Source organism: Mycolicibacterium houstonense (assembly GCF_900078665.2).
GTDB classification, from domain to species: domain Bacteria; phylum Actinomycetota; class Actinomycetes; order Mycobacteriales; family Mycobacteriaceae; genus Mycobacterium; species Mycobacterium houstonense.
Map to the genome: position 1 here is coordinate 2086983 of NZ_LT546207.1, position 57671 is coordinate 2144653.

Consider the following 57671-nt stretch of genomic DNA (forward strand, 5'->3'; position numbering starts at 1 on the left):
CCGCCGGTCGCAGCCGCGCGTTCACCACGCGACTGGCGAGCACCTCCAAGCCGGTCGCGACCCATGCGACGACGCCTGCGCCGCCGCCACGTTCACGCAACCGCACCACCGCGGCATCGTCGAGCCGCAACGCCCGGTCGACGAACGTCGCGAGATCCTCACGGTCCTTCGGATCGTCGATCCACAGGCCGCGCTCGGCGCCGGTCATCGCAGATGGCGCTCCAGGTAGGCACGCTGGTCGGCGGTGAGGCGTTCCAATCGTTGCTCGGCGATGTGGACCGCGGCCAGCTGGGTCTCCCCGATCACCGACGGCTTGGAGTCGGGCGCGGCGTTCACCGAGCGCACCTCGTAGCCGATGGTGAAGTCCACGGCGCGAACCCGTTTGGACCACATGGTCACCTGCAGCGGCGAGTCCACCAACCGGAGTTGCCCCTTGTAGCTGATGCTCACATCGGCGATGAGCAGGCCGATGGTGTCGATGGTGGCGCCGAAAGGCTCACGCAGAAAAGGTATCCGGGCCTCTTCGAGGATGGTCACCATGGTGGCGTGGTTGATGTGCTGGTACATGTCGATGTCCGACCAGCGCACGTGCACCGGCGTTGTGAAGCTCACGCAGTTGTTCCCGTTCCACTCGTTCGTGTCATGCTGCGGATCTGACGCGCCGCCACCGACAGTGTCGCCAGGTCCTGCTCACCATCTTGGTATATCTCGGTCAGCGTGCGGCGGGCACGGGTCACCCGGGAGCTGTTGGTCAGCTCCCACTCGGCGATCTTCTCCTCACCGGTCTCCTCGGGTTCACCGACCGCCAGCACGTCGAAGCACAGGGCGCGCAGCGACCCGTAGATGTCGTCGCGAATCGCCAACCGCGCCAGGGAATGCCAGCGGTCGTCACGGCTCAGCCGGGAGACCGCGGTGAGCAACCCGTCGGCGCCGAGGCGGTCCATCAGCGCGAAGTACGTATCGGCCACCTCGGCGGGTTCGCGGTCGACGATGTCGGAGATGTCGATCACGTCGAGCAGGCTGTACTGGTACAGCCCGGTCGCCACGGCATAGGCCAGTTCGTCGGACACCCCGTGCGACGAGAACTCCCCGGCCTCCTTCTCGACGATCGCCTTGTCGTCACCGCGCAGCCACTCGGGCATGTGGGGGCGCAGGGCGGCCACCTTGGCGGCGAACCGGTTGATCTCGGCTCCGACGGCCAGCGGTTGCGGCCGGTAGTTGAGCAGCCAACGCCCGGCCCGGTCGACCAGCCGGCGCAGATCCAGCGTCATCCGGTCGGTGACGAACACCGGCACGCCCTCGTCCCCGGCAGCCCGGATGCGGCGCCACACGTCGCCGATGCCGAAGATGGCGTCGGTGGCGACATAACTGCGCAACGCGTCGACGGGGCCCACGCCGACGTCCTCGGTGATGCGATAGGCGTAGCTGATCCCGCTGGTGTCGACGAGGTCGTTGACCAGCATGGTGGTGGTGATCTCCCGGCGCAGCTGGTGCGAACGGATTTCGCCGGTGAACTGGCTACGCAGCCGCTCCGGGAAGTACTGCGGCAGCCGGGCCGCGAACACCTCCTGGTCGGGCACGTCGCTGGCCAGCACGTCGTCTTTGAGCGCGAGTTTGACGTGGGCCATCAGGGTGGCCAATTCCGGTGAGGTCAAACCGATTCCGGCATCGGCCCGGCGACGGATCTCCTTTTCCGACGGCAATGCCTCCAGCTCGCGGTTGAGTCCGCGGTTGGCCACGAGATCCTTGATCATCCGGGCGTGCACCGAGAGCAGCCCGGCGGCGTTGGCCCGGCTGGTGCCCATCAGGTCGTTCTGGTTCTTGTTGTCGGCCAACACCAGAGCACCGACCTCATCGGTCATCGACAGCAACAGGTCGGTGCGTTCCTCGGGGCTCACCTTCCCCGCGGTCACCAGCGAGTCGATCAGGATCTTGATGTTGACCTCGTGGTCGGAGCAGTCGACGCCCGCGGAGTTGTCCAGTGCATCGGTATTGATGCGACCGCCGGCCAGGTCGAACTCGATCCGCCCCAGCGAGGTGACGCCCAGGTTGCCGCCCTCGCCGATGACCTTGGCCCGCACCTCGTTTCCGCACACCCGGATCTGGTCGTTGGCGCGGTCACCGACGTCGGACTCGGTCTCGGCCTTGACGTAGGTGCCGATGCCGCCGTTCCACAGCAGGTCCACCGGGGCCTTGAGAATCGCCTTCATCAGGGCCGGCGGCGTGAGTTCCTCGATGTCGCCGTCGATCCCGAGCGCGGCGCGGGCCTGCGGACTGATCGGGATGGACTTCTGCTGGCGGCTGTAGACCCCGCCGCCCTGACTGATCAGCTTGGCGTCGTAGTCCTCCCAGCTGGACCGCGGCAGCTCGAACAGCCGTTTGCGCTCCACCCACGACACCGCGGCGTCCGGGTTCGGGTCGAGGAAGATGTGCCGGTGGTCGAACGCGGCGATCAGCCGGATGTGCTTGGACAGCAGCATGCCGTTGCCGAACACGTCACCGCTCATGTCGCCGACCCCGACGACGGTGAAGTCCTGGCTCTGGGTGTCGACCCCCATCTCGCGGAAGTGTCGCTTCACCGACTCCCACGCACCCTTGGCGGTGATGCCCATGGCCTTGTGGTCGTAGCCGATCGATCCGCCCGAGGCGAACGCGTCGCCCAGCCAGAACCCGTAGGACTTGGCGACTTCGTTGGCGATGTCGGAGAACGTCGCGGTGCCCTTGTCGGCGGCGACCACCAGGTAGGCGTCCTCACCGTCGCGGCGCACCACCTCGGGGGGCGTGACGACGGCCCCGGTCCCCTTGTCGACGTTGTCGGTCACGTCGAGCAGCCCGGAGATGAACAGCTGGTAGCACGCGACGCCCTCGGCGCGGGTCGCCTCCCGGTCGGCGGCGGCGTCGCCGGTCGGCTCCGGCGGGCGCTTGACCACGAAACCGCCCTTGGCCCCGACCGGGACGATGACGGCGTTCTTCACCGCCTGCGCCTTGACCAGGCCGAGGATCTCGGTGCGGAAATCCTCGCGCCGGTCCGACCAGCGCAACCCGCCGCGGGCCACGAAGCCGAACCGCAGGTGCACACCCTCCACCCGCGGCGAGTAGACGAAGATCTCGAACTTGGGCCGCGGCAGGGGCAGCTCGTTGATCAGGCCGGGATTCAGCTTCATCGCCACCACGCCGCGCTGGCGCGCCGAATCCGGCCGCTGCACAAAGTAGTTGGTGCGCAACGTGGCCTGGATCAGCGTCGCGAAGGCGCGCAGCACCCGGTCGGTGTCCAGGCTCACCAGGGCGTCGATGTCGGCGGCCACGGCGGCGGCCGCCCCCTGGGCGTCGCGGGTACCGGCGGTGTCCTCGGACGGGTCGAACAGCGCCTCGAACAGCTGCACCAGAGACCTGGTGGTGTGCGGATTCTCGTTGAGCACCGACTCGATGTGCGACTGGCTGTACGGGAAACCGGCCTGGCGCAGGTACTTCGCATAGGCCCGCAGGATCACCACCTGCTGCCAGGTCAGGTCGGCCCGCAGCACCAGCTCGTTGAAGCGGTCCACCTCTACCGAGCCGTGCCAGATCGCGGTCACGGCGTCGGCGAAACGCTGGGCGGTGACCTCGCGGGAGGCGGCGTCGGGCGCATCGGGGATGCTGCGCTGACGCGCCACCTTGAACTGGTAGATCCAGACCGGCAGTCCGTCGGCCCGGCGCACGGTGTACGGCCGTTCCTCGAGAACCACCACACCCATCGACTGCAGCATGGGCAGCAGCTCGCTCAGCGAGGCTGATTGTCCACCCAGGTACCAGGTGAGCTGGGCGAGCCCGTCGTCCCCACCCTCGGTGAACACCAACTTCACCGAATTGTCCTGCAACGCTTCGATGATCGCGATATCAGCGATGGCGGCGCCCGGGGCGACGGCTTGCTTGTAGTCCTCGGGGAACGCCGAGGCGTAGTGCTCGACGGCGGCCGGACTCAGCGCCGCGTGGGCCGCCGCACTGGTCATGCGGTCACCCCAGTTGCGGGTGGCCTCGGTCAGCAGATCCTGGATCCGGTTCTCGTTCTCGGTGGAGGTATCCACGGTGTGCGCGGCCGTGCCGTCAGGCAGCCGGACCGTGAAATGAACCACCGCCCAGGGGGATTCGCTGACCCGCGCCGAGTAGTCGATGCTCTCGCCACCGAGTTCGCGCACCAGGATATTCTGCATCTCCAACCGGACCGCCGTGGTGTAGCGGTCGCGTGGCAGGTACACCAGGCAGGACACGAAATGGGCGAGCTGATCGGCACGCAGGAACAGCAGGGTCCGGCGCCGCGACCCCAGATCCACCACGGTCAGCGCCATGTCCAGCAGCTGCTTGGAGCTGAGCGCGAACAGCTCGGGACGTGGGATGGTCTGGACGATGTCACGCAGCAGCTGGCCGGGGTGGCTCGGATCGCGGCGCGCCATGGCCAGCGCCTCCTCGACCCGCCGCGAGATCAACGGGATCTCCAGCACATTGGCGTTCATCGCGGCCACCGTGAACAGGCCGACAAAGCGATGCTCGATGATCCGGGAGCCACTTTCGCGCACTACGACGATGTAGGGATTGGCGCCGTAGCGCACATAACTCGGCATCGTGGCCTGCGCCAGCACCATCAGGTCGTCGGCGGCGGTCAGCGGGGGCAGCACGTCCTCGCGCAGCTTGAGCACACCCAGCCGGCTGGCCGGATCGACCAGGGCCTGCCCGTCGCTGATCGCGCACTGCTGATAGCCCAGCAACACGAAGTGTCCGTCGGACAACCAGCGCAGCAGCGCCGCGACGTCCCGGCGGTCGGTGTTGGGGAAGCGTCCCTCCACGTCGGTGGCCACATCGTTGGCCAGGGCGTGCAGGGCGGCACCCATGGCCGCGGAGTCCAAACCGATCTGGCGGGCCTCGGCGAGGACACCGGGCAGCAACCGCACCACCTCGGTGAGGGCTTGCCCGTCGGCGGCCCCGTTCACCGGGACCAGGATCCAGCACTCGTCGACACCGTCGCCCCCGGTGGCCTCGGCCGCCGGCTGGAAGTCCAGCAGCTCGCCGTCGGCATCGCGGCGCACCCGGAAGACCGGGTTCATGATCGCCGGGTAGGCGACACCATGGCGGTGCAACAGCACGGTCACCGAGTCCACCAGCATCGCCGCCTGCTCGGTGACGATCTGCAGGGACGGACCGGAATCGGCGTCACCCGGATACACCGCGACCTTGGTCTCCCCCGGTGCCCGGTGGCTGCCCAGGGCGTAGTGGGCGGCCACCGTGCCGTCGGAGACCAGGCGCTCGGCCGCGCCCGCGGCCTGGGGACCGGTGGCCGTGACGCCGGGGGCGTCGGCCTGCGGAGCCCGGTAGGTGGACAGGAACGCCACGGCGAGCCGATGGATCGCCTCCGGCGACGGCTGCCGCCGGTCCTGCTCGTTAATTCCCTGCCCCCGAAGGGCTCCCGGCTTGGCCGTCATACGGATCACTCCTGACTTACGCCCACGCACCGGCATCGGTGCGTAGCTGCGACATTAGTTGTGCCAGCGAACCCACAGCGCCCTTTATCCCGTCACGGGTCAGTCGCGGGTCAGTCTCCGGTGGGTCACTCGGTGCGGACGCGCGGCTTCGGCGCCGAGACGCTGGATCTTGTTCTCCTCGTAGGCACCGAAGTTGCCCTCGAACCAGAACCACTTGGCCTCGTTGTCGTCGTCGCCCTCCCACGCCAGGATGTGCGTGCAGGTGCGGTCCAGGAACCAGCGGTCGTGGCTGATCACCACGGCGCAGCCGGGGAACTGTTCGAGCGCGTTCTCGAGCGAGGACAACGTCTCGACGTCCAGGTCGTTGGTCGGCTCGTCGAGCAGGATCAGGTTGCCGCCCTCTTTGAGCGTCAGGGCGAGGTTGAGCCGGTTGCGCTCACCACCGGAGAGCACGCCCGCGGGCTTCTGCTGATCCGGCCCCTTGAACCCGAACGCCGACACGTAGGCCCGCGACGGGATCTCGTTCTGGCCGACCTCGATGTAGTCCAGCTTGTCGGACACGACCTCCCAGACCGTCTTCTTGGGGTCGATGCCGGCCCGGCTCTGGTCGACATAGGACAGCTTGACCGTCTCGCCCACCTTGACCGTGCCGCTGTCGGGCTGCTCCAACCCGACGATGGTCTTGAACAGCGTGGTCTTGCCGACGCCGTTGGGGCCGATGACGCCGACGATGCCGTTGCGCGGCAGCGTGAACGACAGGTCCTTGATCAGCTGGCGGCCCTCGAAGCCCTTGTCCAGGTGTTCGACCTCGACCACCACGTTGCCCAGCCGCGGCGGCGTGGGGATCTGGATCTCCTCGAAGTCGAGCTTCCGTGACTTCTCGGCCTCGGCGACCATCTCCTCGTACCGGCCGAGGCGGGCCTTGTTCTTGGCCTGACGGGCCTTGGCACCCGAGCGGACCCAGGCCAGCTCGTCCTTCAGCCGCTTCTGCAGCTTCTGATCCTTTTTGCCCTGGACCTCGAGGCGCTCGGCCTTCTTCTCCAGATAGGTCGAGTAGTTGCCCTCGTACGGGTAGGCCCGGCCGCGGTCGAGCTCGAGGATCCACTCGGCGACGTTGTCCAGGAAGTACCGGTCGTGGGTGACGGCCAGGATGGCGCCCTTGTAGCTGGCCAGGTGCTGTTCGAGCCAGAGCACGCTCTCGGCGTCGAGGTGGTTGGTGGGTTCGTCGAGCAGCAGCAGGTCCGGCTTGCTCAGCAGCAGCTTGCACAGCGCGACGCGGCGGCGCTCACCACCGGAGAGATGGGTGACCGGCTCGTCCGGCGGCGGGCAGCGCAGCGCGTCCATCGCCTGCTCCAGCTGGGAGTCGATATCCCAGGCATCGGCGGCGTCCAGCTCCTCCTGCAGCTTGCCCATTTCTTCCATGAGCTCGTCGGAGTAGTCGGTGGCCATCAGCTCGGCGACCTCGTTGTACCGGTTGAGCTTGGCCTTGATCGGCACACCGTCCTCGACGTTCTCGCGGACGGTCTTGCTCTCGTCGAGGTGCGGTTCCTGCATCAGGATGCCGACCGTGGCGCCGGGCGCCAGCAGGGCGTCGCCGTTGTTCGGCTGGTCGATGCCGGCCATGATCTTCAGCACACTCGACTTACCGGCACCGTTGGGACCGACGACGCCGATCTTCGCGCCGGGAAGGAAGTTCAGGCTGACGTCGTCAAGGATGACCTTGTCGCCGTGCGCCTTGCGAACCTTGCGCATCGTGTAGATGAATTCGGCCATGCCGTGATGTGCCTTTCTGAAGCTTTCGGGAACGTCGGATGGGCGCTCGCGCGAAGGGTCGCGTCAAGCCCAACTCACTCGCGCCCATCCTAGGCGTGACCGAATGTGGCTAGGCCGACAGTGGCAAGTCGCCCTCGTCGGGCTCGGTTTCCGCGTCGGCGTCGACGGGCTCGGGCTCGGTCGCCGGGGCGGGCGCCGGTTTGGGCAAGGGCGCGACCTTGGCGGTGCAGCGAGACAGGTCGGGCCCGACCGCTGTGGCCCGCACCTCGACCGACGACCGGCGCACGCCTTCTTTGTCGTCGTACTCATCGGTGTGGACATGCCCGACCACGATCACTGCGTCGCCCTTCGTCAGGGAGGCGCTGGTGCCGGTGGCGAGATTTCCCCAGCAGTTGACCGTGACATACAGCGAGTTGCCGTGCTCCCAGCTGCCATCCGGATTGCGGCGGCGTGAGTTGCTGGCCACCCGGAACTTGTACAGCTCCTGATCGCCGAACCGCCGCCGGACGGGGTCGGTGATGATGTTGCCCACGATCGTGAACGGGGTCTCGAACATTTCTGGTTCCTTTCGCTTCATCCATTCCGGTGACCGGCGCCCAAGCGGCGCGGCCGCCTTACGCAGCCATTGACCGCCGCAACCCCGACGCGCGGCAGCCATGCGGTCCCGACGAAGCCGTCGGCTGTGGATGAAGCGCAGGCTGGGGATAACGTCCCCGAGAGCGCTAGCGTGGTTCGGCGTCGCGCCGCGCCATCTCGGCGAGCATGGCGTTGTAGGCCGCCAGGTCGGCGTCGTCGTCGCGATCGGCGGCCCGGTCCAGTCGCTTGGCGGTGCGCTGGTCGCTGCGCCGCCACTGGATCAGCAGTGCCAGCATCACGATCACCAGCGGCACCTCACCGGCTGCCCAGGCGATGCCGCCACCGAGATGCTGGTCCCCGAGTAGGTCGGTGTGCCAGGGCAGTTGCAGGGACTTGTAGAACGGCTCGCCCAGCACCGTCTGCATGCCCATCATCACGACGCCGAAGAACGCGTGCAGCGGCAGTGAGGCGAACACCATCCCGACCTTGGCCAGGTGCGGGATGGGCCTGGGGGTCGGATCGATGCCGATGACCACCCAGTAGAACAGGTAGCCCGACAGCAGGAAGTGCACGTTCATCAGGACGTGCGCGGCGTGGTTGCTGACCGCGGCGTCGAAGATGCCACCGAAGTACAGCCCGTAGNGCAGACCGTCCACACGCCCGACGCCGCCGACCCCAGCCGCAACGCGCGGTAGCCGGCCACGTCGAGCACGCCGTTGGCCTGCGGTGCCGACAGGAACGCCGCGAACAGGAAGGCCCCGACCGCGACAACGGCGGCGATCTCCTCCGCAGCCCGCACGAACGGCAGGCCGTATGTGGTCACCGGGCCGGGATTGGGCAGGCCGGTGGCGGTCAGCGCATCGGCCAGCGACAGCGCGCCGATGCCCGCGGCCACCGCACCGGCCAGCAGGCCGACCCCGACCAGCACGGGCCACACCGTGCTGGTGCGCACGCCGGACGTGGTCGCCTGGCCGGGAGAAGTCATGGTCCAAGGGTATGGCGTGGGCCTCGCCACGCCCCCGCCGCCGGGCAATCTGCCCGCGTCAGTCCGCGAGGCCCCGCTGGATCCGGCGCTGCTTCTCCCGGAAGTAGAACTGCTCCCGCGCGATCTCGTCGACCTTGTCCATGTCGGCGACGATCCCGCGCAACTCATCGCGGAAGGCGTTGCGGCGAGCCCGCAGATCGGGGCCGTTGGCCAGCAGATCCTGATCGGCGGCGACCTGCCGCGCGGTGGCGAACAACAGTGCCGAGACCGACTCGTTGCTACCCACCCGGCCCTGCGCGACGTACTGGCGCCCGACACCCAGCGCCCGCTTGGTCAGATCCCGCTCACTGATCTCGGGCGGCGCGTCGCGCAGCACGTCGGCGACGATTCCGTAGGCCTCGAAGAACGGCCGCAACATCGCCCCCACCAACAGCGGTTGCTTACCCCGCAGCATGTGGTAGATCTCGTCGCCGCCGGCGGAGACCTTTTCCTCCCAGTTGTCCAGCCACGACATCTCCTCGGCGACGTTGTCGCGGAAGGCCGCCGAATCGGCGAAGTAGAAGTCGAACTTGAGCAGATCCCGCAACCGCATCACCTGATCCCAGAACGCCTGTAGCGGGTCGCCGGTGGCGTGGGCGGCATGGGCCAGGGCCAGCTCGACGATCGAGGTCTCCTGGAAAGCGTGGATCAGTGAATTGCGGTAGAACGCGGCCTCCAGTTCGTCCTCGGGGGCGATCCGCCACACCGGCTCACGTCCGCTGTCGACCAACGTCACCGGGTGCCCGCCGGACAGGGCGTCGACGGCCGAACGCACGCCCTCGGCGGTACGCAGCCGCAGGGCGCTGTTGGTCATCGGCGTGTTCTTGCGTTCCAGGTAATCCAGCGAGTCCTGCAGCGTGTGGTGCAGCTGGTCGAGCGTCAGGGCCACGCCCCGGGCACCCAACAACAGCGCCGACACCAGGTTGGTCGCGTTGACCGGGGTGACCCGCAGGATCCGCCAGGCCACCTCGAAGGCCATCTTCTGCATCGCCAGGCGTTTGGCGGCCTCGTCGTGGGCCATCTCGCCGCCGGGTTCCCCCAGGTGCTCGCGCATCGAAACCGCTTCGGGGAAGCGGACATAGATCTTGCCGTAGTTGCGCTCGCCCTGCGCCTTGATGAAGTTGTACAGCCAGCTCAGGCCCTCGGGCGTCTTCTCGCCGCCGCGGGCGTACGCCGCGTATTCCGCGGTCTCGTGCAACTGGTCGAAGCTGATCGACACCGGCTGCAGGAGGATGTCGTCACTGCGGCCGTCGAGGTAGGCGTTGGCGACGTAGGCGAGCAGACCGAGCTTGGGCGGCAACATCTTTCCGGTGCGTGATCGGGTGCCCTCGATCGACCAGTTCAGGTTGAACCGCTTCTCCACGATGTAGCCGACGTACTGCCGCAGCACGTACTTGTACAGCGGGTCGTCGAGTTTGCGGCGCAGGAAGATGACGCCGGAATGCCGGAACAGCGGGCCCATCAGCCCGAAGGACAGGTTGATCCCGGCGAACGTGTACACCGGGGGCAGCCGGTTCTCCTGCATCGCCACCGGGACGATGACGCCGTCGAGATAGGACCGGTGAGAGAACAGCAGCACCGCCGGATGCAGTTCCAGCGCATGACGCATGGTCTCGATCTCGGCGCGGTCGTAGTCGATGCGCGGATCGAATCCGCGGCTGAAGATGGCCCGGCCCAGCGTGGGGATCAAGTCCACCGAGAAACGGCTCCACCCGGTGGACAGCTCGTCGAGCATCTCACCGGCCTGCTCCACCGTCGCCCCGGGGATCTGTTCCAGGCCCTGGCGGAAGCGGGCCGAGTCGAGCATCTCCGGTTTGACCAGCCGTGGCGACTTGTATTCGGGCCCCAGCAGCCGAAGCTCGACCCGCTCGATGGCCAGCACCGCCCGGCGCAGGACGAAACGTGCGAATTCCCTTGGGTTTTCCGCAACGGTCGTCTCACTCCACTGCTTGCGCAGTTCGGACACCTTGGCCGGTTCGCCTGCCACCACCCGGGCCCGGGACGGGTCCTTGCGCAGGATGCGCCGCTGCAGGATCTCCGGCGGCCGGTAGGTGTCGCGGCCGGAGATCAAACCGACCACCTTCAACCGGGTCGGCAGCCCGGCGGGCACCCAGAACACCCGGACCGGCACCACCAGCCGGTCCTCGTCGGCCTCCAGTTCTTCGACCAGCCGGGCCACCACCCCGGGCGCCGGTTCGTCGGCAGCGGGCAACTGCAGCACTTCGACCGTCGAGTCCGGGTGCTCGTGACGCTGCGCCCTCAGCCAATCGTTGAGCAGTTCGAGTTCGGCCGGTGACGAGACCGAGGCCAGTACCAGAGCGTCGTCGGTGGTGCTGAAGCTGGTGAAGTCGTCGATACCCGCGGTCACGGCCGGCCCTTGGGAGTTGTCGAGCGCGCCGACGAGGTATCCGATTTGGGTGCAGCGTTTTTCGCGGGCGCCTTTCTGGCCGGCGTCTTCTTGGCGGCCCGACGCGGTGCGGCTTTCTTGACCGGCGCGGCGCGAGAGTAAACGTCGAATGTGGGCAGCTCGTCCTGCGGCCAGGATCTGAGCGTGTCGAGGTAGATCTGTCGGACCTCGGCGATACGGTCGGACAGGTTGTCCACCGTCCAGTCCGCCACCGATATCGGCGGATACACCGCGACGTCGACCGTGCCGGGATTGAAGGTGCTGGAATCGCGGTGCGCGATCACCTCGGCGTTGCGGATCACGATCGGCACGATCGGAACGCCCGCGGCCATCGCGATGCGGAATGGGCCCTTCTTGAACGGGCCGACCTCCGTGGTGTCGAGCCGGGTCCCTTCGGGCGCGATCAGGATCGACAGGCCTTTGCGGGCAAGCTCTTCCACCTTGTGCAGGCTTTCGACGGCCTTCTCGGGATCGTCGCGGTCGATGAATGCCGCATCCATCACCTTGCCCAGCGGGCCGATCAACGGATTCTTCTCGAGCTCCTTCTTCCCGACGCCGGTGAAGTCCACCCCCACCAGCCGGCCGGCGATCATCGGGTCGGCCTGGTTGCGGTGATTGAAGATGAACACCGCGGGCCGTTGCGCGGTCAGATTCTCCTCGCCGAGCACGTTGAGTTGGATGCCCGTGGTGAGCATGAGCAGCTTGCTCCAGTTCGAGGTGAAGAAGTTGACCCCGGTGCGTTTGTTGCGGGTGAGCAGACCGAGCCCGATGGCACCGGCTGCGACCGTCGGAATGGTGGCCAGGCTGGCCAGGGTACGCAACTGCGCGACGGGGCTGCTGCCGCTGCGGCTGCTGAACTTCAGGACCGGCCAGCCGCGTTTGGCCGCCACGGCGGCGAGTTTCCCGGCCGGGTTCGTCGGCCGAGGGTTGCCCACCAGATACATCAGGGCGACGTCCTCGTCACCGTCGGCGTAGAAGTAGCTCTTGGCGAGGTCGATCCCATTGGCCGCCGAGAAGTTCTGCACTGCACGGGCTTTGCCGGCTCCCCAGATCACCGGGGTGATGACCTCGCCGGTGATCAGACCGTCCTCGTCGGTCTCGAACTTGTTGCACAACACGTTGTCGATGCCGAGAAAGCGTGCCACCGGCTCTACCTGAACGGTCAGCGCCGACGAGCTCAGCACCACGGTGTGCCCGCGCGCCATGTGGGCGCGCACCATCGCACGCATCTCCGGGTACATGCGGCCCCGCACGTGTTGGACGAACAGACGCTCGCCCAGCTCATCGAGGTCGCTCAGCGAGTTGCCGCGCAGCATCCGGGCACCCTTGCCGATCAGATCCTCGAATTCCGAGCGTCCCAACTGGTGATTGAGCCCGGCCTGCACCATTCCGATGAACTCGCCGACGCCCATCTGGCCGCGACGCAACCGGTCCCGGGTCATGATCACCCCGGTGAAGCCGGCCACCAGGGTGCCGTCCAGGTCGAAGAACGCGCCGATCTCCGGCCCCTCCGGGCTGCCCTCGATCTCGGCCAGGGTGCCCGGCAATCGCATCGGCCTGGCGTTGGTCTGCCCTGAACTCACTGTGGGACACCCCCATTCGCAACCGAATCATCGAGAGTGAACGAGGCGGGGGTCGCGCGGCCGTCGCCGCCGAGAGCCAACACCTCATCGAAGCCGGCCAGCAGGCAGCGCGCGAACAATGGCCCGTCGGTGATGGCCGCCCGGTCGTAGCGGGCGGTGATGGTGATGTAGCCGCCGCGGGAGATGAGCACCGCCATCATCGCCACGCCGGGAAGCGGGCCGATCCCGTAGTGCCGCAAGACCTTCGCCCCGGCGATGTAGGTGTCGCCGGGAAAGACCGGGACATTGCTGGCCTGCACGTCGGAGTTCACGACCGACCCGGCCATCGATTCGAGGAACGAGTCGGGCAGCAGGCTGAGCACCGGCGCGATCATGCCGACGACGTCGATGGCGCGCTCCTCCCGCCGGCTGGTCATCTGCGAACGCACGGCCTTGATCCGGGTCTCCGGGTCGGCGATGCCCACCGGTGCGGCCAGATTCACTCCGGCGAAGCGGTTTCCACCGGCCGGGTCGTCCTCGGAACGCAGGTTGACCGGCACCGCCATCGGCAGGTTCTGGATCGGGATGCCCATGGCGTCGTGGTAGAGGCGCAGCGCGCCGCACAGACCGGCCAGATAGGCGTCGTTGATGGAGCCGCCGACCGCCTTGGCCGCCCGGTGCAGGTCACCGAACGGCATGTCGATCGCCTCGGTCCGGGTCGACAGGCTGCGCCGACGCAGCAGCGGCGACGAATCGGCGGCCGGCCCCATCACCCGGGCCCCGGACATCGCGTAGTCGACCGCGCCGCTGACCGCCGACACCGGATCGNAGATTGGTATAACAGACAGCCATCACCCGGGCCCCGGACATCGCGTAGTCGACCGCGCCGCTGACCGCCGACACCGGATCGCGCATCACCTTCGTGGCCGCGCGCGCCGCGGAACCCAGTGCGCCGAGCACGCCGCCGGCGATCGAGCCCGGCAACCGGTTGATGCCCTCGCGCATCAGGTCGTTCGGCGACAGGTCCTGCGGAATGGGCACCGGGGGTGTCGGACCGGGCTCCGGATCGCGTTCCAGGTCATAGATGCTGGCGAACATCTCCACCAGCCCGACGCCGTCGGTCACCGCGTGGCTCAGATGCAGGATCGTGGCGGCCTTGCCCTCAGCAAGACCTTCGATCAGCGTCGCACTCCACAGCGGGCGTGAGATGTCCAGTGGCGACTGCAGCGCCACCTCGGCCAGGTCGAAAACCTGACGAAGGGTGCCGGGCTCCGGCACCCGGATCCGTCGCACGTGATAGTCGAGGTTGAAATCCGGGTCGACGACCCACCGCGGCGCGGCGGTGGGCAGGGTCGGCATCACCACCTTCTGCCTCAGGCGAAGAACCTTGCGCGACGCGTTCTCCATCTTGGTGCGGAACCGGTCCCAGTCGGGTGCGGTGTCGAGGATCTCGACGCCCATGATCCCGGACCGGGTGCGCGGGTTTGCCTCCCCGCGATGCAGCAGCTGATCGACTGCGCTCAGCTCTTCCGGCAGTCCGGCCGCATCCAACTCCGGCACGTCGCTCATAGCGTGGTCCCTCTCCCCTCCCCTGGCCACCAAGTGCAGCGTCCACGCTAGTCCGCCACCGGCCCCGCGGGAGGGCTTTGCCGGGCGTCCGTCGCGCGTCACCGCCCCTTCACGCCGAGGTACGGGTTTTGTCGATCGGCGAGAGATGTTTGTCCGGAAGGTCGCGAAACGAGGCGGCCATCAAAATCCGTTTCTGCTGACCGTTCTTGGTCAGCGTGATCCGGAGATTGACGGAGACGCCGTGATCGATGGGCCGGATGTAGTAGCACTCGTCAGTGTCCGGGCAGTAGATGCAGATGACGTCGATCGCGTCTTTGTCGATGGGCGTGCTGTGCGCGCCACGAGGATCGGCCCAGGTGGACCGGAAGTTGAGTCTGACCGCTCCCGCTCGTGCCGACCGGTACTTCACCTGAATGCGGTGGAACGTGCCCGCCGCGTACGCCACAAGGTCGAACGGCGCATGCTCGGTCGCGGGGAATAGCACGTAAAAACCTTTGCCAACCAGGTCGGCATGCGCTTTGGCGACGCCGAGGTCGCCTTTGTCTTTGGTGTGATGTCGACCCACTGAGTCGCTGGTTCCATCGGTTGCGGTTCGAGCAGCCCACGTGGTACATATCCGTTTCGGTAGCGACACCCACGCGGTGTAAATTGTGGTGGTCCGCCTTGCCCCCGTGGCGCAACGGATAGCGCATCCGGTTTCTACCCGGTAGGTTGCAGGTTCGAATCCTGTCGGGGGTGCCATGTCTCGTTCGTTTGACGTGTGCTTCTCGTTCTTGAGCGCACGGTACCCCGCACATCCGACAACTCCATGTCGGTCGAGTGCTCGCTCAATAAACAAAGGTGAGCCTGAATCTCACGCAGCTCGGCGTGCCCGTTCAGCGAAAGCATCAAGCGCATTTGGTTCACTTCAGTTGACAAGCGGACTTCCGCGTTGCCGCTCACTCGGCGTATGTCACCGAGAACCGCTCTCCGTCTGTGTGACGTCGGCTGATTGTTGACACCCGTGTCGGTTGATCCTTGACGCGGCGCGAAGCCCAATCTCCACCAGCGAAAGATTGACGTGCATTAGGGTCCTGTTTGTCCTGGTAAGCCGACAGTTCGGAGCTGACATGAGCACGTATCGGACGGTAGTTGTCGGGACCGACGGCTCGGATTCGTCATTGCGAGCGGTCGATCGCGCCGCCAAGATCGCCGCGCAGGAGAATGCGAAGCTGATCATCGCGAGCGCCTACCAGCCGGTGGTGGAGAAGGGTGGCTGGTCGAGGCCTCCGTCGCCCGATCACGTCAGCGACACCCGCGCGGCCGACAGTCTCAAGAGCGAGGGCTACCGGATGCACGGGGCCGCCTACGTCTACGAGATCCTCCAGGTGGCCCGTGACCGCGCGAGGGCCGCGGGCGCGACGGACATTCACGAGCGGGCACTCGAGGGTGCACCGGTCGATGCACTCGTGCAGCTGGCAACCGACGCCAAGGCAGATCTGATCGTGGTCGGTGACATCGGTCTGGACTCTGTGGCCGGGCGTCTGCTGGGTTCGGTGCCTGCCACCATCGCCCGGCGGGTCCGGATCGACATCCTCATCGTCCACACCGCCGATTAGATCGGCACCCACGTCCGTGCACCGCCGTCGGAGATGACGGCGCCTGCCGCCGGCGCCGCGAAATGCGTGCCGAACAGGACGGCCCGTTCGTCGACGACGCGTCGCAGCAGCCGTTCACGGGTGGCTGCAGCCGCCGCCGGATCCTCATCGGGAAGCGCCTGCGCGTCCGGGTGTGTGATCTGGATCGGATGATGGATGACATCGCCACCGATCACCGCGGTCTCGCCGGCGGATTCGAGCCACACCGCGGTGTGCCCCGGCGTGTGGCCGGGCGTGGCGATCAACCGGATCTCGTCGGTGATGGCGTGGTCCATCTCGGTCAGCCGCAGAACGTCATGTGCGGCAAGCGGTTCGACGGTCTCGGCGGCGGCCCGGTTGGGCGCCGAGGACTGCCGCCACGCGGCGTACTCGTCGGCGGTCAGCAGATAAGTCGCGTTGGGATAGGTGGGAACCCACGATCCGTCGCGGCGGGTGGTGTTGCGCCCGGCATGGTCGAGGTGAAGGTGGGTGCAGACGACGGTGGTCACGTCCGCGGCGGTGAATCCGGCCGCCGCCAAGGACCGTCGGAACTGATCGGGGTCCATCGGGATCTGGTACGGCAGGTCATGGCCTTCTCCGAAACAGCAGTCGACCACCACGAGTTGGTCACCGCATTCGATGAGAAAGGACTGGATGGCCACCAGCAGATTGCCTGCCTCGTCGACGTAGTGCGGGCGCAGCCACTGCGGCAACTCGGCAGGCAAACCGCGGAACAACCGGTCCGGCCTGGTCGGCACCAGCGTCTCCAGGACGGCGTGAACGGTCAGCGCGCCGATGGTCCACTTCTGCATGGCTCACCGTATGAGACAAATCATTTGGATACAAGCATCCCGCGCGGCGGCGGCAATCTGGCACACTCGATGCGTGGCACAGCCCAGCGTCCGGTTCCAGCGACTTGCCGAGCAGGTTGCCGACCAGTTGCGGCACCGGATCCTGACCGGGGAGCTGGCCGATGGCACGATCTTGCCCAAGGAGGACGAACTCCTCGCCGAGTACCCGGTCAGCAAGCCGTCGCTGCGGGAGGCGATGCGCATCCTCGAGGCCGAAGGGCTGCTGACGGTGCGCCGCGGCAAGTTGGGCGGCTCGGTGGTGCACCGACCGGACTCGGCAAACCTTGCCTACACCATGGGACTGGTTCTGGGCGCCGGCCGGGTCGGGCTCGCCGATGTGGGCACCGCCCTGCTGCAGGTCGAGCCGGCATGCGCGGCGCTCTGCGCCCAGCGACCGGATCGCAAGCGCACCGTGGTGCCGATTCTCCGTAAATTGCACCAGGAGTCGGTCGATGCCGTCTCCGATCTGCTTGCCGCCACCTCGGCCAGCCGGCGGTACCACGAGGCGCTGGTGCGTCACTGCGGGAACGAGACGATGATCATCCTCGCGGGCGCCCTTGAGGCGCTGTGGTCGGCCCACGAGCAAAACTGGTCGGTGCAGGTGACGGACCACTCCACCGTGCCGGTCGAGGAACGCCGGGCCGTGCTCGAAGACCACCGGCAGGTGATCGACGCGATCGACGTCGGGGACGCGCAACGGGCCCGCGATCTGGCGGCGGCGCACCTGGTCAATGCCCAGCAGTACCCGGGCGTGGACGGGACGGTGGATCCGGCGCTGGTACGCGCCTGGGCCCAGTCGTCGCCTCGACGTCCGTGACATCGCGGGGACATCCGTCGACCGTTGACACCGGTCCTTATTTTCATATGATTTGGTCATGAAGGCTGGCGCCGCCGCCCATGCTGCCGACGCAGCCCGCTACCGCTCGGCGGGATGGTGGTCGGACCGCACCCTGTCGCAGACCGTGCGCGAACACGCCGTCGCCCGCCCGGACAAACCGGCCTACGTCGATCACCCCGCCGGAGTTCTGACCTGGCGCGAATTCGACCGTTTTGCAACGGTTCTCGCCGCTCAGCTCGCAGGCCTTGGCGTCGCCCGCGGTGACCACATCGCGGTGTGGCACGGAGACACCGCGGCCATCCACGCGCTGTTCATCGCGATCGAACGCTGCGGCGCGGTCGTGGTCGGCATCGGTGCCCGCGCCGGGACCCGCGAGGCCGCCCAGATCCTTCGCGCCACCCGACCGCGCCTGCTGATCAGCGACCCGGCGCGCCAACAGCTCGCACGGTCCGCCGCGGCCGACGTGGCACCCGAGATCAGCACACTGACCCTGAACGGTTCGGCCCTCGGCGCCGACACGCCACGGCGCGCGCCGGACGATGCCGCCCCGGTCGGACCGGACGACGTGTTCCTGATCAACTCCACCTCGGGGACCACCGGCCTGCCGAAATGCGTTGTCCACACGCAGAACCGGTGGCACTACTTTCATCAGAAGGCGGTCGCCAACGGCGCACTTACATCAGATGACGTCCTGCTGCCCGTCATTCCGGCTCCTTTCGGCTTCGGTATCTGGACCGCTCACACCACACCGATCTACCTGGGTGCCACCACTGTTCTTCTCGAACGGTTCGATGCCAAGGCAGCATGTGAGGCGATCGCGCACCATCGGGTCAGCGTGCTGTGCTGTGTCAGTACCCAATTGATGATGATCATGGCCGATCCAGCGTCCCGCGAGAACGACCTGAGCTCGCTACGCGTGGTCTTCACCGGTGGCGAGGCGCTGCCCTACCAACGGGCGGCGGACTTCGAGGATCTCACCGGCGCCACGATCCTGCAGTTCTACGGCTCGAACGAAACGGGTCTGCTGAGCGGGACGACATTGGAAGATTCCCGCGACCGCAGGCTGCGGACCGCCGGGCGTTTGGTCCCGGAGATGGCCGTGCGCCTGTTCGACGGCGATGACGACGTGACCTCGACCGGACGCGGGCAACCGGCCTGCCGTGGACCGGCCACCAGCCTGGGCTACCTCGGCGGCGTGGACCACGACAAGCTCTACACCCCGGACGGCTGGATGCGGATGGGCGACATCTGCGAGGTCGACGCCGAGGGGTACCTGTCCGTCACCGGGCGCACCTCGGATTTCATCGTCCGGGGCGGCAAGAACATCAGCGCGGTCGAGGTCGAGGATGCCGTGATGACGCATCCTGCGGTGGCGGTCGCGGCCGCGGTGGCGATGCCCGACCCGGTGTTCGGCGAAAAGGTCTGCATCTACGTCGAACCGGTAGCACCAGGAGCGCCGGCCAACGGACAGCCGATCGATCTGCCGATGCTCGTCGATCACCTGTTGGCCCAAGGGGTGTCAAAGGAGCTGCTGCCCGAGCGGCTCATCGTGCTCGGCGAGCTGCCCCGGTCCTCAGGCGGCAAGGTCGCCAAAGGCCAACTCCGCGAGGACATCCGGATGCGGTTGGGAGACAGTTATGAACGTCGGTGAGATGCGCCAGGGCGGGCTGAAGGTATGGGCGCCGTCGATCACGCCGCCGATCGGTGTCGACCTGACGCGAGAGCAGGCACTGGCCGTGGCGTTCCGGCACCTGGCCGCCATCGGCTTCGCCGAGAACATGGCCGGCCACATTACCTGGCAACCCGAGGGTCGTCCCGACATGTTGGTCAACCCGTGGGGGCTGTGGTGGCAGGAACTCACCGCCTCGGACATCTGCGCCGTCGACGAGAACGCGAACGTGGTGCGCGGCCGCTGGGATGTCACCCCGGCCATCCACATTCACACCGAACTGCACCGGTTGCGCGACGACGCCAGGGTCGTCATCCACAACCATCCCTACTACGTCAGCCTCATCGCGGCACTGGGCAAGTTACCCGACCTCGTCCACCAGACGGGCTCGCTGTTCCTCGATGACATGTGTTTCGTCGAAACCTATGACGGCGAGGTCGATTCGGCGCCACGGGCCCGCGAGCTCGCCGAGCGGATCGGCACGGCGAATCTCACCATCCTGGCCAATCACGGCGTGATCGTCACCGGCGGAACGGTGGCCGAGGCCGTGTACCGGGCCGCCTCGATCGACCGGGTGTGCAAGCTTGCCTACCAGGTCCTGCTGACCGGCCGGGAGCCGACCGCGATGAACCGCTCCGACATGTACGGGATGCGGGCCTCGCTCATCGAACGGGCCGCCGACGTGTACTGGGCGGGTGCCGCCCGCATGACCATCAAGACCGGGCCCGACGTACTGAACTGACCGATCATCCGGATCCACCCAAGGAGACGACGCACATGAAGTCCATCGACGAGCTTGCCGCGAATCTCGACTTCACCACCGCGCAAAAGGGGTCCGAGCGCACGGTCACGTTCCTGCCAGAACCCGAACGGGCCGAACGTCTTTACACGGTCATATCGGTCGACGACCACATCGTGGAGCCGCCCGACACGTTCACCGATCGGGTACCGCGCAAGTTCGCCGACCGGGCACCGAAGGTCGTCGACACCGAGGGCGGCGGGCAGACCTGGATGTATGACGGGCAGTCGCTGCCCAACGTCGGATTCAACGCGGTGGTCGGGCGTCCGGTGTCGGAGTACGGCTTCGAACCCGCCCGGTTCGACGAAATGCGGCGCGGCGCCTGGGACATTCACGAGCGCGTGAAGGACATGGATCTCAACGGTGTGTACGCCTCGCTCAACTTCCCGTCGTTCCTACCCGGATTCGCCGGCCAGCGGCTGCAACAGGTGACCAAGGACCGGGATCTGGCCATGGCGGCGGTACGCGCCTGGAACGACTGGCATCTGGAGGCGTGGGCCGGGGCCTACCCCGACCGGATCATCCCGTGCCAGCTGCCCTGGCTGCTCGACCCGGAGGTCGGGGCTCAGATGATCTACGAGAACGCCGAACGCGGTTTCCACGCGGTGACCTTCAGCGAGAATCCCGCCATGCTCGGCCTGCCGACCATCCACTCGGGGCACTGGGAGCCGATGATGGCGGCGTGCGCCGAAACCGGCACGGTGGTCAACCTGCACATCGGCTCCTCCGGGTCGGCGCCGTCGACCACCGACGACGCGCCGCCGGACGTGCAGGGGGTGTTGTTCTTCGCCTATGCCATCACCGCAGCGGTCGACTGGCTCTATTCCGGTCTGCCCAGCCGGTACCCGGATCTGAAGATCTGCCTGTCCGAGGGCGGAATCGGTTGGGTGGCAGGGTTGCTCGACCGACTCGACCACATGCTCAGCTACCACCAGATGTACGGAACCTGGAAGGCACTGGGCGAGACGCTCTCCCCCGCCGAGGTGTTCACCAGGAATTTCTGGTTCTGCGCGGTGGAGGATCAGTCCTCGTTCGTCCAGCACGAGCGGATCGGCACCGGCAACATCCTGCTCGAGGCCGACTACCCCCACTGTGACTCGACCTGGCCGCACACCCAGCGCACGATTCACGAACAGATCCACGGTCTTCCCGCCGACGTGATTCGAAAGCTCACCTGGGAGAACGCATCCCGGCTCTACCAACACCCAGTGCCGGCCGCGGCGCAGGCCGACCCGAACGCGTTCTGATCCATGACCGAACCGCTTCGCATCGCCGTCCTCGACGACTATCAGGGCATCGCCGTCGCCGTCGACTGGTCGTCGATTCCCCGGCCGGTACTGCTCACCTCATTGCGGGAGCACATCGCTCCCGAGGACGGGTTGGCCGAGCGTCTGGCGGGTTACGAGGTCGTCGTCGCGATGCGGGAACGCACTCCGCTCGACGCGTCGCTCCTGGCTCAGCTGCCCGACCTGAAACTCCTCGTCACCACCGGCCCGTTCAACGCCGCGATCGACGTGGCCGCCGCACACCGGCTCGGCATCACGGTGTCGGGTACCGGCGGAGCCATCGCCCCGACGGTGGAACACACCTGGGCTCTGATCCTCGGGCTGCAGCGAAATCTCGTCACCGAGGATCAGCGCATCCGCAGCGGACGCTGGCAGAGCACCATCGGCGCCGACCTCGCCGGGTCGACCCTGGGCCTGGTCGGGCTGGGGCGGATCGGCAGCCGGGTAGCCACCATCGGCACGGCGTTCGGGATGGACGTCATCGCCTGGAGCCCCAACCTCACCGACGAGCGGGCGTCCGAGGCGGGGGCGGTCCGGGTCGATCGCACCGATCTGTTCGCCCGGGCCGACGTGGTGTCGGTGCACATGGTGCTGGCCGATTCCACCCGCGGCCTGATCGGCCCGGCCGAACTGGCCACGATGAAACGGTCCGCCATCCTGGTGAACACCTCGCGCGGCGGTCTCATCGACGAACCGGCCCTGGTCGAGGCGCTGCGCAGCAAACGCATCAGGGGCGCGGCGCTCGACGTCTACCAGCAGGAGCCCCTGCCGGCGGGAAACCCGTTGGCCGCCTTGCCCAATACGTTGCTGACACCACACCTCGGCTACGTCACCGAGGGTGTGATGAAGGTGTTCTACCGCGATATCGTGGCCGACATCGCCGCATACTGTGCCGGGTCGCCGCTGCGCCTCCTTACTGCGTGAATCGGGCCAGAAATTCCCTGACAGACGCAACTGTGAGGAAGATCAACATTCCGTAATGGAACGTTGTCGATCCACTTTGGAGCCTGCTACGTTCAGCCGGTCAAAGCGCGGTCGGAGGGGTCCGTCGGCGTGCGCCGAACCGGAGAGGTGGGTTTGCCGTGGCGACGGTCTTTCGGCTGGCGAGACGCTTCTGGATCCCGTTGGTGTTGGTAGCAGCCCTCGCGGTGAGCGGATTCGCGATGAACCGCATGCACGGGATCTTCGGCACCCATATCAACACCGATCCGGGCGCGTCCGCCGGCGACGACATCGTGGAGTTCAACCCGAAGCGCGTCGTCTACGAGATCGAGGGCCCCAGCGGCACCAGCGGCCACGTCAGCTACCTCGACGCCGACGCGCAACCACACACCGAGAGCTTCAGTTCGCTGCCATGGCGGCACGAAGTTGTCACCACGCTGCCGACGGTGTTCGCCAACGTGGTCGCACAGGGAGACAGCGAAGTGATCACCTGCCGGATCGTCGTCAACGGGGATATCCGTGACGAACAGACCGTGAATCAGCACAACGCCCAGGCCTTCTGCTTGGACAAGGCCGCATGAGCAACCACGCAGCCTCGCGTAGCGCGTCAGATTCAGCGGCACATTCCGGCGCCGCCCGCGTCATCCGCATCGCCGCCATCCCGATCATCCTGTTCTGGGTGGCGCTGGTGGTCGTCCTCAACGCCCTCATCCCCCAGCTCGAGGTCGTCGGGCACCAGAACTCCGTGTCCCTGTCACCACAGGACGCGCCGGCTCTGGTGGCGATGAAGAAGATCGGCGAGCGGTTCGATCAATTCGAATCCGACACCATCGCGATGGTCGTGCTCGAAGGCGACGAGCCACTCGGCACCGAGGCCCATCGCTATTACGACGAGCTGGTGCGCAAGCTCGAGGCCGACACCGAACACGTTCAGCACGTCCAGAATTACTGGGGCGATCTGATCACCGCGGCCGGCTCACAGAGCACCGACGGCAAGGCCGCCTACGTGCAGGTCAACCTCGCGGGCAACCAGGGTGAGACGCTGGCCAACGAGTCGGTCGCCGCGGTGCGCGAGATCATCGATGAATCCGATCCGCCTCCGGGCGTGAAAGCCTATGTCACCGGCCAGGGTCCGCTCACCACGGACATGAACGAGGCCGGCGACAAGAGCATGGTCAAGATCACGTTCATCACCATCGCGGTGATCGCCGTGATGCTGCTGGTGATCTACCGGTCGATCGGCACGACGCTGCTGACACTGCTCGTGGTGCTGCTGGAGATGTCGGCCGCGCGCGGTGTCGTGGCCGCCATCGGCAACGCACACCTGCTGGGGCTGTCCACGTTCTCGGTCAGCCTGTTGACCTCGCTGGCGATCGCGGCCGGGACCGACTACGCGATCTTCCTCATCGGCCGCTATCAGGAGGCACGACAGCAGGGACAAGACCGAGAAGACGCCTACTACACGGCCTTTCACGGGGTGGGCCACGTCATCCTCGGCTCCGGCCTGACCGTCGCGGGCGCCATGCTGTGCCTGCACTTCACCCGGCTGAACTACTTCAGTTCGATGGGTGTCCCCAGTGCCATCGGCATGTCCGTGGTGGTGCTGGCCTCGCTGACCCTGGCTCCGGCGATGCTGGTGGTGGGTAGCCGGTTCGGCGTGTTCGACGCCAAGCGCAAGATCAAGTCGCGCGGGTGGCGCAAGGTCGGCACGTCGGTGGTGCGCTGGCCGGTGCCCATCCTGTGCTCGGCGATCGCCATCGCGCTGATCGGGCTGCTGGCCCTGCCCGGCTACCAGACCTCGTACAACGAGCGCCTCTACATCCCGCAGGATCTGCCGTCGAACGTCGGATATGCCGCTGCCGAGCGACATTTCACCGCTGCCCGGATGAATCCCGATCTGCTTCTCGTCGACGCGGGCCGCGACCTGCGCAACCCCGCCGACATGATCGTGCTGGACAAGATCGCCAGGGAACTGATCCGCGTTCCCGGTGTCGCCAGGGTGCAGAGCATCACCCGGCCGCTGGGCCGCCCCATCGCGCACAGTTCGGTGCCGTTCCAGGTCAGCATGCAGTCGGTCTCCATGACCGAGAACCTGCAGTTCCTCCGCGAGCGCATGGGCGACATGCTCACGCTCACAGATGATCTCGGCCGGATGATCGGGATCATGGAGAGCATGCTGGGCCTGATGAACCGGATGACCGACATCACCCACGAGCTCACCGCCAGCATGAACGCGATGCAGGTCAGCACCAACGAGATGCGGGATCACATCGCGACTTTCGACGACTTCATGCGCCCGATGCGGAACTACTTCTACTGGGAGCCGCACTGCTACGACATTCCCGTGTGTAATGCCATGCGTTCGGTGTTCGACGGGCTCGACGGCATCGACGCCATGACCGAGCACCTCTCCAGCTCGGTCAAGAACATGAACGAGATGGATCAGTTGATGCCGCAGCTGGTGGCGCAGCTGCCGCCGATGATCGCCATCTCGAAGTCCATGCAGGGCACCATGAAGACGATGTACAGCACGTTCAACGGCATGGTCGACCAGATCGCCAAGATGACCGACACGGCATCGGTGATGGGCCAGGCGTTCGACGATGCCCGCAACGACGATTCGTTCTATCTGCCGCCCGAGGCGTTCGACAACCCCGACTTCAAACGTGGCCTGGCCCTTATGGTCTCGCCCGACGGTCAGGCGGCGCAGTTCATCATCACCCACGACGTGGATCCGGCTACCACCGAAGGCATTTCACATGTCGACCCGATCCTGAAGGCAGCCAGGGAGGCGATCAAGACGACGCCACTGGCCGACGCCAAGATCTACCTGGGCGGTACCGCGGCCACCTACAAGGACATTCAGGTGGGCGCCCAGTGGGATCTGCTGATCTCGGCGGTCGGCGCCATCACGTTGATCTTCGTCGTGATGTTGCTGATCACCCGCGCACTGATCGCCTCGTTCGTCATCGTCGGGACCGTGATCCTGTCGCTGGCCGCGTCGTTCGGCCTTTCGGTCCTGGTGTGGCAGTACCTGCTCGGGATCGACCTGCACTGGATGACGCTGGCCTTCTCGGTGATCATCCTGCTGGCCGTCGGATCGGACTACAACCTGCTGGTGGTCTCCCGGATGAAGGAGGAGATCGGGGCGGGCATCAACACCGGCATCATCCGGGCCATGGGCGCCACCGGCGGCGTGGTCACCGCGGCCGGCCTGGTGTTCGCGTTCACGATGGCCTCGATGGCCACCAGCGACCTGATCGCCATCGGGCAGGGCGGCACCACCATCGGCCTGGGCCTGTTGTTCGACACCCTCGTGGTTCGCTCGCTCATGACCCCGACGATCGCCGCGATCCTGGGCCGGTGGTTCTGGTGGCCGCTGCCGGTGCGCCAGCGGCCGGCCCGGTTCCTCTCCGATCGCACCGCCCCGATACCGGTGACGAGACGGGCGTGACCGGCGTCGATACCATCGACCCATGAGCACCGGCGAGCTCTCCGGCACCCAGGCGCGCACCCGCGCCGCGATCATCGAGGCCGCCGCCGCCGTATTGGCCGATGACCGGACCGCGACTTTGCCCGACATCGCAAAGGCGGCCGGCGTCGGCCGCACCACCGTGCACCGCTACTTTCCCGACCGGGAATGCCTGATCAACGCCACGATCGTCGACTCGGTTCAAGTCGTGACGAATGCCGTGGCCGCTGCCGCCCCCGAGGACGGCTGTGCGATCGAGGCGATGCGCCGGGTGATCAACGCGATGATCTCGGTGGGCAACCGGCTTCTGTTTCTCTTCGACGATCCCAACGTTCTCCGTGGGCTGCCGCCCGAGGCGGTACCCGACAACAGCTATCTCACGAATCTGATCGAACGCGGCCAGGCCGAAGGCGTATTCGACCCAGAATCGAGCACACAGTGGCTCGAACACGCGCTGTACGGCCTGGTGATGTGGGCCTGCCAGGACTCGAAGAACGGCCTCATGCCGCAGCACGCGGCCGCTCCCGCCGTCATCCGCACCTTCGAGCGCGGGGTCCGTTGCCGCGACTGAGCCTTACCGCGCGGCCTCCAGCCGGCGGCGGACCTCCAGTCGCCTGAGTTTCCCCGACGACGTCCGCGGCAGCGAACCCGGTGACACCAGCACCACGTCGGCGGGCGTGACACCACACACCGAAACGATGCGCCGAATCACCGCGCTGCGGGTGATGTCCTGCTCGGTACCGATGAATTCCGCGGCCACCAACAGCCGCGATTGCGCGGCACCCGATTCGGTCCCGACGGCGACGACGGCTCCCTCGCGCACCCCCTCGACCTCGCCGGCGACCTGCTCGATCTCAGTGGGGAATACATTGCGGCCGGCGATGGTGATCATCTCCTTGGAGCGCCCGCAGATCACCAGTGCCCCGTCGACCAGGTAACCGATGTCGCCGGTCGGGAACCACTGGCCGGCACAGCCCGCGTCAACCGGATCATGCCCGAGGTAGGACGTCATCATCGAGGAACCACGGATCTCGACTTCGCCGGTGGCGCCGGTCTCGTCATGCGCCGACGGGACGATGCGTACCTCCATGCCCGGTACCGGGTGCCCCAGTAGCGCAAGGCGCCGGTTGGGGTCTGCGGCATCGGGAACGTCGATCCGCAGGCCGTCTCCCGGCGCGGGTATCGTCACCGCGCACGTCGATTCGGCCATGCCGTATGCGGGAGCCATCGCCGCGGCGTCGAATCCGAATTTTCCCATGGCAGAGGCGAATCGCTCGACACCGGCACAGTCGACGGGTTCTCCCCCGTTGATCGCGATGCGCACCGCACCGAGATCGACGCCGGATACCCGGTTGGCGAATCGGCCGAGCACCGAGTAGCCGAAGTTCGGGCCCGCGGTGAAGGTGGCCGCGGAATCCGACAGCCAATCGGCCCAGCGCAGCGGCGCCGCCGAGAACGCCCCCGTCGGGGCCAGCCACAGCGGCATCCCGGACATGGTCGACGCCAGCACCATGGCCAGGCCCATGTCGTGGTAGATCGGCAACCAGGTGCAGCCGACATCGTTGCGGCTCAACGACAGTCGCTCGGTGACCGCCAGCAGGTTGTTGAGAACGGCCTCGGGCGCCAGGACGGCTGTGCGCGGCGCGCCGGTGGATCCAGCCGTACCCTGCAGGATCGCGACGTCCGCACCGTCGGGGTACCGCACGGTCGTCGACATCGGTGTGCGGGCGGCGTCGCCGATATCGCAGACCGCCAACGTGGAGTCCGCATCGCGCAACAGCTCGAGGGTGGCGCCGTAGCTGAACACCGTCGTCACACCGATTCCGGCGAACCGGGACAACGTGGCGCGCGCCCACTCCGACGGGTCGGCGCCACGTTGGGGCCGGGGCAGGATCGATACACCGGATCCGGCCAGCCATGAACCCTGAATGGCCGCAATCAATTCCACTGTCGGCTCACCGACCAGACCGACCGCGCCGGCTCGGTCCCGGTTCAACAGGTAGGCGGCGATGTGCTCGGCGATGCCGTGCACCTCAGGCCACGGTCGACGCTGCCAGGTGTCGGTGTCACGGTCGAGCACCCGCAGGTCGTACGGCGAGCCCACCATCGCCTCACGCAGGGCGCCGGCAAGCGGGTTCATGCGGCGCTCCTGCGGTCGATCACCGACTGGAGATCGCCCACCGTCTCACACAACATCAGGTCCTCCTCGCTCAGTTGGACCCCGAACTTCTCCTCGATCGATACCAGACCGACGGCGAACGAGACGGAATCCATTCCGAGGTCATCGACCAGACGCGTATTGACATCCAGTGATTGGCAAGGTAATTCGAGATCGTCACGCAGGATGCAGACCAGCCCGTCGGTCACGGCGGACGGAGTGGTTGAGTCGGTAGCCGTCATGTGATTTCTCCAGCTGGTCGACGAGACCCAGCCTTACCTTTCGTTTCGGGTACGGGTTTGGTTGAGCGGGTGAAAACAGCTGTCAGCCAGCTGCATTGATGGGAGCGCCGCGCAGGCGACAGTTGCCGGACCGGGCCACCCGAATCGCGTTTGGCGCCATCGGTTGTGGCACCAGACAGCCGGGCGTGCGCCGCACCGCAGAGTAGGCGTGCGCAACGGGTTCGGTCATGGAGTCAAATGTCCGAGCACCAGAAGTACTGCGCTGCAACATTTCATCGACAACAAAGACCCCGTCCCCCTGTCTCCGGCAGCGGCGAGGGGCTCCCACGTACGTGTGGGCGCCACGCTCAGAACCGCAGCCTCCTGCGACCAGCGTTGGGGAGCCTAACCAAAACTTTTCCGACGGTGGGTGGTCCCTTTCGGGGCTCACCGGCCGCCACGGGTCATCCCGCAATTATTACGCGCGTGTCAATAGCACGGGACAACAGGTATTTTCGCGCATGACAGCGATGTCAGCGCAACGCCGAAACGGTGAAAATCAGTCACGCCAGAACAAGTGATGCGTGACGCCGCTGGGGCTGGGCACCACATCATGGTGGAAACGGTCGTTCAACTCATCGGGCGATTCCCAGAGCCGCGACCCGCTGCCCAGCTCGATCGGGGATACCGCCACGTGCAGGGTGTCCACCAGATCGGCGTCGAGGAACTCGCGAATGGTGAACGCGCCACCACCGAGCCGCACATCCTTGCCGTCGGCGGCAGCCCTCGCCTGCTCCAGCACCGTCGCCGGATCCGCGTTCACGAAGTGGAACGTGGTGTCGGACAAACTGAACGACGGCCGCGCGTGGTGGGTCATGACGAATACCGGGGTGTGGAACGGCGGCCGATCCCCCCACCAGCCCTGCCACTCATGGTCTTCCCACGGGCCGCGGTACGGGCTGAACTTGTTGCGCCCCATGATCTCGGCCCCGATGTTGTTGGAGAAGTCCCGGGTGAGGTAGTCATCGAGGCCTCGGCTGCCGCCCGGCTCGGTGCGGTTGGGCCAACTCGCCGTGGCGCCCGCCCAGGCGAACATCTCCCCCGGGTCCGCATGGCCGAACGGGCGCTCAAAGCTCTGATTCTCGCCCGCGCCGAACCCGTCGCTGGACACGTTGAAATTCTGGACTTTGAGCAGTTGGGCCACGTGTTCTCTCCGTTCGGTCAGGGATGGTGGATGCTGTTCGGACCCGGGGCAAGGGTAAAACTCATCGGTCAGCCCCAGATCGCGTCCAACATCGCGATGGTGTCCAGCGTCTCGGTGACATCGTGCACTCGGATGACATCGACGCCGGCCGACCAGGCGGGTGCGATGACTGCCAGAGAACCGGCCAGACGCTGTTCCACGGTACGGCCGGTGACAGCACCGACGAAGGTCTTTCGACTCACGCCCAGCAGTACGGGGAAATCCTGGGCGCACAGTTCCGGAAGCCGACGCAGTAATTTCACGTTGTCCTGGGTCGACTTGCCGAACCCGATGCCAGGGTCGATCCATACCGGCCCGGCCCCACAGCCGAGGGCCGTTTTCGCGATACCGGTGACCAGGCTCGTCACTTCGCCGACGACGTCCTGGTATTCCGGGGATACACCGGCCGCAACAGGAACCGTGTGGGAGTGCATGCTCACGTATCCCACCCCGAACCGACCGGCCACCTCGTAGAGCTTGCCCGATACGTCGTTGACGATCGATGCCCCGGCCCTTACGGCCTCCTCGGCCACTTCATGGTGGCGTGTGTCCACTGAGACCGTCCCCAGACGCGCGAGGCGTTCAACACCCCCATCACCCGCATCGGGGCCGGGATGGTGCGCCTTGACGCCGTGCCGCGACGACGCTGGTCCATCTGGCGGCCGATCACAACACCGGCGCGGGTGACCAGTAAGCCAGCATCTCTGCGAACGTTTCGAATGCCGGTCTCGAAACACCGTAGGGCGCTTCGAAATGAACGCTCAACGGGAAGCCGAGGTCGACAACTCCGTCGATGACCCGCTTGTAGAGGTCAACCAGCGCTCGCCGTTTGACGGCTGGCTCACTCGCGGCCAGTTGCCGAACGAAAGCCTGTTCTTGTGCGACCTTTTCATTCCCCGCATCTTTGATCAGCCAGTCGATGAGGCCGACGTTCGCCTCCAGCTTCGGCACGAAGCCGAACGACAGCAGGACCTCCGGCCGGAGGTCGTTTTCCTTCGCGAACTGGCGGAGAAAGCCGACTACCGCATCCGAGTACAGCAGCTGAGTCATCGCGAAGGTGGCGCCCTTGTCGCATTTGAACGCGAACCGACCGCGCTCGCCGGCACGGGTCGGGATCAGGATCACCCCGCGGTTGGTGATCAGCTCGTCGAACTTGGCCAGGGCGTCGGTCGGTGCGACACCCGCGCCTTCCCCGTCGCTCATGGTGCGTGGCACGCCGACGAAGATCACGCCGTCGAACCCGGCCCCTCTCAAGCCGGTCAGCCGGTCACGCAACGCCGTTTCGTCCGAGAACGAGGTGACCTGGGTACACAGTCCACGTATCCCCGGCAGCTCCGGCTGGATGACCGACCAGTAGTCGAGCACATCCATCTTGGCCTTCATCTCGATGGGCCGGTCATCGTCCTCGGAGATCATCGCCGGGATCATGACATGGCTCAGACGTCCTGCCATGCCGCTCTCCGCAGAGAGCCGCGCCACCTTTCGCGCCTCTTCCACGGCGTACTCGACCCCGAGATCAACGTTGGGTGGCACCAACTCAAGCGCGATGGTGTTCAAGGGCACAGGATCCTCCGATTGCGGCGACAAGCCCTCCGGACGCGGTCGGCCGAAGGCTCCGCCCTATTCATCGACGACAACGAGCAGGTCGCCCCCTTCAACTTGAGCGGTCCGCGAGACGGCGACCCGGGCGACGGTGCCAGACGATGGCGCGGTGATGACAGCCTCCATCTTCATCGCCTCGATGGTGGCGATGGATTGGCCCGCTTCGACGGCATCGCCTTCGGCGACGTTCACCGTGACCACACCGGAGAAAGGCGCACCGACATGCGCGGGGTTGGTCCGATCGGCCTTTTCGGCCACCGGAACCTCGCTGGCAATACTGCGGTCCCGCACCACAATCGGGCGCAACTGTCCATTGAGGATGCACATCACCGTGCGCATTCCGCGGTCATCGGCTTCCGAAATCGCCTCCAGCCCGATGAGCAGCTCGACCCCGGGATCCAGTTTCACCCGCTGTTCTTCGCCGTGCCATAGCCCGTAGAAGAACTGGTTGGCGCTCAGTCTGGAAGTGTCCCCGTACTGGTCGCGGTGCGCTTCGAATTCGGCTGTCGGGCCAGGGAATAACAGCCGGTTCAAGGTGGCCTGACGTTTCGGACCGGGCGCGGCCAACACCGCTTCATCCTCGGCCGACAATTCCTGAACCGGCCTGGTCGCGCCTCGTCCCTCTAGCGCCTTGGTGCGCAGGGGTTCCGGCCAACCGCCCGCGGGGTCTCCGAGTCCGCCCCGCAGGAACCCGATCACGCTGTCCGGAATGTCGTACCGCGCCGGGTCCGCGGCGAATTCCTCGGCGCCGATACCGGCTCCGACGAAAGCCAACGCGAGGTCCCCGACCACCTTGCTGGACGGGGTCACCTTGACCAGCCTGCCCAGCATCCGGTCAGCGGCCGCGTAGTTCCCTTCGATGTCCTCGAACCGGTCACCCAAGCCGAGCGCAATCGCCTGCTGTCGCAGATTGCTGAGCTGCCCACCCGGAATCTCGTGGGTGTAGACCCGCCCGGTGGGGGCCGGCAGTCCCGACTCGAACGGCGCGTAGACACGTCGCAGCGCCTCCCAGTACGGCTCAAGGTCACACACCGCGTCCAGCGACAGCCCGGTGTCGAATCGGCTGTGCGCGGCAGCGGCCACGATCGAGGACAACGACGGCTGACTTGTGTTGCCCGCCAACGGGGCTGCGGCACCGTCGACGGCATCGGCCCCGGCATGCCAGGCCGCGACATAGGTGGCCAGTTGGCCGCCCGGGGTGTCGTGGGTGTGCACGTGTACCGGGAGATCGAACCGCGCCTTCAGGGCGGCCACCAGGGTGGCCGCGGCGGGTGCGCGCAGCAGCCCTGCCATGTCCTTGATAGCGAGCACATGGGCCCCGGCTTCGACGATCTGCTCGGCCAACCGCAGGTAATAGTCCAGCGTGTACAGGTTCTCGCGCGGGTCGGACAGGTCGCCGGTATACGACATGGCGACTTCCGCGATCGTTCTGCCGGTGTCGCGGACCGCATCGATGGCCGGGCGCATCGAATCCACATTGTTGAGCGCGTCGAAGATCCGGAAGATGTCGATTCCGGTCGCCGCTGCCTCATCAACGAATGCGCGGGTTACCGTCTCCGGATACGGCGTGTAGCCGACCGTGTTGCGGCCCCGCAACAACATCTGCAGGCAGATATTGGGCAGCTCTTCGCGCAGCGCCGCCAACCGCTCCCACGGGTCCTGCTTGAGGAACCTCAGGGCGACATCGTAAGTCGCGCCGCCCCAGCATTCGACCGACAGGAGCTGCGGCATCATCCGCGCTATATAGGGGGCGACGCGTATCAACCCGCTGGTGCGCACCCGGGTGGCCAGCAGCGATTGATGGGCATCGCGAAAGGTGGTGTCGGTGACGCCGACGGCCGCACTGTCGCGCAGCCAAGCGGCGAACCCTTCGGGTCCGAGCTCGGTCAGGCGCTGTTTGGACCCCGCGGGCGGAGTGACCGTCAGATCGCACATGGGGAGCTTGTCCCGCGGATAGACGGCCGACGGTCGCGGACCGTGTGGCTGATTGACCGTCACATCGGCCAGATAGTTGAGGATTTTGGTGCCGCGATCCGCACTACCACGCGCGGTGAGCAACTGGGGTCGTTGCTCGATGAACGACGTCGTCCCCCGCCCCGCGATGAAATCCGGATCGTCGAGAACCGCAGCCAGGAACGGAATGTTCGTCGCCACCCCGCGAATCCGGAATTCCGCCACGGCGCGGCGGGCCCGCGCCACCGCCGTCGGGAAGTCACGCCCGCGGCAGGTCAGCTTCACCAGCATCGAATCGAAATGCGCAGCCACCTCGGCGCCGAGATTGGTGCCTCCGTCCAGCCGTACACCGGCACCGCCGGGTGACCGATAGCCGGTGATGCGTCCGGTGTCGGGACGGAAGCCATTGGTGGGATCCTCGGTGGTGATCCGGCATTGCAAGGCGAAACCCCGCGGCGCCGTCAATTCGTCCTGGGACAGTCCCAGGTCCGTCAGCGATTCCCCGCCCGCGATCCGCAGTTGGCTCGATACCAGGTCGACATCGGTGATCTCCTCTGTCACCGTGTGCTCGACCTGAATGCGGGGGTTGCACTCGATGAAGACGTGCCGGCCACGTTCATCCAGCAGGAACTCGATCGTGCCCGCGCAGGAATACCCGATCTGGCGTGCGAAGGTGACAGCGTCGGCGCAGATCCGTTCCCGCAGAGCGGGATCCAGGTTGGGCGCCGGCGCCAGCTCGATGACTTTCTGGTGCCGCCGTTGCAGGCTGCAGTCACGCTCGAACAGGTGGATCGCGTTGCCCTGGGTGTCGGCCAGGATCTGCACCTCGATATGGCGGGGGTTGATCACCGCCTGTTCGAGGAATACCGCGGGGTCCCCGAAGGCGGATTGCGCCTCGCGACTTGCGGCTTCGATCGCCTCTCTCAGGTCGGCCAGATCGTTCACCCGGCGCATCCCTCGGCCACCGCCGCCGGCAACGGCTTTGACGAATACCGGGAAACTCATCGATTCGGCGGCCGCCAGCAGTTCGTCGACCGAACTCGACGGGGCCGACGACGCCAGCACCGGCAGTCCCGCCGTACGGGCCGCGGCGATCGCACGGGCCTTGTTCCCGGTCAACTCCAGCACATCGGCCGAGGGGCCCACGAACGTGATCCCGGCCTGTTCGCACGCCCTCGCCAAATCCGGATTCTCCGAGAGAAAGCCGTATCCGGGATAGATCGCGTCTGCCCCTGACTCCCGGGCGACCCGAAGGATCTCGTCGACCGAGAGATAGGCCCGGACCGGGTATCCCGGCACACCGATCTGGTAGGACTCGTCGGCCTTCAGCCGGTGCTGAGAGTTTCGGTCCTCGTACGGGTAGACGGCCACCGTCGAGAATCCGAGTTCATAGGCCGCACGAAACGCGCGGATGGCGATCTCACCTCGGTTGGCGACCAGAACCTTGTCGACCACTGTTTCCTTTCAGAGCTTCGGCGTGGCTACGCCAAGGCCCGCTGCGGCTGTCCGCTGTAGTCACTGAGCGGGCGGATGAGCGCGTTCGACGCGGCCTGCTCCATGATGTGTGCGGTCCATCCGGTGATCCGGCTCATCACAAAGAGCGGTGTGAAGCTGGGGATGTCGAAGCCCATGAGGTAATAGGCCGGCCCGGTCGGGAAGTCCAGGTTTGGCTTGATCTTGGTGACGGCAAACATCGCGCTCTCCAACACGTTGTAGATGTCGAGCCAGCGCTGCCCGTCCCGCGCCGCGGCGACCTGCTGCAGGGCCGCCTTCATGGTCGGCACCCGCGAATCACCGTTCTTGTACACCCGGTGGCCGAACCCCATCACCTTGTCCTTGCGGGATAGCTTGCCGTGCAACCATTCCGCGGCACGGTCGGCCGAGCCGATCTCCAGCATGTCGTGCATCACGGCCTCGTTGGCGCCGCCGTGCAGTGAGCCCTTCAGGGCACCAATGGCGGCCGTGACGGCGCTGTAGATGTCCGACTGGGTAGAGGTGACAACGCGGGCCGCGAACGTGGAGGCATTGAAGCTGTGCTCGGCGTAGAGGACCATCGACTGCTCGAAGGCATTGACGATCACGGGGTCCGGGACCTCGCCGAAGCACATGTTAAGGAAATTTTCGGCGTAGCCCATGTGGCTGTGCGGGGCAATCGGGTCCAGCCCGCGCCGCCTGCGCATGTCGGCGGCGACAATGGTGGGAAGAACCGCGAACATCCGCAGCGACTTGGTGAAGTTCGCCGACGGGCTGCTGTCGTCTTCCTCCGGGTCTTCGGCGCCCAGGTAGCTGATCGCGGTGCGCACCACATCCATCGGGTGGCAGTTGTCCGGCAGCTTGGCCAGCAGTGACTGCATCGACCGGTCGATGCGCCGAGAAGCCCGCTCCCGCTGGGTGAACAGGGCCAGTTCCTGATCCGATGGCAGTTCGCCGTGCCACAGCAGATAGGCCACCTGCTCGAAGCTGCACTGGGCGGCCAGGTCCTGGACCGGATAGCCGCGATAGGTCAGGGTGTTGGTCTCGGGCACCACCTTTGAGATGGCGGTGGTGTCGACGACCACGCCGGCCAGGCCCTTGTGGATCTTCGGCGTGTCCTCGGTAACGGTCATCGTGTCGCCCCCTGCAGCGAAAAGTTGTAGATCTCCGAGTCGAACTGGTTGTAGTCGTGGTAACGCAGCAGTTCGTACAGCCGGCTGCGGTGTTGCATCTGGCCGAGAAGACCCGATTGCGTTCCGGCCGAGGAGATCTCTAGCAGGCCGACCTCGACAGCGTGCATGGCCAGACGCAACGTGGTGACCGGGTAGATCACCATGTTGTAGCCGATCTCGGCCAGCAGGCCCGCGGTGAGCAGTTCGGACTTGCCGAACTCGGTCATATTGGCCAGCAACGGTACGTCAACCGCGTCGCGGAACTGCTCGAAATCGGCCGGGGTGTGCAGCGCCTCGGTGAAGATCAGGTCGGCACCGGCGTCGGCGTATGCCTTGGCCCGTTCAATCGCCGCGGGAATCCCCTCGATTCCCGCGGCGTCGGTGCGAGCGCAGATGACGAAGTTCGGATCCCGGCGCGCGGCGACCGCGGCCCGCAGCCGCTTGACCATCTCGGAAGTCTCGACGACAGCCTTGCCGTCGAGATGACCGCAGCGCTTGGGATTCACCTGGTCCTCGAGGTGCAGCCCCGCCAGACCGGCATCCTCCAGCAGCGTCACGGTGCGAGCCGCGCTCATCGGCTCGCCGAACCCGGTGTCGGCGTCGATGAACGTCGGAAGATCGGTCGCCGAGGCGATCTGGGCGCCCCGTCCCGCCACCTCGGTCAGCGTGGTCAACCCGATGTCTGGCAGGCCGAGGTCCGCGGAAAGGACCGCACCGGATACATAGACCCCGTCGAAGCCGATCTCGGCGACGAGCTTGGCCACCAGCGGTGAGAACGCTCCCGGGAAGCGCAGCAGCCGACCGGACTCCAAACCCCGCCGGAAGTTCCGGCGCTTCTCCGAGGCAGACGTAGCAGCGCCCAGTAACCCGCTCATCGGAATATTCCCGATGGAATCGTCGGCGCCTTGTCCAGCACCCGCTGGTCCACCCGCACATTGAGCCCACCGAGCCCACCGGACTTGGTCGCCGAGACGTTCTCGACCGCCGACAGGAAGCGCTTCTGCTCGTCGGATTCCACGACGCCATCGGCCAACTCGGCGAACTTGGCGACGTACTGTTCACGCTCGAACGGCCGGGCGCCGAGTGGATGAGCGTCGGCGACGGCGAGCTCGTCGACGATGGTCTCACCGCTCTTGAGGGTGACCACCGCCTTAGCGCCAAAAGCCTTCTCCGCCGGGTCGTTCGAGTGGTAGCGCCGCGTCCACTCCGGATCCTCGACGGTAGAGATCTTGCGCCACAGCTCGATGGTGTCGGGGCGGTGCGCCCGCTCGGGAGCATACGACCGCTCGTGGTGCCAGCTGCCGTCCTGCAGCGCGACGGCGAAGATGTACATCACCGAGTGGTCCAGCGTTTCACGGGAGGCGTCCGGGTCGAATTTCTGCGGATCGTTGGATCCGGTACCGATCACCACGTGGGTGTGATGGCTGGTGTGCAGCACGATCGTGGCGACCTGGTCCAGATCACCGATACGCTCGCGCATCCGGCGGGCCAGGTCGATCGGCGCCTGGCTCTGGTACTCCGCCGAATGTTCCTTGGTGTAGGTGTCGAGGATGGCGCGCTTGGGTTCGCCCGGCCCGGGCAGCGGAACCGTGTAGGTGCGCTGGGGACCCGACAGCAGCCAGGCGATCACACCATCCTCGCCCTCCCAAATCGGGGCAGGTGAACCCTCACCGCGCATCGCCCGGTCGACGGCTTCGATGGCTACCTTGCCGGCCCACGCCGGCGCATAGGCCTTCCAGCTGGAGATGAGGCCCTTGCGCGACTGCCGCGTCGCAGTGGTCAGGTGCAGTGCCTGGCCGATCGCGGCGTAGATGGTCTCGGGGTCCAGCCGCAGCATGGTGCCCAGGCCCGCGGCGACCGAAGGCCCGAGATGGGCGACGTGGTCGATCTTGTGTTCGTGCAGGCAGATCCCCTTGACCAGGTCGACCTGAACCTCGTAGGCGGTGGCGATGCCGCGGATCAGGTCGGCACCACCGACGCCGAGCTGCTGCGCCACGGCGACCAGTGCCGGAATGTTGTCGCCCGGGTGGGAGTATTCGGCGGCCAGGAAGGTGTCGTGGAAGTCCAGTTCCCGCACTGCCACGCCGTTGGCCCACGCTGCCCACTCGGGCGACACCGTGCCCTCGACCCCGAACACAGAAGCGCCCCGCGGCGTCTTGTGCGCGAGCGCCTGGGCCCGGGCCACCGTCACCGGGCGGCGGATCACCGACGCCGCCGACACCGCGGCGTTGTCGATGATGCGGTTGATCACCATCGCCTCGGTCTCGGGCGGCACGGCCACCGGGTCGGCTGCGATCTCGGCGATCTTCCAAGCCAGATGTTCGCTGCGCGGGAAGTCCTCGGCGCTGCGCCGGGTTTTGACGTCGTGTTCAAGCATGATCCGCACGCTACGCAGTGGTGATCACCAGGGAAACTGCCTGTAAATGTGTATTTTTGTATCCTTCGCGAACCACTTTTGCGAATGTTGTGAAATTCGATCGGAGTAATCTCGGCGGCAGTGAGCAAGACATTCGCCGGCGCCCGTCTGCGACGGCTACGCGACGAGAAAGGCCTGACACAGGTCGCCCTGGCGCGTGCGCTGGGGCTGTCGACCAGTTACGTCAATCAACTCGAGAACGATCAACGACCGATCACGGTGCCGGTTCTGCTGGCCCTGGCCGATCGCTTCGACCTCCCCTCGCAGTACTTCACTCCTGACGCCGATGCCCGGCTGGTGTCGGACCTGCGCGAGATTCTGGCGGACAGCCCGGCCACCGCGACGCAGATCGAGGAACTCGTCGCCCGCATGCCGGAGATCGGCCAGACCATGGTCAGCATGCACCGCCGGTTGCACGATGCGACGGCGGAGTTAGAGGCCGTGCACGGGCGAGCCAACCTCGATGCCCAGACCGGCGCACAACAGCCGATGCCGTTCGAGGAAGTACGCGATTTCTTCTACGACCGCCGCAATTACATCGACGCGCTCGACCGCGCCGCCGAGGATCTGTTCGTCCGCCACCGCCTGCAGATCGGCGGGCTGGACCGGCAACTGACCGACCTGCTGTCGAACGAGTTCGGCATCTCGGTGATCGTGGACGATGGAGATGTCCTGGGCGCCAGTGTGAAACGCCGGTACCAGCCCGAAGCCGGGACGCTGCACGTGGCGCGCTGGCTACTGCCCGGACAGCGGGCGTTCCAGCTCGCCACCCAGATCGCCTTGTTGCTGCATTCCACACTGATCGACTCCATCGTCGCAACCGATGACCAATTGAGCACCGAGGCAAGGGATGTCGCGCGCGTCGGCCTGGCGAACTACTTCGCCGGCGCACTGCTTCTGCCCTATCGGATGTTTCTGGCCGCAGCCGAAAGCTTGCGTTACGACATCGATCAACTCGCCCGCCGCTTCGAGATGGGCTTCGAGACCATCTGCCATCGACTGTCGACGCTACAACGCTCGGATGCCCGCGGCGTCCCCTTCATCTTCGTGCGCACCGACAGTGCCGGAAACATTTCGAAGCGCCAGTCCGCCACGGCGTTTCATTTCTCACGGGTGGGCGGCAACTGCCCGCTGTGGGTGGTGCACCAGGCGTTCTCCAGGCCGGGTGAGTTCTTGACTCAGGTCGCCCAGATGCCCGACGGTCGCAGTTATTTCTGGGTGGCCAGAACCTCGACGTCGGTGCCGAGCCGGTACCTGGGTACGCCCAAGAGTTTCGCCATCGGCCTCGGTTGCGACCTCGCCCATGCCGACAAGCTCGTCTACTCGGTGGGCATCGACCTCACCGACCCGGAGGCGACGGTGCCCATCGGAGCGGGTTGCCGGATCTGTGATCGGCCGGCGTGCCCACAACGCGCCTTCCCGTATGTGGGTAGGTCCGTGCATGTCGACCCGCAGACCAGCAGCAATCTGCCCTACTCGCCATCGACCTAGCTTTCGGCCGTCGTAATCCGAGCGGGTTGCGCTTTCGCGTGCCGGGTAGGAAGTTGGACCCTGACGTGTAACCCGCCGCCGCGACGCGGTGTCAGGGTGAGAGTCCCGTCGTGCGCATGGGCGATGCTTCGGACGATCGCCAGCCCGAGGCCGACGCCGGCATGGTCGTTGCGCACCCGTCCGGCGCCCCGCTGAAACGGCTCGACCAGCGTGGAAACCGATGGCGGGTCAAGCTTTTCGCCGGTGTTCTCGACGGTGAGCACCACAGCGTCGGAGCCGGCCTCGGTTGTCACCCACACGGAGCCGTGTTCAGGCACGTTGTGGACGATCGCGTTGTGCACCAGGTTCGTCGTCATCTGCAGCAGGAGCGCGGGCGAACCACTGGTGGGGCTGTGACCCCCGGCGGTCTCGATGCTGACACCATGCTGTGCCGCCAGGGGCAGGAGCGTTTCGGTCGCTTCCTCCGCGACGAGGGACAGGTCGACGTGTTCTGAGGTGAAGGACCGGTTGTCGGCGCGGCTGAGCACCAGCAGTGCCTCGGTGAGGTCGATCGCTCGGGTGTTGACCACGCGAAGACGGTCGATCAGTTCATCGGTGTCGCGGTCGGGATCGTTGCGGGCCACGTCGAGAACGGTCTTCGTGATCGCCAGTGGCGTGCGCAGTTCGTGGGAGGCGTTGGCGGCGAACCGCTGCTGTTCGGCGACGTGTGCTTCGAGCCGTCCGAGCATGGCGTCGAAGGCGTCGGCGAGCTCGCGGAACTCATCCTTGCGGCCGGACAGCCGGATTCGGTGGGCGAGCGAACCGTTCGCGGCCATGCGCGTGGCCGCCGTGATCCGATTCAGCGGAGCGAGCATCCAGCCGGCCAGCAGCCAGCCGCCGACGAGACCGAACACCAGCAGGAACGCCAATGCGGCGGCAGCTTTCGGCGCGAACACGTGTAGGAGCCCGGACCGGATGGGAAAGACAACGCTTTCGGACAGCGGGATGTCCGTGCTACCCGGGATGATCATCATCCGATCGGGCACGTAGCGGAGCAGGAACATCCACACGACCGCCAGCAGTAGGCCGCCGGCGAGCATGAGGAACCCGGCGTAGCTCAGCGTGAGTTTGAGGCGAACACTCAAACCAGGGGCTCTATTCACGGCCTCCTCCGGTGTGGGCTTCGGTGCCGATGCGGTATCCGACACCGGCGACGGTGGCGATGATCCACGGTTCGCCGAGCCGTTTGCGCAGGGCCGAGACCGTGATCCGCACGGCATTGGTGAACGGATCGGCGTTCTCATCCCACGCCCGCTCCAAGAGTTCCTCGGCGCTCACCACACCGCCATCGGCCGCGACGAGGACTTCGAGCACGGCGAACTGTTTTCGGGTGAGCGCGACGTAGCGGCCGTCACGAAAGACCTCGCGGCGGAACGGGTCCAGACGTAGCCCGGCGAGCTCCCGCACCGGCGGTCTGATGTGGGCACGCCTGCGGTCGAGCGCTCTGAGCCGGAGCACGAGCTCTTGGAGTTCGAAGGGCTTGGTGAGGTAGTCGTCGGCACCGAGTTCGAAACCGGAGGCCTTGTCGTCGAGCCGGTCGGCAGCGGTGAGCATCAGGATCGGCATGCCGCTCCCCCCGGCGACGATGCGTTCGGCGATCTCGTCGCCGGAGGGACCGGGGATATCACGGTCGAGGACGGCGATGTCGTAGGCGTTGATACTCAGCAGCTCCAACGCGGTGTCCCCGTCACCGGCGATATCGGCGGCAATCGCTTCCAGGCGCAGCCCATCGCGGATGGCCGTTGCCAGGTAGGGCTCGTCCTCGACGACCAACACACGCATGCTCTCAAGCTACGAGCTTCCACATATCGCCGGCATATCGGATTTCGCATACGTGCCGACAACTCCACACCGCCTTCACTGAAGGCATGACCTACAACGAATCGACACCGAACGCTTCCAGAAAACTACGACCGCTGGCCACCCTCGCCATGGCGGCCCTGATCGGTACGGGCTGTCTGACCACGGCTGCCCAAGCCGGCGCCGACCCAGGTGGGCAGGCGGCGAAGTACTCCGCCTGCATGCGGGCCAACGGCGTCACGGATTTTCCGGACCCGAACGCCGACGGCTACCTCGCCTACGGTGGCGTCTCAGTTCCAAAAGCCGTGTGGGTGAAGGCGGTCGGTGCGTGTGAGAGCCTGGCGCCACAGAGCTGGGCCGGAGGCGCCGGACGCACGCCTGAACAGCAGCACGCCGCACTCAGATTCGCCCAGTGCATGCGTGACAACGGGGTACCGGATTTCCCCGATCCCGCCACCAACGATGAACCGCTCATCGACACGTCCAAGATGCGCGGCGACGTGAGCGCCCGCGATATTCCGGAGCTGAAGGGCGCGCAGGAGGCGTGCCACGAACTATTCACCGCGGCGCTGCCCTCGTTGGGAACCGGCCGGCCGGGCTGAGAGCAGCGGTGAATGTGGAGGTAGATGCCGAGCGGAGGGCTCGGCATCCACCTCCCTCTCGGTGTTCGAGTGGATGTGCACATCGCAAGGGCGATACGGAACAATGAGACGGTGGACTGCGCGGTGGCACGGGAGGCGCTTTCGGCGCGCCTCGACGGGGAGCGTGAGCCCGTCCCGTCCGCACGCGTGGACGAGCACCTTCGTGACTGCGGAGAGTGTGCCGCCTGGTACGACCGGGCCCGGGCGCTGAACCTGCAGCTGCGCAACCTGGCCGACGGCGCCCTGATCGGCGCGGTGAGCACCCGCGAGACCCGCCCGGCACGTCCCCTGAGCGGACCCGCGCGGTGGTTGGGCCGGCACTTCTTGACCATCGCCATCGTGGCGGTCGGCCTGGCCCAGGTGGTGCTGGCGGCCGCCCAGGCCGTCGGCGTGAATTTCGGGATGGTCGCGGCACATCATGGATCGGCCAACGGGGCTCACCTGCTGAACGAGTCCACGGCATGGTCGGCGGCGCTGGGCATCGCGACGGTCGCCATGGCCTTCCGCCGCCGGATCGCGCCGGGCCTGGCCTGTGTGCTGGTGGTCTACTGCGGATTCCTGGCCTATTACGTGGTGGCGGACGCACTCGCAGGGCAGGTCACACCGCTGCGCGTCCTGAGTCATCTACCGGTCGCGCTGGCCGCCATCGTGTCGGTCTTGACCTCACGAGCGACCCGTCCCAGTGACCCGTCACCCAGGGCACGCGGTGACGACGACGAATCACCGCCTGCCGCGCCGGGCCGTCGTCACCTCCGCGCGGCGGACGACCCGGCCGCCTGAGGCGTTACCCCATGACGCCGAACATGATCGCCATGCCCGCGGCCATCATGGCCCGGCACAGCGTGCCGAATTGTGCGGAGGGCACGGGCGACTGCCTGCGGGCCACGAAATAGCGGTACAGCCAGGCCACAGCGGCGATCACGAACCCGACCGTGAGCATCCAGTTGACGGTGGAAATCCAGATAGGTTGCGGTGCAGCATGTTCCATGGTGTGCATGTGATGGCCGGCCATCTCGACCGGCTCGGGGTCACCGGTGAGGACACTGCCGTTCATGACCGCATACATCCACGCCATCGCCGTCATCATCACGGCGTGGTAGCCGCCGGCGAGGCGGTCGCCGGCCGGGCCTGGCCGCAGCATTCCGGCCAGGAACCACACGGCGGCGGCCAGGAAGAAGACCATCGGGCCCACCGTCGGCAGCTCGGCACCCCGCGGCCATGCCATCACCAGCATCGCGACCGCCATCGCCAGGTGAAGCAACTGGCTCACCGCGGGCCGCGCACGACCACGGGTTCGGGTGATCGCGACGGCACATTCGGCCGCGCTCAGCGCGAAAAGCACCGTCACCACCCAACGGAGCGCAAGATCGGCGATCATTCCAGGTCCTGTCTGCGTCGGAGATGGGCAGGGCGCTGATCCAGTGCGACCCGTCGTCCTTTGGTCGCTGCCGGGGTCGCGAAAGTTCCCGTGCCCGCCAGCACTACGACACGCTGTCGTAGACTCTGATCGCCGCGACGTTTCGATCACTTTCGCGGCGGAAGGCCGGTTCGACAATGGCTAGTGAGCGAACACTCGGCGCGGTCAGTGCCCGGTGGGCACGTGTGACGCTGCTCGGCGCCGTCATCGGTTGCGCCGTGGTGCTGTTCGCGTGTGCCCTGCCGCTCGGCGCGCAGCGCCTCGACGCCGCGGGCATCGCTGATCCTGGTGCCGCTACGAATGTGGCCCGGTTACTCGGGCACTGGACCGCATCGCTGGCTGCCGCGGTGTGCCTGGGCGCCCTCGCATGGATCGTGACGACGGCCGTCCCCCGTGACGACGGGCGCATCGACGCGCCGTCGTTTCCGGTGCATCTGCTCGCCGAGCGGGTCGCGATCGTCTGGGCCTGCGCCGCCACGGCCATGGTGGTCATCTGCGCGGCCGCCGACTCGGGAATTCCCGTTGCCCAACTGGTCGGTGGACCCGGTCTCGGCAGCGCCATCGCCGCGTCGGAGGCCGCGCGTGGCTGGTGCGTGACGGCGATCTGCGCCATCGTGCTGGCCGTCGGCGTGCGATTCACACTCCGCTGGATCGGCCACTGCGTCGCGCTGCTGCCGACCTTGATCGGCCTGATCGCGGTCCCGGTGACCGGCAATGCCGGACAGGGACCCGACCATGACATCGCCACCAGCGCCGTGATCGTGTTCGCCGTGGCGGTCGCCGTGTGGACCGGGACCAAGATCGTCGCGGTCGCGCTGCCGGAAAGTTCGCACCGGCGCCGGGTCCGGGCACTGCAGCTCACCTGCGGGGCGATCGCGATCGTCTACGGCGCGCTGCTGGCGACCCTGATGTTGGGCGGATCACCGGTCCTGGCTTCCGGTTACGGACGCGCCGCAGTCGTCGCCGGGGTGCTGCTGACGCTGGTGTGGCTGGGTGACGGTGTCGTGCTGTGGACCCGGCGGGCACCCTCGCGGCTGCTCGACGCGATATCCGCGGCCGCGCTGATCGTCGCAGGCGCCGCTATAGCGCTCGCCGCGAGCAGCGTCCCGCCCCGGTTCACGGCCCAGGAATTCACCACCTGGGACATCTTCCTGGGCTACCAGCTCGACACACCGCCCAGTGTGCTCAGCCTGATGACCGAGTGGCGGTTCGATCCGCTGATCGGCACCGCCGCCATCGTGCTCGCCCTGGGCTATCTGGTCGCGGTGGCGCGGCTGCGGCGGCGGGGAGATCGCTGGCAGCCGGGCCGCACCATCGCATGGACTCTCGGCTGTGCGGCGCTACTGATCGCCTCCAGCTCCGGGGTGCGCGCCTACGGCTCGGCGATGTTCAGCGTCCACATGGGCGAGCACATGGCGCTGAACATGTTCATCCCGGTACTGCTGGTACTCGGGGCACCCGTCACACTCGCCCTTCGCGTACTGCCTGCCGCCCCCAAGGATCACGCGCCCGGCCCGCGCGAATGGCTGATGTGGTTCGTCCACTCACCGGTGACCAGGTTCCTGTCGCATCCCGTGACGGCGTTCGTCTTGTTCGTCGGGTCGCTGTACCTCGTCTACTTCACGCCGCTGTTCGACACCCTGATCCGGTATCACTGGGGTCACGAGTTCATGAGCGTGCACTTCTTGCTGACCGGCTATCTCTACTACTGGGGGATCATCGGGATCGACCCCGGACCGCGGCGGTTGCCCTTCCTCGGGCGACTCGGCCTGCTGTTCGCCGTGATGCCGTTCCACGCGTTCTTCGGGATCGCCACCATGACGATGAGCTCGGCGCTGGGCGACACCTTCTACCGGTCCGTCAATCTGCCGTGGCTGCAGAGCATTTCCGACGACCAACATGTGGGCGGCGCGATCGCGTGGGGCTCCAGTGAACTACCGGTGATCATCGTGGTGATCGCACTGGTGGCCCAGTGGGTGCGCCAGGACCGCCGGATGGGAGCCCGCCAGGATCGCCACAACGATCTGGGCTACGACGACGACCTCGACGCCTACAACGCGATGCTGCGCGAGCTTTCCCGCACCCGGCGCTGAGCGCGCGTGCGGGGCTATCCGGCGCTGTCAGAACCGCATTGGCAGTTGCTGCCGCAGTTGCAGTTCTCGCACGTACAGTTCGGGTTGTCGCACTTCGCCGATGCGGCGGTTTCATTGCTGGTCATGCATATGAGGCTAATCCCTACCGGCACCGTCCGGGTCGCAAACACACCGCGCGACCCGTCACCCGTCCCTCAGTCGTCGCCGGGATCGCCGAACATGTTCGCCTGGACGGTGCCGTAATTGCGCAAGCGCAGGCTGTTCGAGACGACCAGGAAGGACGACACCGCCATCGCCGCACCGGCGATCAGCGGATTCAGCAGCCCGGCCGCGGCGATCGGGATCGCCGCGATGTTGTAGCCGAACGCCCAGATCATGTTGACCCGGATCGTCCGCATCGTCGCGCGAGCCAGGCCCAACGCCTGCGGTACCGAATCGAGATTGTCGCGGACCAGGATGATGTCAGCCGCGCCGATGGCCACATCGGTGCCACGGCCGATGGCCAGGCCGAGATCGGCGCACGCCAGCGCCGGCCCGTCGTTGATGCCGTCGCCGACCATCGCCACCACGCGTCCCTGATCGCGCAGCTTCTCGATCGCGCCGACCTTGTCCTCGGGCAGCACCTCGGCGACCACGTCGTCGATGCCCACCGCGGCACCGATGGCCGCGGCGGTCGAGGCGTTGTCCCCCGTCAACAACATGGTTTTCATGCCCTCGGCATGCAGTTGTGCGATGGCGCCCGCTGCCGAGTCCTTGACCGCATCGGCCACGCAGATCGCCCCGCAGACGGTATCGCCGCAGGCGACGAATACGACTGTCTGGCCTTGTGATTCGCCCGTCCGGCGGGCCGCGGCGAGGTTCGCCGGCACCACCCGGTCGCGGGTCACCCAGGCCGGACGGCCGACCATCACGGCGACCCCGTCGACCGAACCCGCCACACCGTGCCCCGCGAACGCCTGGAAATCTTCGACGTCGGTGACGTCATGCCCGGCGCCGGCGGTCACGATCGCGTGGGCAACGGGATGTTCGGACGCCGATTCGACCGCTGCCGCGTGGGCCAGCACCTCGTCTTCGTCCCAACCCTCGGCCGCCACGACGGTGATGACCTGAGGCTGTCCGGTGGTCAGCGTGCCGGTCTTGTCGAACACCACGGTGTCGACCGCGCGGATCGCCTCCAGCGCGCGGTGTCCCTTGAGGAAGATTCCCAGCTGCGCGCCCCGGCCCGAGGCCACCATCATCGCGGTCGGCGTCGCCAGGCCCAGTGCGCACGGGCAGGCGATCACCAGCACGGCCAAGGCGGCCGACACCGCGCGGTTCACATCGCCGTCGACCAGCAGCCAACCGGCGGCGGTGACCACCGCGATCGCCAGCACACAGGGCACGAACACCGCGGCGATCCGGTCAGCCAACCGCTGCGCATCGGCCTTCTGCGCCTGCGCCTGCTCGACCAGCCGGACCATGCCGGCGAACCGGGTGTCCGGGCCGACGGCGGCGGCCTCGACCACCAGGCGGCCGTCGAGCACCACGGTGCCGCCCACGACGCTCGAACCTTCTTGGGTATCTACCGGTTTCGACTCTCCGGTCATCGCGCTGACGTCCACCGCGGCGGCCCCGCTGACCACCAGACCGTCCGCCGCGATGGCCTCACCGGGCCGCACGACGAACCGCTGTCCCTCCTTGAGTTCGTCTGCGGGCAGCACGAGTTCGCTGCCGTCGGCGAGCAGGACGGTCACCGATTTGGCGCCGAGTGCCGCCAGCGCCCGCAGCGCTCCCCCGGCACGGGAGCGGGCCCTGGCCTCGAAGTAGCGGCCCGCGAGCACGAAAACCGTGACGCCCGCGGCCACCTCCAGATAGATGGCGTCGCTGCCCAGCAGCGCCTGCCAGACACCTCCCGCGTGATACGTCTGGTGGTCGAAGAAGATCGTGTACATCGACCAGACGGTGGCCGCGGTGACGCCGATGGAGATCAGGGTCTCCATGGTCGAGGTGCCGTGCCGGGCGTTGCGCAGCGCGCTGCGATGGAACGGCCATGCGGCCCATGTGACGATCGGTGCCGCCAGTGCGGTGAGCACCCACTGCCATCCCGTGAACCGGGTATCGGGCACCACCGCGAACATCACCGACAGATCGGCGAGCGGGATGAACAGGACGGCCGCCACCACCAGCCGCCGCAGCAGGCTGCGCGCGTGCTCGGCATCGGGATCGACGTCACTCGTGGACGTCTCCACGCGGGGCGCCGCCTGATAGCCGGCGCGCTCGATGACGGCGCACAACTCGTCGACGCCGATGTCCGCCGTCGTCTCGACCGTGGCGACGCGTGTGGCGAAGTTCACTGAGGCGCGAACACCGTCGATCTTGTTGAGCTTGTTCTCCACGCGGGCGGCGCAGGCCCCGCACGACATCCCGGTGACATCCAGCGCGATACGCTGTCCCACCTCGTTGTCCAGGACATTTGCTGCTGTCACGACCACTCCCAATTGCTCACCACCACGCCGGTGGCATACCTCGCCGTCTGATTAGTCGTTGCGGCCCTGTGCGGGGTTCCCGGGCTCGATCGAATAATGTCGGTGGTTGTGACTACCGAATGCGGCGACGACCACGTTACGCGGCTGGCCCTGGCCGCCGGCCGCGGCGATTCGGAGGCACTCGAGCAGTTCATCCGGGCCACGCAGCGCGACGTCTGGCGAACGGTCGCCTATCTCGGGGATGCCGGTTCGGCCGACGACCTGACGCAAGAGACTTTCATCCGCGCGATATCCGCGCTTCCCCGGTTCGGTGGCCGTTCGTCGGCCCGGACCTGGCTGCTGTCGATCGCGCGGCGCGTCGTGGTCGACCAGATCCGGCACAAGCAGAGCCGTCCACGTACCCAACCCGGCGTCGCCGTCGAGCAGGTGCTGGACAGCTACCGCCCGGTGGGCGGCTTCGAGAAGATGGTGGAGATCCGCCTCCTGCTGGACGGCCTCGATGCCGACCGGCGTCACGCGCTGCTGCTGACGCAGGTGCTCGGCCTGTCCTACGCCGAAGCGGCCGAGGTGTGTGGCTGCCCCGTCGGCACCATTCGATCCCGCGTGGCCNGGTTCGCCGGCACCACCCGGTCGCGGGTCACCCAGGCCGGACGGCCGACCATCACGGCGACCCCGTCGACCGAACCCGCCACACCGTGCCCCGCGAACGCCTGGAAATCTTCGACGTCGGTGACGTCATGCCCGGCGCCGGCGGTCACGATCGCGTGGGCAACGGGATGTTCGGACGCCGATTCGACCGCTGCCGCGTGGGCCAGCACCTCGTCTTCGTCCCAACCCTCGGCCGCCACGACGGTGATGACCTGAGGCTGTCCGGTGGTCAGCGTGCCGGTCTTGTCGAACACCACGGTGTCGACCGCGCGGATCGCNGTGGCGCGCTGCCCACCGGCCGCGCGCCGGCGGTGGGCCTGCGCCGCCACCAGAGCAGGTAGCCACGCACGATCACGGTGACCAGCGCGGCCGCCAGGGCAAGCAACAGGAGCTGGTTGGCGAGGCCGAACAGCAATCCCATGTGCAACTGGATGCCCCAGGCCGAGAGTTTGGCGGCCAACGGCCAGTCGGCGAACCACGAAGTGTCGGTGATCTTTCCGGACGCGCCGTCGACGGCCACCGCGTTGTTCGACATCACCCAGGGCTGCCGGGTCTGCGCGACGATGAACGCGGTGTCGGTCTCTGCGCCGGAGTCCGACGGGATGCTCACCTCGACCTTGCCGCCCACACCCGCGTCCCGCGCGGCATCGAGAACCCGGTCGATATCCGCCACCCGAGGCTCGCCCCCGCGACCGACGGCAGCCGGCACTGGATCGCCGTGATGTCCTTCGTGGCCCGCCATTTCGGCTTCCGGCGGTCCGCTCAGCGCGGTCGACACCGACGGCGTGGTCCACGACAATGCCGTGCGCAGTGCGGTGACGTTGTCGCCGGCGAACCGCGACCAGGTCAACCCCGTCGCCGACAGGAACAGCAATCCCACGGCGATCCAGATCCCGACGGCCCCATGCCAGTTGAGCGTCCGCACCCGGCCCCCACCCGAGCGGACGGGCACCAGCAACCGGGCGTTGCGATCGCCGCGGCGGGACATCCGCCGGAATCGGCTCCACCACAGGAACACGCCGGCCAACGCGATCAGCCACAGCCACGACGCCGCGAGCTCGCTGTACATGCGGCCGGGCTCACCGAGGTGCAGGCTGCGGTGCAGCTGATCGATCCAGGTGCGCAGTGGCAGCGCACTGCTGCTGCCGTAGACCGTGAGCCCGCCGCGGGAGGCTCCCGTGACCGGATCGATGAACACGGCGTGACGTTCGGACTCGCCCAGCGCCGGATCGTCGAACATCACCCGGGTGGTCTCCCCCGGTCCGGTGGCGGGCCGCACCGCGGTCACCGTCAGTTCGGACCGGGTGGCCTGTGCGAACCGGACCTGCTGCGACACCGGCAGCAGGTCCCCGCTGCTGGTGGTCCGCAGATGTTCGCGATAGACGAACTGCTCGATGGAGGGTGCGATCGCGTACAGCCCACCGCTGATCGCCGCGATCAGCAGGAAGGGGCCGACGAAGATCCCGGCGTAGAAATGCAGGCGCAGCAGGAACGCGCGAAACGGCGCCGCGGCGCCGGCGTTCGGTGCCGACGCGTCAGCGACCGGCACCGTCGCGCTGTCATCTGTCGCTGTCGGCGGGGTCTCGCCCATGGCTCCTCAGTGGTCGAACGGTCCTCCCAAGAGTGGTCGTTCGGATCGAGTCGTCAGTTCCCGGGCGAGCCGAATCGTCGTCAGCTCGCGGCGCCACCGAGATGCCCGAGGCTCGCCCAGCGGATCGCCCGGGTCATGGCCGACGGCCGGTTCTGCGCCGACGGCGGTGGCGGCGCGTCGCCGGCGCGCTCTGTCGCGCGATAGCCGGCCTGCTCAACCACGTCGCACAGGTCGGCGACGCTGACGTCGTGGCGGGCGTCCACGGTGGCGACCTTGGTGGCGAAGTCCACCGAGGCGCGCACTCCGTCGATCTTGTTCAGCTTGCTCTCCACCCGGCGCGAGCAGGCTCCGCAGGACATCCCCGTCACGTCGAGCTGAACTCGTCTGGACCCCGATGCCTCGTCGGTACGCACGTCTGCAGATGTCACAAGCTGTTCCTCACTGTCTCGCGGTCTCGGTGCCTCATGGATTAGGTCGTCGAGAAGTCGCGTGCAGTTCCCGCGGTGCCGATCTCCGCGATCAGAGACTGCACCGGCGGTGACGCGGCCACGAGCTCACCGACCGATTCGACCCCCAGCGGCAATGCCGGGTACTCGGCGAGGTACTCCGGGTAGGACCGTCCACCGAGCTGCACGCCGAGGCTGATCCAGGCGTCGATCACCGACCAACGACGCGGATTGGCTCTCGCCCAGGCGCTTTCGTCGAGCCGCCGTTTCCACTCGTGGATGTCGAGACGCTCATCCGCGACCGCACCGAGCACCGCCGGGTAGGACACGGGCTGCCCGCACAGCACATCCAGGCGGCGTCCCAGCCGGTCCGGTCCGCCGGATTCGGGCAAGCTTCGGAGTATGCCGCTCGCCGCGGCGCGGCCGGTGGTCACGTTCTCGGTCAACTCGACCGCCGGACAGGCCCGCAGGGCACCACAGGCGTCGACGAGCGCCATCAGGATGTCGGTGGATCCGGCCATCTGGCCCGGCTCGCCGAGCACCCGGGGCAGGCGCACGATCGTGAAGTCGAGTTCCGGGGGTGCCCCGGCCACCGCCAGTTCCGCGATCGCCTTCGACGCGGCGTACGGGTACGGCGCCTGACGCGGGTCGAGCACCCGTGCCGCGCGGACATCCGCATTGACCACGTACGTCGACAGGTGGATCAGCCTGGTACCGGAATCGGCGCAGGCGTGCACCATCGCGGAGACCAACTCCACATTGGCCGGACGTATTTCGCGGTACGGCGCCACCACGTTGGTATTGCCGATGCAGTTGATCACCGTGCCGGCACCGGTGGCACGAATCAGCGTCGCCAACTCCGCCGGGCCGAAGCCCGGGGCCAGTTGTTCGACACACACCCCGGGTGCTCCGTGCAGCGTCGACCACACACCACCGGACGGAACCGAGCGCGTGGCCAACACCACGTGAACGTGCCCGAGCTCCGTCAGCTCCCGGGTCGCCGCGGCGAAGCCGGTTCCGAGGATTCCGGAGGCGCCGACCACCAGGATCGGCGGCGGTCCTTGGCGGGTCGATGAGGGGCCCGACACCGAGATGTCTCCGGTGCGCCGGGTGGTCACGGCGGCGAGGTCACGGTCGATCTCCGCGGCGGTGACGGAGTCCATCCAGGTGCCGGCCATCGCGATGTCACCCACCAGGTTCGCCGCGGTGTCGGCACTGATCACATCGAGAATCGAAACCTGGCGACCGAGAAACCGCCGGGTCTCGGGCAAGATGCGGACCAGATCCAGCGAGCCGACGCCCTCGTGCAACAGCGACGCATCGGGTGTGATCGGCCGGCCCAGGAGCCGGCTCCACATTCCGGCGAGACGTATTGCCTGCCGGCCGGTTTCGCTGTCGACGCGGCCGGCCGGTTCGCGGCGGTCCGGCGCGGGCAGCCTTGCCGTGTCGATCTTCCCGTTCGGTGTCCGGGGAATGGCCGCAACCCCCGAGACGACGAACGACGGAACACGGGCACGCGTCAGCACATGCTTGATCCGCTCCGCTGTGGCGGTGTCCGGGTCGGCGTCCTGGGAGCGGCGGGCGGTGAACCACACTCCGAGGCGCCCGTCGAGAAGTTGCACGGCCACATCGATCACGTCGGGGTCGGCAGCGATGCGCCGGGTGATCTCGGCGGTATCGACCCGTCGGCCCGCGATTTTGACGAGCGCATCCTTGCGGCCGGCGAACACCGGATGGTCGGCCTCGTCGAATGTGATCCGGTCGGCGGTCGCAAAGGCACGCCGACGCACCCCGTCGGCCAGCGTGACCGATCCGAAGCTCGAACTGTCCGTTCCGAGATAGCCGTCGGTCACCATCTCCCCCACCACCACGACTTCGCCGAACGCGGTAGCGACGGTGTTCGGCACGAGCGGTCGCCCCAGTCGCGCACGCGCGCCCGGTTCGATCACCTCACCGCCGTCGATGATCGGCAGCTGGGTCACCACCACCGTCGTTTCCGTCGGACCGTAGCTCGACACCAGTGAGACATGCTGGATCCCTGGGGTGTTGAGCCAACGGTCGACCGCGCGTGGGCGGATGGGTTCGCCGCCGATCACGATCTGGCGCAGCCGAGAGTCCCGGACCGCGGCGGTCGCCTCGGGGTCCTCACACCACAGATGCCATACGGCTGTCGGCAGATCGACGACCGAGGCGCCCGTCGTCACCACATCGCGGGTAAGCGCTTGCAGATCACCGGTCTTCACCGCGGACGACCGGACCAGGGTGGCTCCGCTGAGTGCTGCCCCGAAGATCTCCTCCACGCTGATGTCCGATGTCAGCGGGGCGCACTGCAGGATGGTGTCGCCCGGTGCCCAGCCATAGGCGCGTACCTGGGCGGCGCAGAACGACGCCAGCGAACCGTGGTTGACCTGTACGAGTTTGGGTTCACCGGTGGATCCCGACGTCGGCATCACGTAGGCGGTGCTGGTGGCGAGAACAGGATCTCCGGCCACTTGACCGATGCGGGCGTCCACCAGCCGCCGGTGTTCGTCATCGAGGCTTGCCGGCAGCATGGCCGCGGTGCCGACCAGGTGCGCCGAGATGCCGGCAGTGTGGCCGATTCGCTCGGCCCGCTGCTCCAGTTGATCGTCGCTGTCGCAGACGCTGTAGCCACAGCCGGCCAGGTGGCAGGCGATCATGAGATCGATGGTTCGTTCGGTGCCGTCGTCGGTGAACACCAGCACGTCGCCCGCGTCGGCCCCCATCTGGAGCAGCCGGGCGATCCAGAGGTCGATGCCGCGCCGCTCTTGACGCAGTCCCCCGACACAATCGTCGCGATGCAGGAACCACGCGGGCACCGCCGCATTCGGGACAGGTGCGGATGGGTCGGGCTGCCGACTGCCGTCTTCGGCGATCCCGAACCAATCGCCGACGATCATCGCGATCGGTGATCCCCACATCGCCGGCATGGCCGTCAGGGCCGCCGCGACGCGGCCCGCCACGTCGGCCGTATCTTCCTGCGGCACATCGGCTCTGTTCCAGATGTCGAGGGTGAGAGTTCGTCGCTGCTCATCGAGGATCGCCGCCACGGTGATTCCCTCGACCGGCCCGATATCGGTGGTCAGCGGCACGTCGGCCAGGAACGGGCGCAGTTCGGGCGCACAAGGATCGCGCAGGAAGTTGAGGGTCAGCGCCTCGACAGCGATGGTCCGGTGTGTCGCGAGATACATTCGGCGATAACGCTCTTCGCGTAGCCACCGGCGTCGGCCGGCTTTCACGTAGCCTCGATCGACCGTGCGCACCACATCGGCCACCGACGCGTACGCCGGGAACCGGACGGGTTGTGCGATCGAGTTGACCAGGCAGGTCGCGACACCGAGTTCGGGCTCACCGAATCGGTTGTCGACCGCGTGCACCAGAAGGGCGTCGGTGGCCTGCCGGGCCCGCGCGTCCACAGCGATGGCCGCCGCGGCGACGAGCACGTTGAGTGGGGTGCCCTCGCGGTCGGCCAAGCCGAGTATGTCGTCGTAATCGTCGCCCACGATCGTCACGGAGCCGGTACGGACGCCGCGGGCCGCGGTCGCCATGTGGGAACCGTCTGCGCCACGGCCCCGTCGGGCGTCGTCAGTGAGTTCCCGGTGCGCAAGGGCGCTGACCCGGTCGAGCGATTCGTCGATGCGATGGGCCTCTCGGCGATGGGCCGCGGCCACGGCGGCCAAACCCCGACCGGTACCGGCGATGTCGCCTGCGGGACGGTTGCCGAGCGCACGGCCGAGGTCGGCTTCGATGATCGCGAACGCCCCACCGTCGAGCAGGATGTGGTGCGCGTGCACCTCGAGACCGCGCACCAGGCCGGTGCCGTCGACGTCGACGCGGTATCGAACCAACGGTGTTTCGAGAATGCCGGATCCCCACTCTGGGGCCGATGCGCCGCCGTCCGGGTGCACTATGTCGTCCACCGCGAGCCGCCGCACGAGATCGGGATACCCACCGGCGCCCGCCGCCCTCTTCAACACGCACAGCTGGATCGGATTGGCCAGGATCGTCGCCCGCACCGCGGCCAGGAATTCCGTTACCGGTATCGGCTCGAACCGGTAGCTCCGACCGATCAGGTAGAGGTCCGGGTCGGCGTCCTGGAGTACGCCGTTGTAGATGTTCTGCTGAGAACGGCTCAGCGGAACACGCTGTGCGTCGAGGCCTTCAGACAGATTCACCCAGGGTCTCCAACTCCCGGATCCAGCCGGCCACCGACAGGTTGTCCGCAAGCCGCCGCGGCATCTCCGACTCCCGGTCGATTCCGAGGTGCTTCATCAGCAGTACGAATCGCACCGAGTCGAGCCCGAGGTCTCTCAGGTCGGTGTCGTCGCCGGCCAGGAGATCCGATTCGTCGACGTACAGCACCTCCGAGAGCGCGGCGAGGATGCGGACTCTGGGGAGCTCAGACACCGGCGGTCACCGTCGCGGCCAGTGCGGTCCGGATGATCTTGCCGGACTGGGTACGGGGAATCTCGGGCACGAGGACGATCACCGACGGCCTGGCCATCGGTTCCGACTCCTGGCGAAACCGGGCCGCGACAGCGTGTTTGAGCCTTCTGGCCGCCGATTCGTCCAGCTTGGCCGTCGGAACCACCGCCAGTCCCACCAAGGCGCCGAATTCCTGGTCCGGGATCTCGTAGCACGCGGCCTCGCCGACTCCGGCCACACCTTCGGCGATGCGGTCGACCTCGTCGGGCGCGATGTTCACGCCGCCGGAGATGATCATCTCCGACGACCGGCCCACGATGTAGAAATAGCCGTCGTCGTGGCGGTCCAGAAGGTCGCCGGTGTTGACCCATCCGTCGACCAGGGTTTCCGCGGTCCGGTCGGGATTGTTCCAATACCCGAGCATGTTGGCCGGCGACTTGATCCACAGCGTTCCCGACACAGCCGAACCGGTCCCGGAATCGCTGGGCGGTCCGCTGCCGTCGGGGTCCAGATACACCTGTACGCCGGGGTAGGGCCGACCGACAGCACCGGCTTCGATTCGGCGGATCGACCCCGCATCGGTCGGCAGACACAGTGCCGTGCAGCCGGTTTCACTCAAACCATAGACCTGCGCGGTCCGCACGCCGGCCGCCTCCACGAATCGGACGTCAGCGGCGATCGCCCGGGATCCGCCGTATCCGATCATGCGCAGCGTCGGCGGCACGGGTGTGCCGGAGGATCGCAGCTCGGTCACCAGGCGGGTCAGCAGGGTGGGGACCAGGCAGGTTGTCGCAACCTCGTTGGTGGTGAGGATTTCGAGGAGGGACGGCGTGTGCTCGCCGCCGGTGATACACAACCCGCCCTGCATGAGGCAGTTCAGGATCCACCACAGCCCGCCGATGTGTGTGGCGGGCAACGGAGAGTACGTGGTTTCGCCGACCACCCAGTCCACCCAGGTCAACTGCTCCCGCTGGAGGATGTCGGCGACCGCGTAGAAGGTCCGGTTGGCCAGCAACACCGCCTTCGGCGTGCCGGTCGTGCCGCTGGTGAAGATCATCGCCAGCGGATCGTCACCGCTCAGAACGGGCGGGTCGGGTATCGGGGCGGACAGCCGGTCGCCGCGCGGGGATGTGGCGCCGGCCGTGACGTCGACGATGAAGGTCGGCAGCGACCGGAGCGCCGCCGAGAGTTCAGCGGGTTCGCGCCGGCACCCGGGTGCGATCAGGATCGCACGGGGATCGGTGATCTCGGCGAACCTCTCGACGGCGGCCGTGGGCAGGCCGCCGTCCACCATCACCGCGATGGCCCCCAGCCGGGCACACGCCAGGACGGCCAGGTACGTCTCCGGCCCGTTGTCCGAGATGACGAAGACGCGGTCTCCGCGAGAGATGGACCGGGACGCGAGATCTCCTGCCAGGTGGTCGGCTTCGGCCATCAGGTCGCGGTATCTGATGGCACCGGTACCGTCGCAGCGCCGCAGGGCGACCGCCTCGGGGCGCTGCCGCGCCCGTTCACTGATCCGTTGCAGCACCGTGGAGGGTGGGTGTGCCGTCACCATGAATCTGCTCTCCTGCCGGTCAGGGGATGTTGAGTGCCGCCAGCTCGACTTCTCCGGATGCGGCTCCGCCGTCCTCGTCCCAGAATTCGACCGTGCACGCAATCTTGAGATAGCGAATGGTTCGATCGACGACCTCGAAGTCGTTGCACAGCAACCGGGCCGAGAACCGCTGGGATTTGATCGGGCGCTTGAAACGCGACGCCGTGGACTTGATCAACATGCTGGGGAGTTGGTAGTTGAAGTAGTCCTCGATCGACCAGCCCCGGAACTCGGGTATCTGCTCGTCGAGGATCGCCGGCGCGAACGCACTGTAGGCCAGCTGGTTGAAACACAGGACCCATTCGGCAGCGTTGAAGTGACCGGTATCCCGGATGTAGGCGGGCTCCTTGATGCTGAAGTTGCCGATGGCGAACACCGAGCTCGCGGTGGCCTGGTATTCGGCGTCCAGCAGGTAGCGACATCCCTTGTAGGAATAGGGCTCCAGAACCTTGACCAAAAGGTCTTCGGGAATCGGCGCGGTGCGGGCGAGGTCGTGATCGGCCCGGGCCGCGGGCGACATGTCGAGGGTGGTCATGCTCATACTCCGTATCCGGGTGTCGTCAGGCCGTCCAGCATGGTCAGCCGGTGCGTCGTCAAAGTTCCTGGCGTGGTGCCGTGTTTGGCTCGGTGCATCAGAACGCGGTTGTCCCACAACACGACGTCGCCGACCTCGTAGTGCTGTGCGTGGATGAACGGTGAGGCGAAGTCGGGATCGAGTTGCCCGGTGGCCGTCATCAGATCGTGCAGCACGGCAGGGTCCAGGACCGCTCCGTGCACGTCCTCGATCTTCGTCGTTCCCGATGCGCAGATGTAGAGGATCTCCTGACCGGTCTTCGGATGCCTGATCACTGTCGGCCACTTGATCGGCGGCGTGGTCTTCGAGATCTCGTCCCAGACCTCACCGATCGGCTTGTAGACGTCATGC

Annotated in this window: 41 protein-coding genes, 1 tRNA gene and 5 pseudogenes (1 of these 47 only partly in view); 15 read left to right on the forward strand and 32 right to left on the reverse strand. The window is 66.9% G+C overall.

Annotated features, from left to right (window positions below; translation table 11 throughout):
* From BN4332_RS10490 to BN4332_RS10535, 10 genes and pseudogenes are all read right to left on the reverse strand, one after another.
* The coding region (locus BN4332_RS10490; protein ID WP_494337816.1) for a DUF8010 domain-containing protein at positions 1 to 208 on the reverse strand (208 nt) is incomplete at its 3' end.
* Positions 205 to 612, reverse strand: a complete 408-nt coding sequence (locus BN4332_RS10495) for an acyl-CoA thioesterase (RefSeq protein WP_074133032.1) — start codon at positions 610 to 612, stop codon at positions 205 to 207. The genes BN4332_RS10490 and BN4332_RS10495, both read right to left, overlap by 4 nt.
* On the reverse strand, positions 609 to 5453 hold the full coding sequence (locus BN4332_RS10500) for an NAD-glutamate dehydrogenase (protein WP_066898382.1): 4845 nt from the start codon (positions 5451 to 5453) through the stop codon (positions 609 to 611). The genes BN4332_RS10495 and BN4332_RS10500 overlap by 4 nt, the downstream gene beginning before the upstream one ends.
* A gap of 99 nt (positions 5454 to 5552) precedes the next feature.
* Positions 5553 to 7226, reverse strand: a complete 1674-nt coding sequence (ettA, locus tag BN4332_RS10505) for an energy-dependent translational throttle protein EttA (protein WP_066898383.1) — start codon at positions 7224 to 7226, stop codon at positions 5553 to 5555.
* Positions 7227 to 7335: 109 nt separating this feature from the next.
* Complete coding sequence (gene ssb, locus BN4332_RS10510; RefSeq protein WP_066898384.1) at positions 7336 to 7782, reverse strand: single-stranded DNA-binding protein; 447 nt, start codon at positions 7780 to 7782, stop codon at positions 7336 to 7338.
* Positions 7783 to 7948: 166 nt separating this feature from the next.
* Positions 7949 to 8443 (reverse strand): annotated as a pseudogene (locus BN4332_RS35430) (cytochrome c oxidase assembly protein); the annotation flags it as partial.
* 402 nt (positions 8444 to 8845) lie between these two features.
* Positions 8846 to 11194: a glycerol-3-phosphate 1-O-acyltransferase gene (locus tag BN4332_RS10520; RefSeq protein WP_066898387.1), complete on the reverse strand. Its 2349-nt coding sequence runs from the start codon at positions 11192 to 11194 to the stop codon at positions 8846 to 8848.
* On the reverse strand, positions 11191 to 12786 hold the full coding sequence (locus BN4332_RS10525) for an HAD-IB family hydrolase/lysophospholipid acyltransferase family protein (protein WP_066898434.1): 1596 nt from the start codon (positions 12784 to 12786) through the stop codon (positions 11191 to 11193). The genes BN4332_RS10520 and BN4332_RS10525 overlap by 4 nt, the downstream gene beginning before the upstream one ends.
* Positions 12787 to 12812: 26 nt before the next feature.
* A pseudogene (locus BN4332_RS10530) lies at positions 12813 to 14364 on the reverse strand (wax ester/triacylglycerol synthase family O-acyltransferase).
* A gap of 109 nt (positions 14365 to 14473) precedes the next feature.
* Complete coding sequence (locus BN4332_RS10535; protein WP_235654067.1) at positions 14474 to 14998, reverse strand: group I intron-associated PD-(D/E)XK endonuclease; 525 nt, start codon at positions 14996 to 14998, stop codon at positions 14474 to 14476.
* A gap of 31 nt (positions 14999 to 15029) precedes the next feature.
* Here BN4332_RS10535 and BN4332_RS10540 point away from each other — a divergent pair.
* Positions 15030 to 15105: transfer RNA gene (locus BN4332_RS10540), tRNA-Arg, on the forward strand.
* Positions 15106 to 15473: 368 nt separating this feature from the next.
* Positions 15474 to 15962 carry a universal stress protein gene (locus BN4332_RS10545; protein ID WP_066898389.1) on the forward strand — a complete coding sequence of 163 codons (489 nt, stop codon included), beginning with the start codon at positions 15474 to 15476 and terminating at the stop codon, positions 15960 to 15962.
* Here BN4332_RS10545 and BN4332_RS10550 read toward each other — a convergent pair.
* Positions 15959 to 16792 (reverse strand): MBL fold metallo-hydrolase, encoded by an 834-nt coding sequence (locus tag BN4332_RS10550; protein ID WP_066898390.1) that lies wholly within the window; start codon positions 16790 to 16792, stop codon positions 15959 to 15961. The genes BN4332_RS10545 and BN4332_RS10550 overlap by 4 nt on opposite strands.
* A gap of 73 nt (positions 16793 to 16865) precedes the next feature.
* Here BN4332_RS10550 and BN4332_RS10555 point away from each other — a divergent pair, with 73 nt between their 5' ends.
* The 8 genes from BN4332_RS10555 to BN4332_RS10590 all read left to right on the forward strand — a co-directional run bounded on the left by BN4332_RS10555 (position 16866) and on the right by BN4332_RS10590 (position 26408).
* The gene (locus BN4332_RS10555; RefSeq protein ID WP_066898391.1) at positions 16866 to 17648 is read left to right on the forward strand and encodes a FadR/GntR family transcriptional regulator; all 783 of its coding nucleotides are present in this window, start codon (positions 16866 to 16868) and stop codon (positions 17646 to 17648) included.
* 58 nt (positions 17649 to 17706) lie between these two features.
* Positions 17707 to 19320, forward strand: a complete 1614-nt coding sequence (locus BN4332_RS10560) for a class I adenylate-forming enzyme family protein (protein ID WP_066898392.1) — start codon at positions 17707 to 17709, stop codon at positions 19318 to 19320.
* Positions 19307 to 20080 carry a class II aldolase/adducin family protein gene (locus tag BN4332_RS10565; RefSeq protein ID WP_066898393.1) on the forward strand — a complete coding sequence of 258 codons (774 nt, stop codon included), beginning with the start codon at positions 19307 to 19309 and terminating at the stop codon, positions 20078 to 20080. The genes BN4332_RS10560 and BN4332_RS10565 overlap by 14 nt, the downstream gene beginning before the upstream one ends.
* Before the next feature lie 35 nt (positions 20081 to 20115).
* Positions 20116 to 21384, forward strand: a complete 1269-nt coding sequence (locus BN4332_RS10570; protein ID WP_066898394.1) for an amidohydrolase family protein — start codon at positions 20116 to 20118, stop codon at positions 21382 to 21384.
* A 3-nt stretch (positions 21385 to 21387) separates the two neighbouring features.
* Positions 21388 to 22347, forward strand: coding sequence for a D-2-hydroxyacid dehydrogenase family protein (locus BN4332_RS10575; RefSeq protein WP_066898395.1), 960 nt, complete (start codon positions 21388 to 21390; stop codon positions 22345 to 22347).
* Positions 22348 to 22505: 158 nt separating this feature from the next.
* On the forward strand, positions 22506 to 22946 hold the full coding sequence (locus tag BN4332_RS10580; protein ID WP_066898396.1) for an MmpS family transport accessory protein: 441 nt from the start codon (positions 22506 to 22508) through the stop codon (positions 22944 to 22946).
* Complete coding sequence (locus BN4332_RS10585; protein ID WP_066898397.1) at positions 22943 to 25819, forward strand: MMPL/RND family transporter; 2877 nt, start codon at positions 22943 to 22945, stop codon at positions 25817 to 25819. The genes BN4332_RS10580 and BN4332_RS10585 overlap by 4 nt, the downstream gene beginning before the upstream one ends.
* 22 nt (positions 25820 to 25841) lie before the next feature.
* A complete protein-coding gene (locus tag BN4332_RS10590; RefSeq protein ID WP_084459232.1) occupies positions 25842 to 26408 on the forward strand; it encodes a TetR/AcrR family transcriptional regulator in 567 nt (188 codons plus the stop codon).
* Between the two features lie 3 nt (positions 26409 to 26411).
* Here BN4332_RS10590 and mbtM read toward each other — a convergent pair whose 3' ends face one another.
* The 9 genes from mbtM to prpD all read right to left on the reverse strand — a co-directional run bounded on the left by mbtM (position 26412) and on the right by prpD (position 38036).
* Complete coding sequence (gene mbtM, locus BN4332_RS10595) at positions 26412 to 27977, reverse strand: long-chain-fatty acid--ACP ligase MbtM (protein ID WP_066898398.1); 1566 nt, start codon at positions 27975 to 27977, stop codon at positions 26412 to 26414.
* Positions 27974 to 28237: an acyl carrier protein gene (locus BN4332_RS10600; protein ID WP_066898399.1), complete on the reverse strand. Its 264-nt coding sequence runs from the start codon at positions 28235 to 28237 to the stop codon at positions 27974 to 27976. Before BN4332_RS10600 ends, mbtM begins: the two co-directional genes overlap by 4 nt.
* Positions 28238 to 28775: 538 nt before the next feature.
* On the reverse strand, positions 28776 to 29420 hold the full coding sequence (locus BN4332_RS10605) for a dihydrofolate reductase family protein (RefSeq protein WP_066898400.1): 645 nt from the start codon (positions 29418 to 29420) through the stop codon (positions 28776 to 28778).
* A gap of 68 nt (positions 29421 to 29488) precedes the next feature.
* Positions 29489 to 30013, reverse strand: coding sequence for a dihydropteroate synthase (locus BN4332_RS10610; protein WP_074133034.1), 525 nt, complete (start codon positions 30011 to 30013; stop codon positions 29489 to 29491).
* Between the two features lie 112 nt (positions 30014 to 30125).
* A complete protein-coding gene (locus BN4332_RS10615; protein ID WP_066898401.1) occupies positions 30126 to 31022 on the reverse strand; it encodes a mycobacterial-type methylenetetrahydrofolate reductase in 897 nt (298 codons plus the stop codon).
* Between the two features lie 57 nt (positions 31023 to 31079).
* On the reverse strand, positions 31080 to 34469 hold the full coding sequence (locus BN4332_RS10620) for a pyruvate carboxylase (RefSeq protein ID WP_066898402.1): 3390 nt from the start codon (positions 34467 to 34469) through the stop codon (positions 31080 to 31082).
* A 26-nt stretch (positions 34470 to 34495) separates the two neighbouring features.
* Positions 34496 to 35620 carry a bifunctional 2-methylcitrate synthase/citrate synthase gene (locus BN4332_RS10625; protein ID WP_066898403.1) on the reverse strand — a complete coding sequence of 375 codons (1125 nt, stop codon included), beginning with the start codon at positions 35618 to 35620 and terminating at the stop codon, positions 34496 to 34498.
* A complete protein-coding gene (gene prpB, locus BN4332_RS10630) occupies positions 35617 to 36534 on the reverse strand; it encodes a methylisocitrate lyase (RefSeq protein WP_066898404.1) in 918 nt (305 codons plus the stop codon). The genes BN4332_RS10625 and prpB overlap by 4 nt, the downstream gene beginning before the upstream one ends.
* Complete coding sequence (prpD, locus tag BN4332_RS10635; RefSeq protein ID WP_066898437.1) at positions 36531 to 38036, reverse strand: 2-methylcitrate dehydratase PrpD; 1506 nt, start codon at positions 38034 to 38036, stop codon at positions 36531 to 36533. Before prpD ends, prpB begins: the two co-directional genes overlap by 4 nt.
* A gap of 120 nt (positions 38037 to 38156) precedes the next feature.
* Between prpD and BN4332_RS10640 the strand changes: the two genes are divergently transcribed.
* Entirely contained in the window at positions 38157 to 39566 is a 1410-nt protein-coding gene (locus BN4332_RS10640; RefSeq protein WP_066898405.1) for a short-chain fatty acyl-CoA regulator family protein, read from the forward strand.
* Here BN4332_RS10640 and BN4332_RS10645 read toward each other — a convergent pair.
* On the reverse strand, positions 39563 to 40690 hold the full coding sequence (locus tag BN4332_RS10645; RefSeq protein WP_276079721.1) for a sensor histidine kinase: 1128 nt from the start codon (positions 40688 to 40690) through the stop codon (positions 39563 to 39565). The two genes, BN4332_RS10640 and BN4332_RS10645, sit on opposite strands and share 4 nt — an antisense overlap.
* 10 nt (positions 40691 to 40700) lie before the next feature.
* A complete protein-coding gene (locus BN4332_RS10650; protein ID WP_066898407.1) occupies positions 40701 to 41387 on the reverse strand; it encodes a response regulator transcription factor in 687 nt (228 codons plus the stop codon).
* Between the two features lie 86 nt (positions 41388 to 41473).
* On the opposite strand from BN4332_RS10650, the gene BN4332_RS10655 reads away from it, so the two are divergent.
* Positions 41474 to 42007: a hypothetical protein gene (locus BN4332_RS10655; protein WP_066898408.1), complete on the forward strand. Its 534-nt coding sequence runs from the start codon at positions 41474 to 41476 to the stop codon at positions 42005 to 42007.
* Positions 42008 to 42118: 111 nt separating this feature from the next.
* Positions 42119 to 42826 (forward strand): DUF2275 domain-containing protein, encoded by a 708-nt coding sequence (locus BN4332_RS10660; RefSeq protein ID WP_074133038.1) that lies wholly within the window; start codon positions 42119 to 42121, stop codon positions 42824 to 42826.
* A 4-nt stretch (positions 42827 to 42830) separates the two neighbouring features.
* Here the strand turns inward: BN4332_RS10660 and BN4332_RS10665 are convergent, their stop codons facing one another.
* Positions 42831 to 43424: a DUF5134 domain-containing protein gene (locus tag BN4332_RS10665; protein WP_066898410.1), complete on the reverse strand. Its 594-nt coding sequence runs from the start codon at positions 43422 to 43424 to the stop codon at positions 42831 to 42833.
* A gap of 176 nt (positions 43425 to 43600) precedes the next feature.
* Here BN4332_RS10665 and BN4332_RS10670 point away from each other — a divergent pair, with 176 nt between their 5' ends.
* Positions 43601 to 45556, forward strand: coding sequence for a cytochrome c oxidase assembly protein (locus BN4332_RS10670; RefSeq protein WP_084459233.1), 1956 nt, complete (start codon positions 43601 to 43603; stop codon positions 45554 to 45556).
* Positions 45557 to 45750: 194 nt separating this feature from the next.
* Here BN4332_RS10670 and BN4332_RS10675 read toward each other — a convergent pair whose 3' ends face one another.
* Positions 45751 to 48021: a heavy metal translocating P-type ATPase gene (locus tag BN4332_RS10675; RefSeq protein WP_435405157.1), complete on the reverse strand. Its 2271-nt coding sequence runs from the start codon at positions 48019 to 48021 to the stop codon at positions 45751 to 45753.
* 96 nt (positions 48022 to 48117) lie between these two features.
* Here BN4332_RS10675 and sigC point away from each other — a divergent pair.
* A pseudogene (sigC, locus tag BN4332_RS10680) lies at positions 48118 to 48630 on the forward strand (RNA polymerase sigma factor SigC); the annotation flags it as partial.
* On the opposite strand, the gene BN4332_RS10685 reads toward sigC, so the two are convergent.
* The 8 genes and pseudogenes from BN4332_RS10685 to scoE all read right to left on the reverse strand — a co-directional run.
* On the reverse strand, positions 48570 to 48998 hold the full coding sequence (locus BN4332_RS10685; protein WP_435405191.1) for an HAD family hydrolase: 429 nt from the start codon (positions 48996 to 48998) through the stop codon (positions 48570 to 48572). The pseudogene sigC and the gene BN4332_RS10685 overlap by 61 nt on opposite strands.
* Positions 48938 to 50260 (reverse strand): annotated as a pseudogene (locus tag BN4332_RS10690) (PepSY-associated TM helix domain-containing protein); the annotation flags it as partial. The gene BN4332_RS10685 and the pseudogene BN4332_RS10690, both read right to left, overlap by 61 nt.
* 190 nt (positions 50261 to 50450) lie before the next feature.
* Positions 50451 to 50688: pseudogene (locus BN4332_RS34250) on the reverse strand (cation transporter); the annotation flags it as partial.
* 41 nt (positions 50689 to 50729) lie between these two features.
* The gene (locus BN4332_RS10700) at positions 50730 to 54899 is read right to left on the reverse strand and encodes an AMP-binding protein (RefSeq protein WP_074133035.1); all 4170 of its coding nucleotides are present in this window, start codon (positions 54897 to 54899) and stop codon (positions 50730 to 50732) included.
* Positions 54886 to 55131: an acyl carrier protein gene (locus tag BN4332_RS10705; protein ID WP_066898413.1), complete on the reverse strand. Its 246-nt coding sequence runs from the start codon at positions 55129 to 55131 to the stop codon at positions 54886 to 54888. The genes BN4332_RS10700 and BN4332_RS10705 overlap by 14 nt, the downstream gene beginning before the upstream one ends.
* Positions 55124 to 56707, reverse strand: coding sequence for a fatty acid--CoA ligase FadD10 (fadD10, locus tag BN4332_RS10710; protein WP_066898414.1), 1584 nt, complete (start codon positions 56705 to 56707; stop codon positions 55124 to 55126). The genes BN4332_RS10705 and fadD10 overlap by 8 nt, the downstream gene beginning before the upstream one ends.
* Before the next feature lie 19 nt (positions 56708 to 56726).
* Positions 56727 to 57281 (reverse strand): FcoT family thioesterase, encoded by a 555-nt coding sequence (locus BN4332_RS10715; RefSeq protein WP_066898415.1) that lies wholly within the window; start codon positions 57279 to 57281, stop codon positions 56727 to 56729.
* 2 nt (positions 57282 to 57283) lie between these two features.
* Positions 57284 to 57671: the 3' portion of a (3R)-3-[(carboxymethyl)amino]fatty acid oxygenase/decarboxylase gene (gene scoE / locus BN4332_RS10720; RefSeq protein ID WP_066898416.1), read on the reverse strand. 482 nt of this gene lie beyond the right edge of the window; the window shows 388 of its 870 coding nt (coding positions 483-870); its start codon lies off the right edge, out of view; it ends in the stop codon at positions 57284 to 57286.

Excerpts from the sequence above, each read along its gene's own strand:
- BN4332_RS10500 (WP_066898382.1), bottom strand. The coding sequence starts at position 5,453 with ATGACGGCCAAGCCGGGAGCCCTTCGGGGGCAGGGAATTAACGAGCAG.
- ettA (WP_066898383.1), bottom strand. The coding sequence starts at position 7,226 with ATGGCCGAATTCATCTACACGATGCGCAAGGTTCGCAAGGCGCACGGC.
- ssb (WP_066898384.1), bottom strand. The coding sequence starts at position 7,782 with ATGTTCGAGACCCCGTTCACGATCGTGGGCAACATCATCACCGACCCC.
- BN4332_RS10525 (WP_066898434.1), bottom strand. The coding sequence starts at position 12,786 with ATGCGATTGCCGGGCACCCTGGCCGAGATCGAGGGCAGCCCGGAGGGG.
- BN4332_RS10545 (WP_066898389.1), top strand. The coding sequence starts at position 15,474 with ATGAGCACGTATCGGACGGTAGTTGTCGGGACCGACGGCTCGGATTCG.
- BN4332_RS10550 (WP_066898390.1), bottom strand. The coding sequence starts at position 16,792 with ATGCAGAAGTGGACCATCGGCGCGCTGACCGTTCACGCCGTCCTGGAG.
- BN4332_RS10560 (WP_066898392.1), top strand. The coding sequence starts at position 17,707 with ATGAAGGCTGGCGCCGCCGCCCATGCTGCCGACGCAGCCCGCTACCGC.
- BN4332_RS10565 (WP_066898393.1), top strand. The coding sequence starts at position 19,307 with ATGAACGTCGGTGAGATGCGCCAGGGCGGGCTGAAGGTATGGGCGCCG.
- BN4332_RS10570 (WP_066898394.1), top strand. The coding sequence starts at position 20,116 with ATGAAGTCCATCGACGAGCTTGCCGCGAATCTCGACTTCACCACCGCG.
- BN4332_RS10575 (WP_066898395.1), top strand. The coding sequence starts at position 21,388 with ATGACCGAACCGCTTCGCATCGCCGTCCTCGACGACTATCAGGGCATC.
- BN4332_RS10585 (WP_066898397.1), top strand. The coding sequence starts at position 22,943 with ATGAGCAACCACGCAGCCTCGCGTAGCGCGTCAGATTCAGCGGCACAT.
- BN4332_RS10590 (WP_084459232.1), top strand. The coding sequence starts at position 25,842 with ATGAGCACCGGCGAGCTCTCCGGCACCCAGGCGCGCACCCGCGCCGCG.
- mbtM (WP_066898398.1), bottom strand. The coding sequence starts at position 27,977 with ATGAACCCGCTTGCCGGCGCCCTGCGTGAGGCGATGGTGGGCTCGCCG.
- BN4332_RS10600 (WP_066898399.1), bottom strand. The coding sequence starts at position 28,237 with ATGACGGCTACCGACTCAACCACTCCGTCCGCCGTGACCGACGGGCTG.
- BN4332_RS10625 (WP_066898403.1), bottom strand. The coding sequence starts at position 35,620 with ATGACCGTTACCGAGGACACGCCGAAGATCCACAAGGGCCTGGCCGGC.
- prpB (WP_066898404.1), bottom strand. The coding sequence starts at position 36,534 with ATGAGCGGGTTACTGGGCGCTGCTACGTCTGCCTCGGAGAAGCGCCGG.
- prpD (WP_066898437.1), bottom strand. The coding sequence starts at position 38,036 with ATGCTTGAACACGACGTCAAAACCCGGCGCAGCGCCGAGGACTTCCCG.
- BN4332_RS10650 (WP_066898407.1), bottom strand. The coding sequence starts at position 41,387 with ATGCGTGTGTTGGTCGTCGAGGACGAGCCCTACCTGGCAACGGCCATC.
- BN4332_RS10655 (WP_066898408.1), top strand. The coding sequence starts at position 41,474 with ATGACCTACAACGAATCGACACCGAACGCTTCCAGAAAACTACGACCG.
- BN4332_RS10665 (WP_066898410.1), bottom strand. The coding sequence starts at position 43,424 with ATGATCGCCGATCTTGCGCTCCGTTGGGTGGTGACGGTGCTTTTCGCG.
- BN4332_RS10670 (WP_084459233.1), top strand. The coding sequence starts at position 43,601 with ATGGCTAGTGAGCGAACACTCGGCGCGGTCAGTGCCCGGTGGGCACGT.
- fadD10 (WP_066898414.1), bottom strand. The coding sequence starts at position 56,707 with ATGGTGACGGCACACCCACCCTCCACGGTGCTGCAACGGATCAGTGAA.
- BN4332_RS10715 (WP_066898415.1), bottom strand. The coding sequence starts at position 57,281 with ATGACCACCCTCGACATGTCGCCCGCGGCCCGGGCCGATCACGACCTC.